Annotated in this window: 59 protein-coding genes, 1 pseudogene and 3 riboswitches; of the genes and pseudogenes, 15 read left to right on the top strand and 45 right to left on the bottom strand. The window is 43.5% G+C overall.

Annotated elements, in window-relative coordinates:
• The 18 genes and pseudogenes from cpu_RS08755 to cpu_RS08840 all read right to left on the bottom strand — a co-directional run.
• Positions 1-376 (bottom strand): annotated as a pseudogene (locus tag cpu_RS08755) (shikimate dehydrogenase); the annotation flags it as partial.
• A gap of 2 nt (positions 377-378) precedes the next feature.
• Positions 379-909, bottom strand: a complete 531-nt coding sequence (locus cpu_RS08760) for a transcriptional regulator (protein ID WP_075859635.1) — start codon at positions 907-909, stop codon at positions 379-381.
• Positions 910-1,044: 135 nt separating this feature from the next.
• Positions 1,045-2,007, bottom strand: coding sequence for a tRNA dihydrouridine synthase DusB (gene dusB, locus cpu_RS08765; protein ID WP_075859636.1), 963 nt, complete (start codon positions 2,005-2,007; stop codon positions 1,045-1,047).
• Positions 1,985-2,755 carry a type III pantothenate kinase gene (locus cpu_RS08770; protein ID WP_075859637.1) on the bottom strand — a complete coding sequence of 257 codons (771 nt, stop codon included), beginning with the start codon at positions 2,753-2,755 and terminating at the stop codon, positions 1,985-1,987. Before cpu_RS08770 ends, dusB begins: the two co-directional genes overlap by 23 nt.
• Complete coding sequence (locus cpu_RS08775; protein ID WP_075859638.1) at positions 2,739-3,719, bottom strand: biotin--[acetyl-CoA-carboxylase] ligase; 981 nt, start codon at positions 3,717-3,719, stop codon at positions 2,739-2,741. Before cpu_RS08775 ends, cpu_RS08770 begins: the two co-directional genes overlap by 17 nt.
• Entirely contained in the window at positions 3,716-4,567 is an 852-nt protein-coding gene (gene nadC, locus cpu_RS08780; protein ID WP_200800669.1) for a carboxylating nicotinate-nucleotide diphosphorylase, read from the bottom strand. Before nadC ends, cpu_RS08775 begins: the two co-directional genes overlap by 4 nt.
• 4 nt (positions 4,568-4,571) lie before the next feature.
• Complete coding sequence (gene nadB / locus cpu_RS08785; RefSeq protein ID WP_075859640.1) at positions 4,572-6,131, bottom strand: L-aspartate oxidase; 1,560 nt, start codon at positions 6,129-6,131, stop codon at positions 4,572-4,574.
• 12 nt (positions 6,132-6,143) lie between these two features.
• The gene (gene nadA, locus cpu_RS08790) at positions 6,144-7,064 is read right to left on the bottom strand and encodes a quinolinate synthase NadA (RefSeq protein ID WP_075859641.1); all 921 of its coding nucleotides are present in this window, start codon (positions 7,062-7,064) and stop codon (positions 6,144-6,146) included.
• Positions 7,065-7,075: 11 nt separating this feature from the next.
• Positions 7,076-7,447 carry an aspartate 1-decarboxylase gene (panD, locus tag cpu_RS08795; RefSeq protein WP_439951473.1) on the bottom strand — a complete coding sequence of 124 codons (372 nt, stop codon included), beginning with the start codon at positions 7,445-7,447 and terminating at the stop codon, positions 7,076-7,078.
• A 13-nt stretch (positions 7,448-7,460) separates the two neighbouring features.
• Positions 7,461-8,312 (bottom strand): pantoate--beta-alanine ligase, encoded by an 852-nt coding sequence (gene panC / locus cpu_RS08800; RefSeq protein WP_075859643.1) that lies wholly within the window; start codon positions 8,310-8,312, stop codon positions 7,461-7,463.
• A 20-nt stretch (positions 8,313-8,332) separates the two neighbouring features.
• On the bottom strand, positions 8,333-9,163 hold the full coding sequence (gene panB, locus cpu_RS08805) for a 3-methyl-2-oxobutanoate hydroxymethyltransferase (protein WP_075859644.1): 831 nt from the start codon (positions 9,161-9,163) through the stop codon (positions 8,333-8,335).
• Positions 9,160-10,035, bottom strand: coding sequence for a Rossmann-like and DUF2520 domain-containing protein (locus cpu_RS08810; protein WP_075859645.1), 876 nt, complete (start codon positions 10,033-10,035; stop codon positions 9,160-9,162). Before cpu_RS08810 ends, panB begins: the two co-directional genes overlap by 4 nt.
• A gap of 212 nt (positions 10,036-10,247) precedes the next feature.
• The gene (folK, locus tag cpu_RS08815) at positions 10,248-10,733 is read right to left on the bottom strand and encodes a 2-amino-4-hydroxy-6-hydroxymethyldihydropteridine diphosphokinase (protein WP_075859646.1); all 486 of its coding nucleotides are present in this window, start codon (positions 10,731-10,733) and stop codon (positions 10,248-10,250) included.
• Position 10,734: 1 nt separating this feature from the next.
• On the bottom strand, positions 10,735-11,094 hold the full coding sequence (gene folB, locus cpu_RS08820; protein WP_075859647.1) for a dihydroneopterin aldolase: 360 nt from the start codon (positions 11,092-11,094) through the stop codon (positions 10,735-10,737).
• Between the two features lie 11 nt (positions 11,095-11,105).
• Positions 11,106-12,287: a dihydropteroate synthase gene (folP, locus tag cpu_RS14385; RefSeq protein WP_075859648.1), complete on the bottom strand. Its 1,182-nt coding sequence runs from the start codon at positions 12,285-12,287 to the stop codon at positions 11,106-11,108.
• A 13-nt stretch (positions 12,288-12,300) separates the two neighbouring features.
• Positions 12,301-12,783, bottom strand: coding sequence for an HD domain-containing protein (locus tag cpu_RS08830; RefSeq protein ID WP_075859649.1), 483 nt, complete (start codon positions 12,781-12,783; stop codon positions 12,301-12,303).
• Between the two features lie 68 nt (positions 12,784-12,851).
• Positions 12,852-14,522: a formate--tetrahydrofolate ligase gene (locus cpu_RS08835; RefSeq protein WP_075859650.1), complete on the bottom strand. Its 1,671-nt coding sequence runs from the start codon at positions 14,520-14,522 to the stop codon at positions 12,852-12,854.
• Between the two features lie 191 nt (positions 14,523-14,713).
• Positions 14,714-15,109, bottom strand: a complete 396-nt coding sequence (locus cpu_RS08840; protein ID WP_075859651.1) for a thioesterase family protein — start codon at positions 15,107-15,109, stop codon at positions 14,714-14,716.
• 391 nt (positions 15,110-15,500) lie between these two features.
• A riboswitch (glycine riboswitch) is annotated at positions 15,501-15,588 on the top strand.
• Positions 15,589-15,679, top strand: a riboswitch (glycine riboswitch).
• A gap of 73 nt (positions 15,680-15,752) precedes the next feature.
• Between cpu_RS08840 and cpu_RS08845 the strand changes: the two genes are divergently transcribed.
• From cpu_RS08845 to grdD, 8 genes are all read left to right on the top strand, one after another.
• The gene (locus tag cpu_RS08845) at positions 15,753-16,148 is read left to right on the top strand and encodes a GrdX family protein (protein ID WP_075859652.1); all 396 of its coding nucleotides are present in this window, start codon (positions 15,753-15,755) and stop codon (positions 16,146-16,148) included.
• Positions 16,149-16,173: 25 nt separating this feature from the next.
• On the top strand, positions 16,174-17,097 hold the full coding sequence (gene trxB / locus cpu_RS08850; RefSeq protein ID WP_075859653.1) for a thioredoxin-disulfide reductase: 924 nt from the start codon (positions 16,174-16,176) through the stop codon (positions 17,095-17,097).
• Positions 17,098-17,110: 13 nt separating this feature from the next.
• Positions 17,111-17,440 (top strand): thioredoxin family protein, encoded by a 330-nt coding sequence (locus tag cpu_RS08855; RefSeq protein ID WP_075859654.1) that lies wholly within the window; start codon positions 17,111-17,113, stop codon positions 17,438-17,440.
• Positions 17,441-17,451: 11 nt separating this feature from the next.
• Positions 17,452-18,738, top strand: a complete 1,287-nt coding sequence (locus tag cpu_RS08860; protein WP_075859655.1) for a glycine/sarcosine/betaine reductase component B subunit — start codon at positions 17,452-17,454, stop codon at positions 18,736-18,738.
• A gap of 85 nt (positions 18,739-18,823) precedes the next feature.
• Positions 18,824-19,294 (top strand): glycine/sarcosine/betaine reductase complex selenoprotein A, encoded by a 471-nt coding sequence (gene grdA, locus cpu_RS08870; RefSeq protein ID WP_077177269.1) that lies wholly within the window; start codon positions 18,824-18,826, stop codon positions 19,292-19,294.
• Between the two features lie 27 nt (positions 19,295-19,321).
• Entirely contained in the window at positions 19,322-20,629 is a 1,308-nt protein-coding gene (grdB, locus tag cpu_RS08875) for a glycine reductase complex selenoprotein B (protein WP_080506170.1), read from the top strand.
• Between the two features lie 105 nt (positions 20,630-20,734).
• Positions 20,735-22,264, top strand: coding sequence for a glycine/sarcosine/betaine reductase complex component C subunit beta (gene grdC, locus cpu_RS08885; protein ID WP_075859659.1), 1,530 nt, complete (start codon positions 20,735-20,737; stop codon positions 22,262-22,264).
• A gap of 14 nt (positions 22,265-22,278) precedes the next feature.
• Positions 22,279-23,424, top strand: a complete 1,146-nt coding sequence (gene grdD / locus cpu_RS08890; RefSeq protein ID WP_075859660.1) for a glycine/sarcosine/betaine reductase complex component C subunit alpha — start codon at positions 22,279-22,281, stop codon at positions 23,422-23,424.
• Positions 23,425-23,541: 117 nt separating this feature from the next.
• Here grdD and cpu_RS13670 read toward each other — a convergent pair whose 3' ends face one another.
• The 18 genes from cpu_RS13670 to cpu_RS08975 form a co-directional block, all read right to left on the bottom strand.
• Entirely contained in the window at positions 23,542-23,712 is a 171-nt protein-coding gene (locus cpu_RS13670; RefSeq protein WP_154652707.1) for a hypothetical protein, read from the bottom strand.
• A gap of 51 nt (positions 23,713-23,763) precedes the next feature.
• Entirely contained in the window at positions 23,764-24,882 is a 1,119-nt protein-coding gene (locus cpu_RS08895) for a DUF362 domain-containing protein (RefSeq protein ID WP_075859661.1), read from the bottom strand.
• A 177-nt stretch (positions 24,883-25,059) separates the two neighbouring features.
• Positions 25,060-26,001, bottom strand: a complete 942-nt coding sequence (locus tag cpu_RS08900) for a selenium metabolism-associated LysR family transcriptional regulator (protein WP_075859662.1) — start codon at positions 25,999-26,001, stop codon at positions 25,060-25,062.
• Entirely contained in the window at positions 25,973-27,370 is a 1,398-nt protein-coding gene (locus cpu_RS08905; RefSeq protein WP_075859663.1) for a cobyrinic acid a,c-diamide synthase CobB, read from the bottom strand. Before cpu_RS08905 ends, cpu_RS08900 begins: the two co-directional genes overlap by 29 nt.
• A gap of 91 nt (positions 27,371-27,461) precedes the next feature.
• Positions 27,462-28,544, bottom strand: a complete 1,083-nt coding sequence (locus cpu_RS08910; RefSeq protein ID WP_075859664.1) for a YeiH family protein — start codon at positions 28,542-28,544, stop codon at positions 27,462-27,464.
• Positions 28,545-28,691: 147 nt separating this feature from the next.
• Entirely contained in the window at positions 28,692-29,294 is a 603-nt protein-coding gene (locus cpu_RS08915; protein WP_075859665.1) for a hypothetical protein, read from the bottom strand.
• Complete coding sequence (locus cpu_RS08920) at positions 29,295-29,612, bottom strand: TusE/DsrC/DsvC family sulfur relay protein (protein ID WP_075859666.1); 318 nt, start codon at positions 29,610-29,612, stop codon at positions 29,295-29,297.
• A 26-nt stretch (positions 29,613-29,638) separates the two neighbouring features.
• Positions 29,639-30,967, bottom strand: a complete 1,329-nt coding sequence (locus cpu_RS08925) for a (Fe-S)-binding protein (protein ID WP_075859667.1) — start codon at positions 30,965-30,967, stop codon at positions 29,639-29,641.
• 1 nt (position 30,968) lies between these two features.
• Positions 30,969-31,703 carry a respiratory nitrate reductase subunit gamma gene (locus cpu_RS08930; protein ID WP_075859668.1) on the bottom strand — a complete coding sequence of 245 codons (735 nt, stop codon included), beginning with the start codon at positions 31,701-31,703 and terminating at the stop codon, positions 30,969-30,971.
• Between the two features lie 15 nt (positions 31,704-31,718).
• Complete coding sequence (locus cpu_RS08935; RefSeq protein ID WP_075859669.1) at positions 31,719-31,907, bottom strand: 4Fe-4S binding protein; 189 nt, start codon at positions 31,905-31,907, stop codon at positions 31,719-31,721.
• A 25-nt stretch (positions 31,908-31,932) separates the two neighbouring features.
• Positions 31,933-33,225, bottom strand: a complete 1,293-nt coding sequence (locus tag cpu_RS08940) for a (Fe-S)-binding protein (protein WP_075859670.1) — start codon at positions 33,223-33,225, stop codon at positions 31,933-31,935.
• Positions 33,222-33,998, bottom strand: coding sequence for a uroporphyrinogen-III C-methyltransferase (gene cobA, locus cpu_RS08945; RefSeq protein ID WP_234970224.1), 777 nt, complete (start codon positions 33,996-33,998; stop codon positions 33,222-33,224). Before cobA ends, cpu_RS08940 begins: the two co-directional genes overlap by 4 nt.
• A gap of 77 nt (positions 33,999-34,075) precedes the next feature.
• Positions 34,076-34,261: a FaeA/PapI family transcriptional regulator gene (locus cpu_RS08950; RefSeq protein ID WP_075859672.1), complete on the bottom strand. Its 186-nt coding sequence runs from the start codon at positions 34,259-34,261 to the stop codon at positions 34,076-34,078.
• 13 nt (positions 34,262-34,274) lie between these two features.
• Entirely contained in the window at positions 34,275-35,333 is a 1,059-nt protein-coding gene (gene dsrB / locus cpu_RS08955; protein ID WP_075859673.1) for a dissimilatory-type sulfite reductase subunit beta, read from the bottom strand.
• Position 35,334: 1 nt separating this feature from the next.
• Complete coding sequence (dsrA, locus tag cpu_RS08960) at positions 35,335-36,525, bottom strand: dissimilatory-type sulfite reductase subunit alpha (RefSeq protein ID WP_075859690.1); 1,191 nt, start codon at positions 36,523-36,525, stop codon at positions 35,335-35,337.
• A 351-nt stretch (positions 36,526-36,876) separates the two neighbouring features.
• The gene (locus tag cpu_RS08965; protein WP_075859674.1) at positions 36,877-38,487 is read right to left on the bottom strand and encodes a long-chain-fatty-acid--CoA ligase; all 1,611 of its coding nucleotides are present in this window, start codon (positions 38,485-38,487) and stop codon (positions 36,877-36,879) included.
• Between the two features lie 192 nt (positions 38,488-38,679).
• Positions 38,680-38,808 (bottom strand): desulfoferrodoxin FeS4 iron-binding domain-containing protein, encoded by a 129-nt coding sequence (locus tag cpu_RS08970; RefSeq protein ID WP_075859675.1) that lies wholly within the window; start codon positions 38,806-38,808, stop codon positions 38,680-38,682.
• A 25-nt stretch (positions 38,809-38,833) separates the two neighbouring features.
• Positions 38,834-39,226: a PaaI family thioesterase gene (locus cpu_RS08975; protein ID WP_075859691.1), complete on the bottom strand. Its 393-nt coding sequence runs from the start codon at positions 39,224-39,226 to the stop codon at positions 38,834-38,836.
• Between the two features lie 140 nt (positions 39,227-39,366).
• Between cpu_RS08975 and cpu_RS08980 the strand changes: the two genes are divergently transcribed.
• From cpu_RS08980 to cpu_RS08995, 4 genes are all read left to right on the top strand, one after another.
• The gene (locus tag cpu_RS08980) at positions 39,367-40,494 is read left to right on the top strand and encodes an FTR1 family iron permease (RefSeq protein ID WP_075859676.1); all 1,128 of its coding nucleotides are present in this window, start codon (positions 39,367-39,369) and stop codon (positions 40,492-40,494) included.
• Between the two features lie 245 nt (positions 40,495-40,739).
• Positions 40,740-41,153 carry an Hsp20/alpha crystallin family protein gene (locus cpu_RS08985; protein ID WP_075859677.1) on the top strand — a complete coding sequence of 138 codons (414 nt, stop codon included), beginning with the start codon at positions 40,740-40,742 and terminating at the stop codon, positions 41,151-41,153.
• Positions 41,154-41,248: 95 nt separating this feature from the next.
• Positions 41,249-42,412, top strand: coding sequence for an MFS transporter (locus tag cpu_RS08990; protein ID WP_075859678.1), 1,164 nt, complete (start codon positions 41,249-41,251; stop codon positions 42,410-42,412).
• 70 nt (positions 42,413-42,482) lie between these two features.
• The gene (locus cpu_RS08995) at positions 42,483-43,331 is read left to right on the top strand and encodes a DegV family protein (RefSeq protein ID WP_075859679.1); all 849 of its coding nucleotides are present in this window, start codon (positions 42,483-42,485) and stop codon (positions 43,329-43,331) included.
• Positions 43,332-43,392: 61 nt separating this feature from the next.
• On the opposite strand, the gene cpu_RS09000 is transcribed toward cpu_RS08995, so the two are convergent.
• From cpu_RS09000 to cpu_RS09035, 8 genes are all read right to left on the bottom strand, one after another.
• Positions 43,393-43,830: an Hsp20/alpha crystallin family protein gene (locus cpu_RS09000; RefSeq protein WP_075859680.1), complete on the bottom strand. Its 438-nt coding sequence runs from the start codon at positions 43,828-43,830 to the stop codon at positions 43,393-43,395.
• Between the two features lie 52 nt (positions 43,831-43,882).
• On the bottom strand, positions 43,883-44,680 hold the full coding sequence (locus tag cpu_RS09005) for a MetQ/NlpA family ABC transporter substrate-binding protein (RefSeq protein WP_075859681.1): 798 nt from the start codon (positions 44,678-44,680) through the stop codon (positions 43,883-43,885).
• Positions 44,681-44,699: 19 nt separating this feature from the next.
• Entirely contained in the window at positions 44,700-45,347 is a 648-nt protein-coding gene (locus cpu_RS09010) for a methionine ABC transporter permease (RefSeq protein WP_075859682.1), read from the bottom strand.
• 2 nt (positions 45,348-45,349) lie between these two features.
• Positions 45,350-46,363, bottom strand: coding sequence for a methionine ABC transporter ATP-binding protein (locus tag cpu_RS09015; protein ID WP_075859692.1), 1,014 nt, complete (start codon positions 46,361-46,363; stop codon positions 45,350-45,352).
• Between the two features lie 62 nt (positions 46,364-46,425).
• Positions 46,426-46,530, bottom strand: a riboswitch (SAM riboswitch).
• Positions 46,531-46,639: 109 nt separating this feature from the next.
• Positions 46,640-47,488 carry an ABC transporter permease subunit gene (locus tag cpu_RS09020; protein WP_075859683.1) on the bottom strand — a complete coding sequence of 283 codons (849 nt, stop codon included), beginning with the start codon at positions 47,486-47,488 and terminating at the stop codon, positions 46,640-46,642.
• Complete coding sequence (locus cpu_RS09025; RefSeq protein ID WP_075859684.1) at positions 47,472-48,377, bottom strand: ABC transporter ATP-binding protein; 906 nt, start codon at positions 48,375-48,377, stop codon at positions 47,472-47,474. The genes cpu_RS09020 and cpu_RS09025 overlap by 17 nt, the downstream gene beginning before the upstream one ends.
• A gap of 1 nt (position 48,378) precedes the next feature.
• Positions 48,379-49,461, bottom strand: coding sequence for an anti-sigma factor family protein (locus tag cpu_RS09030; protein WP_075859685.1), 1,083 nt, complete (start codon positions 49,459-49,461; stop codon positions 48,379-48,381).
• A gap of 1 nt (position 49,462) precedes the next feature.
• Positions 49,463-49,930, bottom strand: a complete 468-nt coding sequence (locus cpu_RS09035) for a sigma-70 family RNA polymerase sigma factor (RefSeq protein WP_075859686.1) — start codon at positions 49,928-49,930, stop codon at positions 49,463-49,465.
• Positions 49,931-50,085: 155 nt separating this feature from the next.
• Between cpu_RS09035 and cpu_RS09040 the strand changes: the two genes are divergently transcribed.
• The 3 genes from cpu_RS09040 to cpu_RS09050 all read left to right on the top strand — a co-directional run bounded on the left by cpu_RS09040 (position 50,086) and on the right by cpu_RS09050 (position 51,679).
• Positions 50,086-50,358: an SHOCT domain-containing protein gene (locus tag cpu_RS09040; protein ID WP_075859687.1), complete on the top strand. Its 273-nt coding sequence runs from the start codon at positions 50,086-50,088 to the stop codon at positions 50,356-50,358.
• Between the two features lie 69 nt (positions 50,359-50,427).
• On the top strand, positions 50,428-50,616 hold the full coding sequence (locus cpu_RS09045; RefSeq protein ID WP_234970225.1) for an SHOCT domain-containing protein: 189 nt from the start codon (positions 50,428-50,430) through the stop codon (positions 50,614-50,616).
• A 127-nt stretch (positions 50,617-50,743) separates the two neighbouring features.
• Positions 50,744-51,679, top strand: a complete 936-nt coding sequence (locus tag cpu_RS09050; RefSeq protein ID WP_075859689.1) for a metal-dependent hydrolase — start codon at positions 50,744-50,746, stop codon at positions 51,677-51,679.
• Here cpu_RS09050 and cpu_RS09055 read toward each other — a convergent pair.
• Positions 51,676-52,662, bottom strand: a complete 987-nt coding sequence (locus cpu_RS09055; protein WP_075859693.1) for a sodium:calcium antiporter — start codon at positions 52,660-52,662, stop codon at positions 51,676-51,678. The genes cpu_RS09050 and cpu_RS09055 overlap by 4 nt on opposite strands.
• Between the last annotated feature and the right edge of the window lie 332 nt (positions 52,663-52,994).

Consider the following 52,994-nt stretch of genomic DNA (forward strand, 5'->3'; position numbering starts at 1 on the left):
TGTTTCCAGTTGTAACGGCAATATTAAGGTTTTTTGCTACAGTAATCCCGGCATCGCCTACTACCGAAGTAAACGCCCCAAGGCCAACGATTTTCGCCCCCAGTCTTTCTGCAACTTTTCCCGCCTCAATAATTTTCCCCAGGACAAATTCTTCGGGTAACTCTAGCATTTGCCGGGAAGTCAAAGGACAGGTAATAAAATACCCCTCTACCTCATTATAGGAAGATTTTACCCCGGTTATGTGGGAAGCTTTAAAAGCTGGTAGTTTTTTTAAACCCCATTCCACAATCCGGTCTGGAAGAAATTTAGCAAAACCAAATTTTTTTGCTACATCCTTAACTTCCAGTGGATGTATTATAAATGCAAACTTATCCACCATTACTTACCTCCCCGCACTGATTTTATAGCTTCTCTTAAAATTTCTGGATCGAGATATACATCTTCCTCAATGGGTGTTTGTCCAATGGTTATGCCTATTACTTCTCGATCAACTATTGCCTGAGCCACTTTTACCCGCATATCAGAACCAATCATGATTACCGTATCAAACTGCTGGGCTGCCGCGATTAGCTCCATTAAAAGGTTTACCAGTTCCGCCGCTGATTTCCCCTCAATAAACTCCCAACGTTCCTTATCGGTCATCAAAAGAGTAAAATCTACCCCTTCCTCCTGGCATACTTTCATTAACTCTTCGGTATTTTTTAAAGGAAAACCAAAAACCGCAATTTTCGTTCCTTTACGAATTTCCCCAATTCCTTCTAATCTCGAGATAAACGTCCGCTCCAACCCCAGGATATTAGCTGTTTCCTGCTGCGAATAACCTTGAGAACGAAGCCTCAAAATTTCGTCCACCATTCGGTCTATTTTATCCCGGGAAATAACTTTATCTCCAATCCGAACAATCCTCATAAACATACCCCTTAAAAAATATATTCCCTAAAAAGAAAAATATGTACACAATTTCGTGTACATATTTTAACATTATTATCCTTATGATGCAACTACTATAATTCTTAATATTTTCTAATATTTCTTATTAATTTCTTAAATATTTTTTATAGTTAGGACAACTTCCCTAACTTCTTCCGGGGTTTTGGCTTTATTTAATATTTCTCTTAGCCTGGAAGCCCCAGGAACGCCCTTTAAATACCATCCGCCGTGTTTTCTCATTTCTCGCACCGCTATGTATTCATCTTTAAATTTTAAAAGATACGTAAAATGCCTTAAAAAAATTTCTGCCTTTTCCTGAAAAGTTGGTGAAGGCAGCATTATGCCGCTTTCAAGATAGGTTACTATTTGCCGGATAAGCCAGGGATTACCCATTACCGCCCGTCCAACCATAATAAAATCCACACCAGTTTCCAGAATCATTTCCCGGGCTTTTTGGGGAGTATCCACATCACCATTACCCGCCACCGGTATTTTTACCGCCTCTTTTACCCGGCGAATTATCTCCCAGTCGGCCTTGCCCGAATAATACTGCTCCCGGGTTCGTCCATGGACAGCAATCATATCGGCTCCTGCCTCTTCCATCCTTTTAGCAAAATCAACAGCATTTACCGTGTTATCGTCAAACCCTTTTCTTATTTTTACCGATACTGGAACAGAAACGGCTTTTTTTACTGCTGTAACAATCCTTTCCGCCAGTTCCGGCTTAAGCATTAAAGCTGCTCCTTCACCGTTTTTAACAATTTTCGGAGCAGGACAGCCCATATTGATATCTACCATACTGGCTCCGGCTTCTTCAACAATTCGGGCCGCTTCGGCCATTTTCTCCGGGTCACTACCAAAAATTTGAACTGCCACTGGCAAGGCTTCTCCCTCTAAATTGACCATTTGCCTAGTCCTGGGATTACCGTGTAGTAGGGCTAAATCATTAATCATTTCAGTAACGGTAAGCCCCGCACCAAAAGATTGACAGATAAGCCGAAAAGCCTTATCCGTAACACCGGCCATGGGCGCAACAATTACCGGATTTTTCAGCTTAATTGGCCTTGTTTCTTTCATAAATCAACCTGATACCCTCCAGTGTTAAATGCTGATCCACCCGTTCTATTTGTCGGGAATCGGATGCAATAAGCTCCGCTAAACCGCCTGTAGCAATTACCTTGGTATTATTACCTAGCTCTTTTTTCATCCGGGTACAGATTTCGTCTACCTGTCCAATAAAACCATAAACTATCCCCGCCTGCATTGCAGTAACGGTATTTTTACCAATAATATTTAATGGTTTTACCAGCTCAATCCGTGGAAGCTTAGAAGCCCGGGCAAAGAGGGCTTCGGTAGAAATTCCGATTCCCGGACTTATAGCCCCACCAATATACTCACCTTTTTCATTAATGGCATCAAAAGTGGTAGCCGTTCCAAAATCCACAACAATAAGTGGACCCCCGTAAATATGGTAACCAGCCACGGCATTTACTATCCGGTCAGCCCCCACCTCCCGGGGATTTTCAAACTTAATTTTAAGACCGGTTTTAACTCCAGGTCCAATTACCAGGGGACGGATCTGAAAATATTCATAGGAAAGCTTTTCAAAGACTGGGGTTAAAGGCGGTACTACTGAAGCTAGACCAATGCCCTCAATATCTTTAAAATTAAGGTTTAAAAAGGAAAAAAAGTTTCTTATTATAACCGCATACTCATCAGTAGTTTTACTGCGATCGGAAGCCATCCGCCAAGTTTTAACTAATTTTTTGTTCTCATAAACCCCTAAAACCGTATTGGTATTGCCAATATCAATGGCTAAAAACATCCTTTTCCTCCTTTCTCCTTAAACTTATTTCACCAGCCGCAAAGCGCCTTGTGGTAAACCCATCTTGGATAATTAAGGCACCATCGTCAGCAAGGCCAGAAAGCCGTCCTGAATACTCATGGCTTCCGGAAATGATCTTTACCTCTTCCCCCCTAAAGGCCAGCCTCTTTTCGTACTCTTTTAAAATACGGGCAAATTCTCCTTTTTTAAACAGCTCATACTGCTCCTCAAAATAGCCTAAAAAGGAAGCCAGTAACTTTAATCTTGAAACAATAGCTACATGTTCTTTTAAAAAAGTAGCAGGATAGGAAAAACTCTCCCTTTCGTTTAAAGGTTCTATATTAATCCCTACACCCACCACAGCAAAAATAGTTCTTTCCGCTTCGGCGGACATTTCGGTAAGTATGCCGGCAACTTTCTTACCTTTAATTAAAAGGTCATTGGGCCATTTAATTTTTGCCTCTACTCCCAAATTTTCTACCGCTTGCCCAAGAGCAAGACCCGCTAATAATGTTAGCTTTGGTAATTCCACTGGCGGCAAATTTGGATATAATATTATGCTAAAATATAACCCTTGACCTACAGGAGATGCCCAACTGCGGCCAAGCCTACCTCTTCCTGTGGTTTGACCGTTAGCCGATACCAAAAAACCTTCGGGCACCCCCATAACCGCTAATTCTTTTGCCCGATCGTTAGTTGAGCCAATTAAATTATGGTATTCACCGGTACGACCCATAAAACGTGTTTTCAAAAAAGGTTTTAAAAGATAATACGCCGGAACATCGGGATAAGCCATCAGTTTATAGCCTCGTTTGGGGTGCGCCTCAAATTTATAACCTTCCCGTTCTAACTCTTTTATGTGTTTCCAAACTGCAGTTCTAGTTACTCCAATTTTTTTCGAGATTTCTTCACCCGATAAATAATCCTGGCGTCCAATTAACATGGCTATAATTTCTTCTTTCATTGTCCGGACTCCTTTAGACTACCTAAATCAAGGCTTAAATCTAGCGCCTTTACCGAATGAGTTAGGGCGCCAAGAGAAATGATGTCTACTCCTGCCTTAGCGTATTCTAGAATATTTTCCTCATTTATCCCTCCGGAAGCTTCCAGGAGGACCTTCCCTCTGGTAATTATTTTTGCCTCTTTTACCTTTGCTGGGGACATGTTATCAAGCATCACAATATCTGCGCCCGCTTCCATCGCTTCCTTTAACTCTGCCAAAGATTCCACCTCAACTTCAATTTTTAAGGTGTGAGGAGCATACCGGCGAGCCCGGGCTACTGCCTCCCTTATACCGCCGGCGGCTTTAATATGGTTATCTTTAATTAAAATACCATCACTTAAGTTAAACCGGTGATTGAAACCCCCGCCTACCCGCACTGCATATTTAGAAAGCCAACGAAGCCCCGGGACAGTTTTACGGGTATCCACTACCCGTACCGGGTAATCTTTTACTCTTTCAATTATCCTTCGGGTTTTCGTAGCAATTCCTGAGAGAAACTGAAGATAATTTAACGCAACTCTCTCTCCCATTAAAATCACTTCTGCCGGCCCAAATATTTTGGCTACCACCTGTCCCGGCACAACTTCATCCCCATCCTTTACTAAATACTCAATATGTATTTCGGAACTAAGGAAACGATAAACCTCATCCAGCACAAAAAGCCCGGCAATCACTCCGGGCTCTTTTACCTTGATAAATCCCACTGTCCTGGCTTCACTTACCACCATTGCCTCGGTCGTTATATCCCCAAGACCAATGTCTTCTTCCATTGCTAAGCGAATTTGTTCACGTACATAAAAAGGTAACACCCTATCACCTCGATAAAACAATATGTTTTTGCCAGAGAAAGTCATCCCTTAAAGGATAATCTTCTCGAAAGTGAGCCCCCCGGCTTTCCTCCCGGATTAAAGCTGCAAGAGCAATTAAGCTTGCAGTTTGGTATAAGTTTGCAGCCACCGCTTCTTCAATAGAAGTAACTGGTAAAGAAATTTTTAACTCCCTTAAATTTTTTAGAAGCCTTTTCAGCCCCTGGCCATTTCGGATAATTCCGGCATGTTCCCACATTAAGTCTTTAATTTTTGTCATAGCTTCCCTTGTACTAATTCCATCGATCTTCTCACCTTTAAAAGCTGCTACTTCAGGATAGTTCACCCGGGTAGTCTTTAAGATATTTTTCGTGCGTTCTACAATCCGGTAGCCAAAAACCAAACCATCCAGCAGGGAATTAGAAGCCAAACGGTTAGCCCCATGAACCCCCTGGCAGGCTACCTCCCCACAGGCATAAAGCCTGGCTAAATCCGTTTCCCCCCAGATGTTGGTTCGAACTCCTCCCATAAAATAATGCGCCGCCGGTAACACCGGAATTAAATCCTTTTTAGGATCTAATCCATTTTCCTTTAATGTTTTTACAATTCTTGGTATTCCCGCTAACTGTTCCTCAGTAAAACTACGTATATCCAAAAACACTGGACCTTTTTGCGCTTGATCCCAGATAGCTCTTGCTACCACATCTCGAGGAGCAAGGTCGGCAAGCTCGTGGTAGTTTTTCATAAAATACTCCCCAGCCGCGTTTACGAGTTTGGCCCCTTCTCCCCGGACAGCTTCACTGATAAGAAATTTTTGCCGGCCAGGCAAATTTAAGGCGGTAGGGTGAAACTGGAAAAACTCCATATCCATTACTCCTGCCCCTGCCCGGTAAGCCATGGCAATACCGTCTCCGGTAGCTACTTCCGGATTGGTAGTCTCCCGGAAAACTTGACCGGCACCGCCAGTGGCCAAAACCGTAAACTTACTTAAAAATAAACGTAAATGCCCTTTCTCGTCCCAGGCTAAGGCGCCAAGGCACTCCCGGTCTTCGGTAATTAAATCTAAAGTAAAATGATTCTCCATTATCCGGATATGGGGATGGTTTTTAGCTTGGATCGATAAAACCCGCTGAATTTCTTCCCCCGTAGTATCTCCCCGGTATAAAATCCTGCGGCGCCGATGGGCTCCTTCCATTCTAAGGGCGAGTTTTCCATCTTTACGGTGAAAATCCGCTCCTAACTCCACTAAATGGTGAACCCGTTCAATTCCATCCTCCACCAGTACCCGCACCGCTTCCGGATTACATAAACCTGCTCCAGCTTCAATAGTATCCTGATAGTGAAGTTCCGGTGAATCATCTTCCGGATCAACCGCCGCTGCAATCCCCCCCTGAGCTAAGTCGGTATTGGTATCTCCCAAATTTTTCTTTGTTAAAACCACTACCTCCCCATAGCGGGCGGCATTTAAGGCAGCATAAAGTCCAGCAATTCCGCTACCGATTACCAGGTAATCGGATTTATACACCGGAACGCCGGATAAGTCAAAATCAATAAGATACCGGCGCAATCTCTTCTCCCCCTAACCAATAGCAAGCATTTTCTCTAGAGCCTGTAGGGCTTTTTGGGCAATTTCCGGTTCAACCTCAATTTGCGGCTCCAAAGTTTCTAAAGACAGCTTAACTTTTTCAATTGTTGTCAATTTCATATTGGGACAAACAAGTTTAGGTGATGCAAGATAGCACTTTTTGTGAGGCGCTTTTTTGGAAAGCTGATGCATAATCCCAGCCTCAGTACCAATTATAAACTCATCTCCTGGGTCGTTCACCACATAGTTTATAATACCAGTGGTGCTAAATACTCCATCGGCTAAGGCCACCACCTCCGGTCTACATTCCGGATGGACTAAGACTTTAGCATTGGGATATTGGGCCTTTGCTTCACGAATATCATCGGGGGTTAACCGCTGGTGGGTATTGCAATAACCTTCCCAAAGGATTAACTTCCGACCGGTTTTTTTAGCGACATAGTTTCCAAGATTCTGGTCAGGCGTAAAAATAATTTCCTTATCCGAAGGAATACTCTCCACAACTTTTACGGCATTGGCCGAAGTGCAAATTATATCACTTTCAGCCTTGACCGCCGCTGAGGAATTAACATAAGTAACTACCACCGCTCCCGGGTGCTGGGCTTTTTTAGCTCGTAAGCTTTCGGCAGTAATGGTATCCGCTAATGGACATCCTGCATCAATTTCTGGCAGTAATACTATTTTATCCGGGGATAGAATTTTAGCACTTTCAGCCATAAAATGAACTCCAGCAAAAACTATCACTTTTGCCGAAGTCTTAGCCGCCGTACGGGCAAGGCCCAGGGAGTCACCTACATAATCAGCTACTTCCTGGACTTCCGGCCGCTGGTAAAGGTGGGCAAGGATGATAGCATCTTTTTCTTTTTTTAGCCTTACCACCTCGTCCATAATTTTTCGGGTCTTTTCATCAAACATCTCTTTCACTCCTATTCTCTTTGGCCATGAACCTCTTTTTCTTCTATTTTAACGATTTTATTTTTTTCATCAACAAAAACCACTGTCGGTTGCCAATTTTTTGCCTCTTTTTCATCCATTAAGGCATAGGCAATAATAATAATTTTATCTCCCACCTGGCAAAGCCGAGCCGCGGCACCATTTAAGCTAATAACCCCACTACCCCTTTGACCGGGAATAGTATAGGTTTCAAGTCGCGCCCCATTATTTAAATTTACCACCTGTACCTTTTCATTGGGCAAAATTCCTGAAGCCTCTAAAAGTTCTTCATCAATTGTTATACTACCTACGTAATTTAAATTAGCCTCGGTAACCGTTGCCCGGTGAATTTTTCCTTTCATCATGGTCAAAAACACCTTAATCTACCTCCAAAATAAAATTATCTATTAACCGGGTACTCCCTATATAGACCGCTAGAGCTATGATGAATTTGCCCTGAATTTTTTCCATGACCTTTAAATCCGGAACTGACCGAACTTCAACATAATCAATCCGGGCTAGAGGTTCAGTTTTTATATACTCTTCAATTAGTTGTTTTAGCTTTTCCGGGTTTCTCTCTCCGTTTTTCACAAGTTCTTCACCGCGTTTTAATGCCCGGTACAGAATAGTTGCTGCTCTTCGCTCCTCGGGATTTAAATAGGTATTGCGTGAGCTCATCGCCAGACCATCTTCTTCCCGACGGGTAGGTACCCGAACTATTTCTACGTTGAAGTTTAAATCCCGCACTAACTTTTCTATAATAAAAAGTTGCTGGGCATCCTTTTGACCAAAAAAGGCCAAGTCTGGAGTAACAATGTTAAAAAGCTTGGTAACTACTGTAGTAACACCTTTAAAATGCCCTGGACGGGATTTGCCGCACATCACCTCGGTAATTTCCCCGCTAACTTCCACATAGGTAGAAAAACCTTCTCGGTACATCTCTTCAGCAGGAGGAGCAAATACGCAGTCAACCCCTTCTTCCTGAAGAAGTGCTAAATCTCGCTCCAGATCCCGAGGATATTTGGCAAAATCTTCACTTGGGCCAAACTGCAAAGGATTGACAAAAATTGATACTATTACCACATCAGCCTGCTGTTTGGCCGTGCGTACCAAAGATAAATGTCCGTCATGGAGGTAACCCATAGTTGGAACAAAGCCAATAGTTTTACCTTCCCTTTTTTGTTCGGCTATATAAGCTTTAAGAGTTTTTACCTCTGTAAAAAACCGCACTAAGTTCCCTCCTTAAACCATTAATAAATCTTTTCTAAAATCTCTTCAGCAATTGTAAAACTATGTTTTTCTTCTGGAAACTTTTTGTTTTTTACTTCCTCTACATATTTGCCTAAAGCTTCTTTAAATAAACTAGAACTATCCAGATAACGTTTTACAAATTTCGGAAGCATTCTGGGATACATCCCCAAAACATCATGGTAAACCAAGACCTGGCCATCACAATCGGGACCTGAGCCAATGCCAATAGTTGGAATTGAAAGGCTCTGGGTAACTTTCGCCGCCAAAGCCGCCGGCACACACTCTAAAACAATGGAAAACGCCCCTGCTTCTTCTAAAGCTTTAGCATCATCCAAAAGCTTTTGGGCCGTTTTTAAATCTTTTCCTTGAACTTTATAACCGCCGAGGGCATTTACCGACTGCGGAGTAAGCCCGATATGCCCCATTACCGGTATCCCTGCTAAGACAAGCTTAGCCACCAATTCAGCAACTTCACTGCCCCCTTCTAACTTTACCGCCTGAGCTCCCCCTTCTTTTAAAAACCGTCCGGCGTTGTACATTGCGTCGAAAGCATTTGCCTGATATGACATGAAAGGCATATCCGCTACCACCAGGCTTTTTTTGGTCCCCCGCACTACTGCTTTAACGTGGTGAAGCATCTCATCCATAGTAACCGGTATAGTGCTATCATAACCTAAAACCACCATGGCCAAGGAATCCCCCACCAAAAGCACTTCTGCCCCGGCTTCTTCAGCAAAAAGCGCCGATGGATAATCATAGGCGGTAACCATGGCTATTTTTTGCCCCGCCTCTTTCATCTCCTTTAAGGTGTTAACAGTAACCCTGCTCATTTATCGTAAGCCTCCTCGAAAAGTTTTAAGATTTTCTTGCCTTTTTCAGGAAGGTAATCCTCCCGCTTTTTTGCCATCCTTACCGTATGTTTCCCCAAAACCTGATAAAGCTCCATAAGTTTGGGATATTCTTTTAGTCTTTCTAAATGCTGAGCTATTGTTACTGTATCCCCCCGGGCAATAGGGCCAGTTAAGGCTTTTACAGTACCATACTTTTCGATGTTATTTAATGTTCCATAAATCAAAGGTTTTAGCGCTCGAAATCCCTCTTCCCGGTTAATTCCTGAAATTTCTAATAGTTCTAAAGCTGTATCGATTAATGTCACTAAATAGTTGGAAGCCATCACCGCTCCAGTATGATATAAACTTTTTTGGTTTTCTTTTAGATATAATACCTTAGCACCGATAGCCCGTACCAAGTAGGCACCAACTTTAATCCCTTCCGGATCTCCTTCCAGAGAAAAATAAGCCTTGGGCAAAACCTGTCGCCCCATTTCCTGTGAGGCAACCGCCTGCAGGGGGTGCATAGTAAAGGTAATTCCGCCTTTTTCTTTAATCGGACTTAAGATTTTATAACACTGAGAACCACTGGTGTGGGCAAAATATTTCCCTGTAAGATTTGGTAATTTTGCTATTTCGCGGATAACTTTAGCAATTTCTCGGTCAGTAGTAGTTATAAAAATGAGTTCAGACTCCGCTACCAAACTTTCTAAATCCCGATAGACAAAACTGTTTAATTTATAAGCTAATTTTTCAGCGGAAGATAAAGTTTTACTGTAAACCCCACTAATATTAAAACCTTTTTCTCGGAGTAATAACCCTAATGCCCCACCAACCCTGCCTGCACCGATTATCCCAATAGAATTAATCATAAAACCCCCCTCTTTGTGGGTATAGGATAAAAAAAGCCTTCCGAACGGAAGGCTTTTTGTCTCTACTCCCGTCTCGGTCCTCTGGATCCAAGCGGTGGTATTTAATTACTTCAAAGTTAATGTAGGACCCATACCGGTGCCCTCAACGTTATCATAGCAGGTGTAAATCGAGTTTACAATAAGAATTGTGTGGAACATATAAAATAATTTTTTCACAAATTTTTGAATTTTCTAATTCCCTGTTCCTTTTTAAGCCTGGCTGCCGCTTCCCGTAAAGACATCCCCTTTATCTCCCCATCGGGCCACAACTCCAGTAGCGGCAGCACCACAAAGGCCCTCTCGGTAAGACGCGGGTGAGGTAAGGTAAGTTTTTCCCCCTGCCGTTCTTCCCCCTCATACCACAAAAGGTCTAAGTCAATTACCCGCGGGCCGTAGCGGATATGCCTTACCCTTCCCATTTTGGCTTCAATTTGCAGCAATGCCTCTAAAAGTTCCTCGGGGGCAAGCTCTGTCTCTAAAGCTACCGCTGTATTTAAAAACCAGTCCTGCTCTTTATATCCCCAGGGCTCCGTTTCATAAACTCCTGCAGTCTTAATTACTTTAGTAGCTGGTAAACTATTTAGCTCCTCTATAGCTCTTTTGATATTTTCCAGTTTATTACCAAGGTTAGTTCCAACTCCAATATAGGCTAAAGACATATTAACGGCTCCTTTTTATTTCTATATAAACATCACTAAAGCTTTGCGGTAAAGGCGCTCCAGGCTTATGAACAGTAACTTTTACCTCTAAGACCCGGGGAAAATCCGCCAAAATCCTCTGGGCAATTTTTTCAGCTAAAGCTTCAATTAAATTAAAACGGTTATTAACCACTACATCCTCCACTGCCTCTAAAACCTCTTTATAACTTACCGTTTGGGTTAAATCATCCCTTTTTCCCGCAGCCTCTAGCGAAAGGCCTAGTTCTAAATCCAAAATAAACTTCTGCCCCAGCACTTTTTCTTCGGGTAAAACTCCGTGGTAGGCGTAAAAAACTGCACCTTTAATAACAATTTTATCCATCAAAAATCCTCCTACCGCACCATCGCATCAGTCATTTTTGCCACCCGCACCATTTCTTTAACGTCATGAACCCGGATAATATCTACTCCTTTGGCAATACCTAAAGTAACAGTGGCAGCAGTACCTTCTACCCGTTCATTTACCGGTAAGTCCAAGGTTTTTCCAATTAATGATTTCCTGGAAGTTCCAAGAAGAATTGGCTGCCCCAAGCTCTTTAATTCATTTAAACGTTTCATTAAAATTAAGTTGTGCTCTAAACTCTTCCCAAACCCAATCCCGGGATCAATTATTATTTTTTCCCGTGGAATACCGGCCCTAAGACCTATTTTTATACTTTCCTTTAAAAAGCTAATAACTTCTGCTATCAAGTCTTCATACACCGCTTCGGTTTTGTTATGCATCACCACCACCGGTGCCTCATAGCGGGCAGCAACTTCGGCCATTTTGGGATCTTTCTGAAGTCCCCAAACATCATTAATAATATGAGCTCCCGCTTCTAAAACTTTTTCCGCTACAATAGCTTTATAAGTATCCACTGAAATCGGAACTTCAATTTCCCGTACCAGGGCTTCCACTACCGGCAATACCCGGCGGATCTCTTCCTCCGCTGGAACATACTCCGCTCCCGGCCGGGTTGACTCGCCTCCTACATCAATAATATCAGCCCCTTCGGCTACCATTTGCCTGGCATGATTTAACGCCGCTTCAATATCATAGTAGCGCCCACCATCGGAAAAAGAATCGGGGGTAACATTTAAAATTCCCATAATTATAGTTCTTTTTCCAAGGGTAATTTTTTTTCCCCTACAGTCCAGCTCATATTTAGGCAGGCCATTTAAATTGTGTAAAAGTTCCTCAATTTCTTCCGCTAAAGCTTTAAGTCCGAAAGGTTGCATTTTAAGTTTGGGAATAACCTGGCGCCAGACTTTTTCGGTAGCAAAGCATAAAACGTCAGTGGTAGGCACAGTTAAATCTAAAGACCCCCAGGAAGTAGCACAATCCCCCCCTTTGGCTAAAAGTTCTTGTTTTAAAATATTGGCAGCTTTAGTTGCTAAGTTTTTTATTTTAATCGCTCGTAGCACCCCTTTAGGAGCCATCAAATTTTGACCGGGCAAAGTACTGCCAATTTTGGCGATCTCTTTTTTTGCCTCCTCAATATTAGAAAACTCCATGGACCATAAAATATTTTCCATAATAAAACCTCCGTTAATAAAACATCTTTTGGTGAAGTAAGAGCATCTCTTCTCCCTTATGACATTTAGATAAAACTTTACAGCTAAGGCAGGGCCGGGAAAGCTTGTCAGCAAGATATAAGAGCTTAGCAAACCCAGTTGAGTTGCTATTCCGATGGCCAGCTATAGCACCGGTTATTAAGTAAATCTCATCGTCGGTAAATAGTTCTTTTGTCATTAGAATTCTTCGAGCAATCTCCACTCCAATTTTAGCATGATCTAATCCTTTTTGATACTCCTCAACCCTTCCTAGATCATGAAGAAACGCGGTGATATAAACTAATTCTTGAAGTAACTCAAGGTTATTTTCGTAGTTTAATATATGTAAAATTCGGGCCACGTCTAAAAAGTGTTGAACATCATGGCGGCAAAACTCCCTTTCCTTTTCTAAATCAGCAATTATATTAATGCGCCTTACTACTTCTTCATCCCTAACAATCCGCCAAAATCTATCCATGCTCTCCCCAAACTTTCCGTTTATATAGGAAAAAGGGGGATTGCTCCCCCTTTAATTTTAAATTACGTTTAGAATAACCCAGTGATTTTACCATTAGCATCAATGTCAATAACTTCCGCTGCTGGCCGCTTAGGAAGCCCGGGCATGGTCATAATGTCCCCGGTAATCGCTACAATGAAACCAGCCCCCACCGATGCCCGAAGCTCCCGGACGGTGATAGTAAAGCCGGTAGGTCTTCCAAGCTTAGTCGGGTCATCGGATAAGGAGTACTGGGTCTTGGCCATAATCACCGGCATATTGCCAAAGCCCATTTCCTCAAATTTAGCCAGGGTTTTTTCAGCTTCTGCAGTGAAGTTTACCCCATCAGCGCCGTAAATTTCCCGGGCAATGGTTTCTATCTTTTGCTTAATTGACATTTCTAAGTCATAGAGGAAGCGGAAGTTCGCCGGCTTTTCTTCAATTACTTTAAGAACTTTTTGGGCTAGTTCAATACCACCTTCACCACCCTTAGCCCATACTTCCGAGAGAGCAAACTCCGCCCCCGAAGCTTCAATAAGCTCTTTAAGTTTGTTAAGCTCAGCATCGGTATCAGTGGGGAAGCGGTTAATTGCTACTACTGCAGGTAACCCAAACTTGCCAATATTTTCTATATGCTTTTCAAGGTTAGCAAAACCCCTTTCTAAAGCTTCCAAGTTTTCTTTATTGAGTTCTACTTTCGGTACTCCTCCGTTATATTTAAGCGCCCGCACCGTTGCCACAATAACTACCGCTGAAGGCTTAAAGCCGGCAAACCGGCAAACAACGTTGAAGAACTTTTCAGCGCCAAGGTCAGCACCAAAGCCTGCCTCGGTTACAAGGTAATCAGCAAGTTTTAAGGCAATCTTATCTGCCTGGATGGAGTTGGTGCCATGGGCAATGTTGGCAAAGGGCCCACCGTGCACAAAAGCTGGGGTATGTTCTAAAGTCTGAACTAAGTTTGGTTTAATGGCATCTTTCATTAATACGGTCATAGCTCCAGCAGCTTTCAAGTCCCGGACATATACCGGCTTCTGGTCGTATGTATAACCAATTAAAATTCTATTAAACCTTTCTTTTAAGTCCATGAGGTCGGAGGCAAGGCAAAGGATCGCCATAATTTCTGACGCCACAGTAATGTCAAAGCCTGTCTCCCGGGGTACTCCTTGAGCCGGTCCGCCAAGGCCGATAACTACTTTTCTTAACGCCCGGTCGTTTAAGTCCACCACTCTCCGCCAGACCACCCGTCTCGGGTCAATGCCCAACTCGTTTCCCTGGTGGATGTGATTATCGATCATTGCCGCTAAAAGGTTATGAGCAGTAGTGATCGCGTGCAGGTCTCCAGTAAAGTGGAGGTTAATGTCTTCCATTGGCACTACCTGGGCATAACCACCCCCAGCAGCACCACCCTTTACCCCAAAGCTAGGACCTAAAGAAGGTTCCCGTAAAGCAATAATAGTTTTCTTTCCTAAGCGGTTTAAAGCATCACCTAAACCCACAGTGGTTGTGGTCTTTCCTTCTCCAGCAGGGGTAGGATTTATAGCAGTGACCAGTATTAATTTACCATCTGGGCGGTCTTTAATCTTATCCCAAACATGCGCTGCAATTTTGGCTTTGTACTTCCCATACATCTCAATGTCATCTTCGGTAAGCCCCAGCTTTTCAGCAATCTTAACTATGGGCTCAAGTTTTGCCTCCTGGGCGATTTCGATATCGCTCTTCATTTCCTTTCCCTTCCTTTCTAGTTTTTTATTATTAATTATTATTAAAAAAGCCTTTGCTAACTACTTTGGACATCAATTATTAATATATTCGATTAATATACCAAAATTCCTTCTTAAATTTTTAAATTTTTGAAATATTTCTATAGATATTGTAATAACTTTCATTAACTTTATTTTTCTTCCAAGTTCGTTTATTTTTCTTTTGAATTTAGTTTCCCCAAAAATTTTTCAATATTTACGCATACTCTCTCGTGCCGTCCTTCCCCAATTTTCCCCTGCTCATCAAAAGCCTCAACTAAAAAAGTAAGTCGGCGTCCGTCTATAGCAACCAATCTGGCCACAGCTTCTACTTTAGCCCCCAGGGGAGTTGCTTTTAAATGGCTTACTTCCACTTTTGTTCCCACGGTAGTTTCCCCGGGATTTAAAAAATCTTCCACCGCCTTTACCGAAGCTTCTTCCATTAAAGCTATCATCATTGGCGTGGCAAACACCTCTAAACTTCCGCTTTTTACCGATAAAGCGGTGTTTTCAGGCCTAACTGTAGTGCTTGCTCGCCCTTCCAAGCCAACTTTAAGTTCTCCCGCCATCCTAACCCTCCTTTAAACGATTAAAAGCTTTTTTGTCTTTAAAAATTAATTCGGTACCGATTAGCATTTTCCTTTAATTATTTTTCAAATCCTTAAGAGAAAATTTGTTAACTTTAGGTAAATCAGATTGCATATTTTATTTGTACATAAAGGAACTTTTTGCACTTTTTATCACATTTTAAAAAGTCATTAACAGCTTTTTTTCGCCATTTTCTTAATATTCACAAGATAAAAACTTCGAATTTTGTCGAAAAAAATATTTTTTAGAAAAGGACTTGTGTAATTTATCACGAATATATTATAATAGCAATTGAAAAGTTAAGAAAACTTTTCTTTCTCCCCCTGTATAATTTTTTCTCCATCCCCCCAAATTAATAGTGAAATTTCCTGAATGATGGTGGCGGGAGAGACCCCTTTATAGGGGCGCCGAAGGAGCAAGGGAAACCGAAACTCTCAGGCAAAAGGACCGCAACCGGACGGGACTCTGGAGAGTCCGCAGTTGGCGGCACCAAAGGAGTAACCCGGGATTTCCCCGGGAATCTCTCAGGTCTTAGGGACAGAGGTCGGTAATAAAATTGGCCTCTGTCCTTTTCTTTTTAGTACCGCAGGAGCATATTAAGTCATTTCCTTGGAGGAAATCGAAATGATCGTGATTACAAACAACCCAAAAGTAAAAGAATATATACAAAAGTACCAGCTTAATAAAAGATTTTCCCTTTTATGGGTAGATGGCTTTACCGAGGACGTCCTGGAAAAAGTTCGCGACCTCTGTCATTTCGGCCATAAACTTTTAACCCATCCTTTAACAGGAAGTATTAAACCCAACCAAACCCCTTATAAAACTGTAGTTGTAGATCACCTAGAGCAAGAGATAGATTTTAACTCCATCTTAATAGCTGAAAACAGTTATTTTAAAACACTAGAACTTTTAACCAAACGCCCTCGCCCTAAGGAGACAGAGCTATTTTTAGATGACTTTGCTGTCATAGACCTGGACTTTTTTAAAAGTTTTTTGACCAGCCTGGGTCTTATTATATAAAGCTTTAAAAGAAGGAGGAGTGTCCATGGAAAGATATGACGTGATTATCATCGGGGCAGGTCCAGCAGGATTGTCTGCTGCTCTCTACAGCGCCCGGAGTAAGCTTTCCACCCTTTATATCGAAAAGCTTTCTACCGGCGGTCAAGCTGCCACTACCGATGAGATTGAAAATTACCCCGGTTTTGCCCGCGGCATTCCAGGACCAGACTTAACCCAGCAAATGGAACAGCAAGCTCAAAGATTTGGCGCCAAAAAACTTAATGCAGAAGTCAAGGCCATAGAACTTCAAGGAGATGACCGGATTGTCAAAACCACTAAAGGCGATTTAATTGCGAAAGTTGTTATTATCGCTTCCGGTGCCGCACCTAAACTTCTCGGTTGTCCGGGTGAGTTAGAATTTAGAGCTCGCGGGGTCTCCTACTGTGCCACCTGTGACGCTGCCTTTTACGAAGGCGCTAACGTCATGGTCGTAGGCGGCGGCGACTCAGCAGTAGAAGAAGCCTGCTACCTCACCAAGTTTGCTGAAAAAGTAACTCTCGTCCATCGCCGCGATACCTTGAGAGCCACCAAAGTTCTCCAGGAAAGGGCTTTTGCTAACGAAAAACTGGAAATTCTCTGGAATACCGTAGTTGAAGAAATTATTGGTACCGATGTAGTTGAAAAAGTCCGCCTTAAAAATGTCGTCACCGGCGAAGTTTTTGAAAAAGAAATTGACGGCATTTTTATCTATGTCGGCCTTGAACCCAACACCGAATTTGTCAAAAGCTTAGTAACCTTAGACGAACGCGGGTATATTATTACCGATGAAAATATGCGCACTAATATCCCGGGAGTCTATGCTGCCGGAGATGTCCGGCAAAAACTTTTACGGCAGGTGGTTACTGCGGCTGCTGACGGGGCCATTGCCGCCTATCATGCGGAAAAATATCTTGAAGAATGCATCAAGTAAAGGAGGTGATTATATGGCAGGCAACTTAATTGAAGTAAACAAAGACAATTTTGAAGAGGAGGTTTTAAAAAGCGAGCTTCCGGTCCTGGTGGACTTCTGGGGCCCCCGGTGTGTACCCTGCATGGGCTTAATGCCAGTAGTCGAAGAATTGGCTGAAATCTATGCGGGCAAAATGAAGTTTACCAAATTAAACACTGCCGAAAACCGGAGGCTGGCTATTCAGCTCAAAGTTATGAGCCTTCCTACCTTCCAGTTTTACAAAAACGGAGAGCTTGTAGATCAACTACAGGGCAACTTTGGCCGCGCAGAAATTGAAGAAAAAATTCGTGCCATTATCGGCTAAGGAGGGATAAAATGCGGCTTACCCTTGGCAAGATTCAAATTAAAGGGGTTGAGTTTGGCCCTAATACAAAAGTTGAAAACGGAATTTTATATGTTAACAAAGATGAGCTCACCGCCCTTTTAAAAGAAGATAACCAAATTAGCTCGGTCGAACTGTTTTTAGCCCGCCCGGGAGAATCGGTCAGGATTGTACCGGTAAAAGATGTAATCGAGCCCCGGGTTAAAGTAGAAGGCCCTGGCAATATCTTTCCCGGCTTTTTAGGGAAAATAGAGATGGTGGGTAGCGGCCGGACCCATGTTTTAAAAGGCGCGGCAGTAATTACCACTGGTAAAATTGTAGGTTTCCAGGAAGGTATTATCGATATGACCGGTCCTGGAGCGAAATACACTCCTTTTTCGAAAACTTATAACATCGTTGTTAAAGTCGAACCGGTGGAAGGACTGTCCCAGCACGAACATGAAAGGGTTGTCCGGTTAGCAGGTTTTAAAGCTGCCGCGTACCTGGGTGAAGCCGGTAGAAATGTAGCTCCCGATGAAGAAGTCACCTATGAAGTAGCCCCCTTACTCGAAGCCGCAAATAAATACCCGGGTCTACCGAAAGTAGCTTATGTCTACATGCTCCAAACCCAGGGGCTTTTACACGACACATATGTTTATGGTGTTGATGCTAAAAGGATTCTCCCTACTCTTATCTCCCCCACCGAAGTTTTCGACGGAGCAATTGTCAGCGGTAACTGTGTTTCCGCCTGTGACAAAAACACTACTTACGTGCACATGAATAACCCTGTAATTGAAGAATTATTTGCCCGCCACGGCAAAGATATAAACTTTGTGGGCGTCATCATTACCAACGAAAACGTTACCTTAACCGATAAAGAGCGTTCCTCCAGCTACACCGCTAAGCTTGCTGAAATGCTCGGCATTGATGCGGCAATTATCTCCGAAGAAGGCTTTGGTAACCCTGACGCTGACCTGGTAATGAACTGCCGAAAATTAGAACAAAAAGGCATTAAAACGGTCCTTATCACCGACGAATACGCCGGTAGAGACGGCAGCTCCCAATCGCTGGCCGATATCACTCCCGAAGCCAATGCCGTGGTTACCGCCGGTAACGCTAACGAAACCATTGTTCTGCCCAAGCTGGATACCGTAATCGGTCATGTGGAAGTTGTTGATGTCATTGCCGGAGGCTTTGCCGGTTCCTTACGGTCCGACGGCAGCATCGAAGTGGAAATTCAGGCAATCACCGGCGCCACCTCAGAAGTTGGCTTTAACCAATTAACCGCAAAAGGATATTAATGTCCGCAGGTGGTAAGTGGTAGGTGGTGGGAAAAGCCCAACCACTAACGACAGGCCACTATAAAAACTAAAGGAGGAGTTTAGTATGGCAATTTTGGCTGGTAAAAAAGTCATAGCGGTAGGTGACCGTGACGGCGTTCCCGGTCCCGCAATTGCAGAATGTGCCAAGAGTGCCGGAGCAGAAGTGGTGTTTGCCACTACCGAGTGCTTCGTCTGAACTGCTGCCGGTACTATGGACCTGCAAAACCAAGCCCGGATTAAAGAATTAGCGGAAGAATTAGGCGGTGAAAATATTGTTGTTCTTTTAGGAGCAGCTGAACCGGACACCGCCTCTTTAGCTGCTGAAACTGTTACTCTGGGCGATCCTACCTATGCAGGTCCTTTAGCAGGGGTCTCGTTGGGACTCCGGGTCTACCACATTTTAGAGCCCGAAATTAAAGCCGAAATCGATCCGGCTGTTTATGAAGAGCAGGCCGCTATGATGGAAATGGTATTAGATGTAAATGCTTTGGCCGCCGAAGTTTCCAAAATGAGAGAAGAAGGTAGCAAGTTTTAGCCCCTTCAGGTAAAAGGAGGTAGTCTTGTGTCCAAATTCCGCGTTATCCACTATTTAAACCAGTTTTTTGGGCAAATAGGCGGCGAAGATAAAGCAGATATTGCTCCGCTCAAAAAAGACGGTCCCGTAGGCCCTGGTACCGCTTTAAATGGTGCATTTAAAGGAGAAGCGGAAGTTGTCGGTACCGTTATCTGCGGTGACAGCTATTTTGCCGAAAACATGGAAGAGGCTCTTAGGCAAATCATCGCAATGATCAAGGAATATAATCCTGACTTAGTGGTCGCCGGACCTGCTTTTAACGCCGGCCGCTACGGTACCGCCTGCGGTGCGGTTGCCGAAGCAGTGGTAAAAAATCTTGGTATTCCTGCCGTAACCGGTATGTATCCTGAAAACCCCGGTACCGACATGTATAAGAAGTCTGTTTATATCATTGCTACCGCCGATTCAGCCATTGGTATGCGAAACGCTATTCCTAAAATGGCCGCTTTAGGTTTAAAACTCCTAAAGAAAGAAGAAATCGGTACCCCAGAGCAAGAAGGCTACATTGCCAGGGGTATTAGGAAAAATTATTTTGCCCAGGAGCGAGGAGCTAAGCGGGCAGTAGACATGCTAGTAGCCAAAATTAAAGGCGAAAGCTTTACTACCGAACTTCCTATGCCGGCTTTTGACCGGGTTTCTCCCAATCCCGCCATAAAAGACCTTAGCCAAGCTACCATAGCTTTGGTAACCTCCGGAGGTATTGTTCCCAAGGGCAATCCCGACCGGATTGAATCGTCGTCAGCTTCAAAGTTCGGTAAATACTCTCTCGCTGGCGTAAAAAATTTAACCAGCGATACCTTTGAGACCGCCCATGGCGGCTATGATCCGGTTTACGCCAATCAAGACGCCGACAGAGTTTTACCGGTCGACGTTTTAAGGGAAATAGAAGCAGAAGGCAAAATCGGAAAGCTGCACGATTACTACTATGCTACCGTTGGTAACGGTACTTCTGTGGCCAATGCTGCTAAATTCGGTCAGGCCATTGCTGCTGATTTAAAAGCTTCCGGAGTAGATGCGGTCATTCTTACCTCCACCTGAGGTACCTGCACTCGCTGCGGTGCAGCGATGGTCAAGGAAATTGAACGGGCCGGTATTCCCGTAGTTCACATGTGCACCATCGTTCCCATCAGTAAAACCGTGGGTGCTAACCGGATAGTCCCAACAATAGCAATTCCGCATCCTCTGGGCAACCCTACCCTTCCAGCAGATGAGGAAAAAGCTTTAAGAAGAAAACTTGTGGAAAAAGCATTAAGGGCTCTTACCACCGAAGTGGAAGGACAAACGGTATTTGAATAAAAAATCTCGGGAGCGGGTCTTTAGCCTGCTCCCCAAATTTAGAAAACAAGCCCATTATCTGGGCTTAAGATATAAAAATAATTTTGACAAACGGAGGTTATAATTATGCCAGTCTTAAAAGGTGTTGGCCAGTGCCTCATTCATGCTCCTAACATCTTATACCACAACGGAACCACCCAGACGGTTGAAAGGCTAAAAAACCCCGATTCGGAATACCTGAAAAACCTTCCCGAACATTTACGGAAGTATAACGATGCTTTAGCTTACGCCCCAAACCAGGCTTACATCGGTAATATCGGTCTTGAGGAGTTAAAAACCATTCCCCGCCCCTGGTACACAAACCCCATTAATGAAACTTCTCGTTTTGGTAAGTACGGCGAAATCATGCCGGAAGACGAATTTTACGGACTCTTAAAAATAGCCGACGCCTTTGACCTCGTTATCCTGGAAGAAAGTTTTCAGGAAGAAGTCAAAGAAAAACTTGCCAAACATAAGCTAATAAACGAACAACTGCTTGCCCGCCTTACAAACGCCAAACCCCCGGGAGAAATTGAAAAGTTAGTAGCCTCCCATACTGCTGAAGGACTGTACCTTGGGCAAAAACTAGTAGGTTGCGTGCGGCAGGCCCATGAAATTGACGAAAACTTATCGGCCCATATTATGTTAGAAAACCTTGTGGTAAAAGCATCGGGTATTTTAGCAGTCCTCCATCTTTTAGCCAATACCGGAATTAATCCAGCGAAAGTAGATTACATTATTGAATGTTCCGAAGAAGCCTGCGGTGACATGAACCAAAGAGGTGGCGGTAACTTTGCTAAAGCTATTGGTGAAATTGCCGGTTTGGTAAACGCCAACGGCTCCGACGTGCGCGGCTTTTGCGCTGGCCCTACCCATGCTCTCTTACACGCTGCCTCCTTAATTGAAGCCGGCACTTTTAAAAACGTCATCGTGGTGGGTGGCGGTGCCGTTGCCAAACTCGGAATGAACGGCAAGGACCACGTCAACAAAGGAATGCCGGTTTTAGAAGACATGCTGGGAGCTTTTGCGGTGTTAGTCTCGGAAAACGACGGCGTAAATCCCATCATTCGTTTAGACGTTATCGGAAAACACAATATCGGTAGCGGCGCTTCTCCGCAACAGGTAATGAAAGCCTTGGTTTCCGAACCCCTGGCAAAGCTTGGACGGAAGATTACCGAAATTGACTACTATTCCGTAGAAATGCAAAACCCCGAACTTACCGAACCGGCCGGCGCCGGCAACGTACCGGAAGCAAACTACAAGATGATTGGCGCTCTGGCGGTTATGGCCGGAGAGATTGGCCGGGCCGATATACCCAAGTTCGTGGAAAAACACGGATTACCCGGCTTTGCTCCCACTCAAGGTCACATTCCTTCCGGAGTCCCGGCCCTTGGGTTCTTTAGAGATGCACTCTTAGAAGGTAAGATTTCTTCGGCTATGGTTATCGGTAAAGGTAGTTTATTCCTGGCCCGAATGACCAACCTGTTTGACGGTTTGTCGCTTTTAATTGAGAAGAACCCCGGTAAGGTCGAAAAAACTACCGACTTTACTAAGGAAACCGTTCGGGAAATGGTCGCGGAGTATTTACGGGAAATGGCTAAAGGCCTTCTTTCCTAAGGGGGTACAAATAAATGGAGCAGGTAAAAAAATTAATTGCGGAAGTGTTAAATGAAGCGGCGGAAGTTATAGCCACCGGGCGGGCTCTTAAAAACATCCGGGTAGGTATCACCCTTCTGGGCAGTGAACACGGGGTGCTTGAAGTGTTAAAAGGTGCCGAAATGGCCGCCCAAAATCTTCCCGGAGTTGAAGTGGTGGTTATTGGTCCAGAAGACGCGGAAACCAATCTTACTAAAGTAGTTGTAAGCGAAGAGAAGGAAAGCCACAAGGTCATGGAAAAGATGCTAGATGCTGGCGAGCTTACAGCAGCTGTTACCATGCATTATAACTTCCCCATCGGTACTTCCACCGTAGGCCTAGTGGTTACCCCAGCCCGGGGTCGGAAAATGTTTATTGCCACTACTACCGGCACCTCTTCTCCCGATAGAGTAGAAGGTATGGTTAAAAACGCCCTTTACGGCATTGCCGCAGCTAAAGCTTACGGAATTAAAAATCCAACGGTTGGCATATTAAATGTTGACGGTGCCCGGCAGGTAGAAAGAATTTTAAAAGAACTGCAAAACCGAGGCTACTCCATTGCTTTTAGTGAATCTAAACGGGTAGATGGCGGAGTAGTCATGCGAGGCAATGACCTTTTAGCCGGTACTCCCGACGTCATGGTTTGCGATAGCTTAACCGGCAACCTCTTAATTAAAATCTTCTCCGCCTACACCACCGGTGGAAGTTACGAGGCTTTAGGCTACGGCTACGGTCCGGGAATTGGAGAAGGCTTTAACAAAATAATTAATATCATTTCCCGGGCTTCAGGCGCCCCGGTAATTGCCGGTGCTATTGAATACGCCGCCGCCATGGCCCAGGGTAGACTTGTAGAAGTTGCTCAGGCAGAAATTGCAGCTGCTAAAAAAGCAGGACTGCTTGATTTAGTAAAACCTGTAGAGAAAAACGAAGCAGTAGAAGAGGTAAAAATGCCACCCAAAAAACCGGTTGCTAAAGAAATTGCCGGAATTGATGTTTTAGAATTGGAAAATGTCCAGAAGCTGTTATGGCAACACGGTATTTATGCCGAAACCGGCATGGGTTGCACCGGTCCTATCGTCCTTGTGGCCCCGGACGACTTAAGCCAGGCTCTTAAAGTTTTAAAGGAAAATAAAGTATTGTAGGGCCGGTTTAGAGGTTTGAGGTTGGCAGTAAAACCCCTGCAGGCATAAGATGCAGTCTTAAGCCCGCCCTACAGTAAACAAAAAGCCGCAGAGGTTTTGGCATCTGCGGCTTTCTCCTTACTCCTCCATTTTGATAAAATTTTCCCAGGACTGAAAATAATTTTTTAAAATCTCATCGGCCATTTCATTACCATAATACTCGGATAACATGTGCACCGCCGATTCTCGGTTGATGAGGCCCTGCTTAAAGCTATCCATCAGGTTATGCACCCGGTCGTCATAATCCATAAAACCGCCTCCCGTTTTCTTTTTATTTTTTCCGGAAAGGGAGGGTTTTTATTACTTTTTCCTGGAAAACAGCCGCATTAAAAAGCCTTCTTTTAACTCAACCGCATTGGCCGGGCAGAGTTCCTGGCAGCAATAACAGCGAATACACTTTTCGTAATCCACCACCGCCCGTCGATTCTCGATTTTTATGGCCTTTGGTGGACAGTGCCGGGCACAACGGCCACAGCCGGTACAGTTATTATTCATTACCGGTCGTGCCGTAAACTGATTTTGGAAGATTCGGACTAAAAACGAAGGAATCCGTCCGTCCAGCGATTCAATATTATCAGGAGGTGTAAAATTAAATGTTAAATCTTTGCCGCTACCGGTAACGTCTATTTCCTTTAACGGCGCCACTACCCCCCAGGCCAGAGCAGTCCTTGCCACCGGCATCTTATCCGCCTCAAACCCCATCATCTTCGTCATAACCATATCTACGGCAAAACCATTGTCACCGCCTAAAATTACCCCGGCCTTTTTGGGTTTCCCGTTTCTTGGCCCATTTCCTTCCATCCCTACTACTCCATCTACCAAAAAGAAAACCGGTTTAATAAATAAGGCAAGATCCGTTAGCATTGCCGCAAAATCATCCCTTTTTTGCATCCGCAAATGATATTGAGCCTTAGTAGTCGCAACATTAAAGCCAAATAAATTTTTTATGCCACCGGTTATCCCCATAAACGAATGAGTTTTCATTTTAGCTACCGATATAACCTTATCTACTTCGGAAAGTTCCCTGGCCAGTGTAAACCTTTTAATGGTTCGACCTTCGGGGTAGGAATAATCTTTCGCCTCGGCAAAAGGTAAAAGCTCTATCCCCTCTTCCTGGCACACCTGGGCAATCCCGCATCTTCCCGCAACCCGTTCGGTATTCCCCGTCCCCGGCGAATCCCCCACCAGCGGAATAGCCCCGGCTTTTTTTACATGGCGAACTACCGCCCGCACAACTTCCGGATGGGTAGTAACCGCTCGCTCCGGCGGCAACCCTTCCAGCATATTGGGCTTAATCAAGACCCGCTCCCCGGGCTTAATAAACGCCCCAATTCCGCCAAATTCGGAAAATACCTCGTTAACTGCCGCTTCTATCTCCGGGTAATGATAACTACTGCATCTTGCCGCACATACCTTCATCGTTTCTCCTCCTTAGGGACAGACTTTTATGCTTTGCTCTTAATTTATTATTTAATTCCGCGCTTTTTGGTAATTTCCTGCACAAAAAAAGTCGGGCCCAACCCCGACTAGTTTATTTTTTCAATTTAACTCTAATTAAAGTTCTAAATTTTCCTTTTAAGTATAAAAAGCGGGAGGTTATACCGGATGTACATAATCGCAAGGGTCCTGGCTTATAAGTTTGGCGACAAGTTCATTGTTCCTTAAAAGGTTTATGAATAGCTGTTTTTGCTTCTCATGGGCAGAACTTTTTGTCAAAACAAAGGATAGGTTTCTTCTAATTGGTGCTTCCAACAGGCTTAGTTTTTTAAACATTTTCAAATCACAATCCCGCCGCACGGTAAGCTCGGAAACAATCGTCACCCCTAACCCTGCTGCTACAACTTCCTTGATAGCTTGAGTACTGCTAAACTCCATGGTAACGTTTAAGTCATTAATATCAAGTCCCAGCTCCTTTAAGGCCATTTCCAGCACTTTTCTTGTTCCCGACCCTTCCTCCCGCAAAATTAGCCGCTCTTTAATCAACTCCGCCACAGGTAGTCGCTCTTTACTTCCCCAAAGATGGTGGTAGGGAACTACCACCACCAGCTCATCTTCCCAAAACTTTTCCACCTTAAGCTCCTCATCATCAATGGGTCCCTCAATAAGTCCAATATCAATGTTTTTTTCCACTAAGTCATGATAAATGGTATCGGTGTTGGCAATCTTCACCCGCATCTCAATCTCCGGATAAAGTTTATAAAAATAAGCTAAAAGCTTAGGCAGCACATATTCGCCAATGGTCAACGTAGCTCCAATATAAAGTTTTCCTTTCTTTTCCCCACCAGCATCTCTGGCCAGTTCATAAGCTTCATGGATTCTATCTATAATGTCCTGAACTTTTTGGTAAAAAACTTGTCCAGCCTCGGTTAGGCGCACCCCTTTATTGGAGCGCTCAAATAGCTTTACACCTACCTCGTTTTCCAAGGCCTGGATCTGCAAGCTAATTGCCGGCTGGCTCATGTGAAGCCTTTTGGCGGCTGTGGAAATATTTTTGGTTTCAGCTACCACTTTAAAAATTACAAGCTGCGAATGAAGCATTATTCCCCCCACCTTTTAACCGGTAGTTTTTAGCTACTTTAACAAAATTTTCTGCCCACTGGGGATAAGTTAAGGCGTGAAAATGAGTGTATGCTGCAAACAGGTTTTTATAGCAAAAGCCATCTAGACCTTTAATTATCCCATAACCCCTTTGAAGGTTTAAGCCAAAGGTTAATTCCATATAGAGGCTAAGTTTTGAATAATGAAATTCATGTCCCTTTAACCGGTATCCCAGCGGAAAATACGGGTTTTTCATGATAATTTCTCCCTCGGTATAACCATGCCCCTGGGGCTTAGGTGTCATCTGGCATTCCGCCGGAATTACGCCTGCCATATAATGGGTGCTTCCTTTAAAAACTATTTTATCACATAAATACATAAGACCACCGCATTCAGCATAAACCGGCATGCCTTTTTGGGAATATTTTTTTACCTGATTTAAAAGTTTTGTATTACGGGCAAGTTTTTCCAGGTAAAGCTCCGGAAAACCGCCTCCGATATATAACCCTCCCAAATCCTCTGGCAACTCCTCGGAAAAAGGATTTATAAAAATAAGTTTGGCACCAGCTTTTTCTAACAATTCCAAATTTTCGGGGTAATAAAAGCAAAACGCTTCATTTTTAAAAACCCCAATTTTAACTTCACCCGTACCAGTAGTGCTTTGATCAATGGTTTCGATCTTAAAGTTTGCCAAACTAACGAGCGGTTCTAAGTCAATGTGTTCCTCTACTATCTGGGCTAAATATTCTAAAAGTTCATGAGAAGCCTCGACTTCTCCACAAGTAATAAGCCCAAGATGACGTTCCAATATTGCGCCTTTTTCTTTGATTTTGGGCATATAACCTAAAATCTTAATTGGGCAGTAGTAGCTAAACACCTCTTCTAAAAGCTTAATCTGGCGCCGGCTACCCACTTTATTAAACACTACGCCTAAAATTTTTAAATCCCGGTCGAACTCCATTAACCCCCGAACAACTGCCGCCAACGTTCTGGTAGTTCTAGTCGCATCTACCACCAGCAGCACCGGTAAATTTAACAATTTTGCCAGTTCTGCGGTGCTGTTTGACCCTATAACATCAACACCATCAAAAATCCCCATATTTCCTTCCACTACCGAAAGCATACTAGTCTTAGCATAACGCTCATAATGTCTAACCACTTCATCCCGGCCGTGTAAAAAAAGATCCAGGTTTCGGCTCTGCTCTCCTGCCGCCAAAGTATGCCACCCTGAGTCTATATAATCCGGACCTTTTTTAAACGGTTGCACTTTAATTCCTCTTTTAGCAAGTGCTCGTAATATCCCTAAAGTAATTGTAGTTTTTCCGCTTCTTCCACTTGCCGCAGCTACTACAAAACCACTTTGGTTCATTATCTTCTCCCCATCCTTTAAAAAGGGTAAATGAGGGCTGCGTATTAGCAGCCCCATCCTTTTTTGCCTCGCTACCATAACTTGCAATATGTTAAATACCGCTATAGGGCATATAAATAAACTTAACTAACAACAAAGCCAGTACCCCTACCGCAACCGAGACTATCATGCCGACCACAAATGATTTAACCCCCAATTTTTGAATAGAGCTGTAATGAACCTTAAATCCAACGCCCGCAAAAGCCACCGCCAAGAACACTTTTATTACATCAGCATAATGGACGGCGGTGTAAAAATCCTTCCATGCCGTCTTGGTGGAAGGAAGGTAAAGAAGCAGGGAATTAATTAAACTGAATAAGACGAAAAATATCGCAAAAGAAGGAATACCCAACCGCACTTGTTTCGTTCCCGCAGCATTGCTACCTTTAATCCGGTTAAAAATATAAGCACATAACAAGACAACAGGCCCTATAGAAAAAATACGGACTGACTTGGCAACTAAAGCCATGGCCGCAGCTTTTTCCCCTACCTGGGCACCCGCTGGAATGACCTGGGCCGTCTCATGAATTCCAGTGCCTGCCCACATACCAAAAGCAATCTGGGATTTATGCAAGAAATCACCTAAAGCAGTAGACTGAAACAAAAATGGATAAAGGATCATGGCTATTAACCCAAAGACAGTAACCGCTGCTACGGCAATACCTAGTTCTTCGTCCTTTGCTTTAATAACCGGTCCAACAGCTGCAATTGCCGTAGCACCACAGATGGAACATCCAGCTCCCATTAAAATAGACAACTCAGGACTTAAACCCATCTTACGCCCAAACCAAACTCCAAAAAAGAGCGCAAAAGCAATTACAATAAGCACTTGAATTACTCCCACAATACCTAATTGCAACCATGCCAAAGCGCTAATTGTCAAACCCAGCATGGCTATAGAAAATCGTAGCCAGCTACTTGAGCACCAGAGAATGCCCGCACTAAACGATTTAGGTAGTTTAATTACATTACCTAAAATAATTGAATAGAGAAAAGCATACATTAAAGGACTGATTTTACCGTAAACAAAAGTATTGGTGAGATAAGCCAAAGCTGCAATCACAGCACATACAATGATTCCGGGCAACGCTTCCTTCTTTGGCAACCAGGATAAGTTTTGACTTTTTTCACCCATTATATAACCCTCCCCCTTTTCATTATAAATTTTCCTTATGGGCTTATTTGCTGAAACCCTTGAGCTATGGGTCTTAAAACCACTCTTTTCTTGTTATTTGTGTTTACTTTCACATTTTTGTTTTTTTATAAAGCATTAGGGAAAACCCTAATGCTTTATAACACCCCTTTTACCAAACTCAAAGCCGAAAAAGTAGCGGCTGGCAAAAAAGTAAATAAAGTGGGTTATTTTACTAAAGGGTAAATACAAAAACATTAACCCTGTTACCAAGTAAAACCAGCTTTGACCGTGAAAGTTTAAAACATAGGCAAAAGCTCCAGCAACAAACAAGGTTACCAGTAAAACCGAAAAATAATCATCGAGAGTATTTAACTTCTGCATTTCCGCCTTAGCCAACCGCTCTAATATCCCAACAATTCCGGCCAAAAGCCCAAAACCAGTTAAGACTAACAAAACATCCCTAACAAAACCGGTAAAATCTACTCCTAAAACAGCTAAGATAAGGGTGATAAAGGAAGCAAAGATCCCCAGATGAAAGACTACTCCCCGCAAATATGGAATTAAATGGATGCGGGTGCTTTCTTTTGCCCAGGGGGCCATTCCCAGGGTAAGAGCGTAAAATACACCATAGGAACTATCCCCTCGGGGGCAAGCTAAGTCCCGAGGGGGATTGGCTTTAACAAGCCCAGCTATTTTACCAATAATACCCACTATCGATACTAAACACGTCACTGTTAAAAAGGTTTTCATTTACACGCACCCCGTAGGTTTGGGAAGCCCAGCAATTTTACAGGCGCCTTTAGCGGGACCAGATGGGAAAAGTTCATAAATTTCTTTTAAGCTAAAACCAGTATCTTTGCAGAGCTTTCTAATCATTGGAGCGATTTGGTACTGAAGATAATAGTTACGGATGTAGTTAATCACTTTCCAATGATCTTCGGTAAGTTCCGGCACGTCTTCTGTTTTGGCTAAAGCTTTAGCAATCTCCTCATTCCAGATAGAGGGGTCTTCAATAAACCCATCCTCGTCCACATTTAAAACTAAGCCGTCAATTTCAATTTGTGCCATTTTCATCTACCTCCCTTAAAATTTTTTTATAAAATAATTGCTTTTCCAACCAAATCCATAAGTCCCGACATTTCCACCGGTAGCTTGTAATACTCAAACACCAGTGGTAATTGGGCTTTGCAAATGGAACAGGGAGCTACTACATAGCCAGCGCCGGTCTTTTTCACCTGTTCGGCTTTAATCTTACCAAGCTTCATCCGAGTTTCCATTATTTCTTCCATTAAGAGCCCGGAACCGGCACCGCAGCAGAAGTTTTCCTCCCGGTTTGGAGTCATTTCCACGAAATTTTTAACTACATGGCGCAGGATAAAGCGCGGTTCCTCAATAATATCCCCTGCCCGGGCTAAATTACAGGGGTCGTGGTAGGTGTATATCACATCGCCATTTTTCTCCGGATCAACTTTTATAATCCCTTTGGCAATAAAATACGCTGCTTCTTCATGAATATGGCGAATTTCCACGTCAACAGGGCCGTTTAACCCTTCAGTATACATTCGGGCAGCCCGCCAGCCGTGGCCGCATTCACCCTGAACAATCTTTTTAGCTTTTAATTTTTTGGCACAATCTAAAAGTCGTCGATTGTGCTCTTTCATCACTTTTTCGTCAAAGAAAAGGCCAAAGTTAGCTGCTTCAATTATTTCACTGGGAATAGTCCACTTGATACCGGCTGCATGATACATTTTGGCCACACCAATCATCGTATTGGTATTGACAAAAAAGTCCGCTGAAGAAGGTACATACATAACATCCGCCTCTTCATCAACCGGAATGCGGATTTTTATACCCGTCTCTTCGTACATTTCTTCTTCAAGGAATTCAGAGCTATCTAACAGGGCCGGTTTGGTAATCCCCATGTTGTTGCCGGTATTGGCCATATTTTTGACAATACCAACAGTAAATCGCGGCACCATCCCCAGTTCTGCCAATATTTGCCTCGCCATTATCGTAACTTCAGCGGTATCAATCCCAAAGGGGCAGACCAGAGCACACCGTCGGCACTGGTTACACTGGTAAAAATAAGTAAACCATTTTTCCAGAAGCTCCGGACTAACCCCAATGCCCCCGGCCACTTTCCCTAAAACCCCTGATAGTGGCATTACTTCCTGCTTATAAACACTTCGCACTAAATCGGCTCGTTTGGTCGGTATATTATAAGGATCCTCAGTTCCCAGGTACGAGTGACAGGCATTTATGCACGCACCGCATTTGGTACAACATTCCATAGCAAGTTTAAACATTCGGCTCTCGGCGGCTTTTTCTCGAATTAAAGCCACCAATTTTCGCACCTTTTCCTCGTCATCCAAAAGGCGATAGGGTAGCGGGGCGAGGTCTTTTGCTTTCTGCGGAGCATTCATCTTATTTGCCTCCCCCTTTCGAAAGCCAAATAAGCTTTGTCTTGCCGTCACCGGTTAAGGTAATTGCTTTATTAATAAGCCCTCCCGCCAGGTGTAATAGTTTAGAAAAAGGAAGGTACATTAATAAGATTTGTCCAAAGAAATAATGGAGGATAAAAGCCCCGGGAAGATCATAGTTAATTGGTCTTAAGCTAAATAAATCGGCAAAATATTTTTTTATGGTAAAAAGCTCTACCGGCGCCAGTGTCCGCATGGCATTGCCGGTGGTAACAATTGTTAAAATTAATAGTATATCAAGATAATCCCACGGATCGGAAACTTGTTTAACCTGGCCGGAGAGCCGCCTTAAAAGAAGGGCTAATGCTCCAAAAAAGGCCAGGGTGCCGGCAAGCATGCCAAAGGCAAAGGATAGCTTTTCGCTCTGTTCCGGAGTTGCGCCTAACAGCGTAAACTGGTGCCCGGCAAAGGCTATCCCGGCTATATGCCCGATAACTATCAAGAATATCCCCAGGTGAAATCCGTAGGACATCACCCATAGCGGGCGCTCAAAGCGATACAGGGTTTTAAAGAAAAGGATTTCTTTAAGGACTTCGCCTGAAGGCGTACTGGGTACCGGAAAAAGGTTTAATTGATACTTCACTTTTGAGGCATACCAACCTCTTATCCGGTAAATAAGCCCAAATACCAGTATTAAAAATGTCAGATAAGGAAGTACTCCAGCAACAAAATGTTTCAAGGGTTCTTCCCCCTATTAAAGTTCTTGAATGGTAACGGCCCCGGTCGGGCAGGAAGTAGTGCAGGTTTCACAACCCATACACTCCGAGGGATCCGAAACTATTTCCACCTTATCGCCCTTTAATTCAAACAATCTTGCCGGACAGGCCTCTGCACAGGAACCGCAACCGCTGCATTTATCGAGATCGACATTAACCATAAACATCCCTTTCACTCCTCTAAATTTTTATTTACTTATTCTCATCCCCGGGTAACACCAGGGCGTTAGCAACGACTTCCGACAAAGCAGTAATATTTGCAGGAATTTTGTAATGTTTTTTAAGATCCTGCAACTGAACCAGGCAGTTGTGGCAGGGTGCAACCACCTCTTTAGCTCCGGTAGCCATTATTTGGTCTGCTTTGGGTTTACCCGCTGCTATCCTGGATTTAGCATAATCGGTCATGGCCAGCATCCCTCCACCACCACCGCAACAGAGGTTTTCCACCCCGTTTGGGCTCATTTCTCTAAAATCAGTGACTACCCTTGCTAAGATTTCTCTTGGCTCCTTATAAATACCACCGTTTCTAGCTAAATTGCACGGGTCATGGTAGGTTACCGGCTTGTTATTCCGCGCTGGTTCAAGTTTTATTCGGCCGGACATAATATACTCATGGATCAATTCCACCACATGCTTTACCTCAAAGGGGAATTTTTCGCCCAGCCAGTTTTCCGCTTCCCAGCGCATGGCCCTAAAGCCATGTCCACATTCGGTCATCGCCAGTACCTTTACCCCAAGCTCTACAGTGGCATCTCTAAGCCTTTGGGCATGAAGCCTTGCCAATTCGTCTTCACCGGAGAACAATGCCAAATTAGTAGCATCAAACATTTTGCTGGAAACGGTCCAATCTTCCCTGGCAGCATAGAAGATTTTTGCCAGAGCAATAAAGGAAAGAGGATAAACCTTAACTTCCAGGGGTATCGTCATGTACAACACCCGGGCACCCCTTTTATCCACCGGGATTTTCGCCTTGGAGTCCCCAAGCTCGTCCTGAAGCTGTTCTTCCAGCCACTCTATTGTTTCTAAAAACTCCTCCCGGGTAACCCCCATATTATTCCCGGACTCAATAGTCAGGTCTACTCCCGCCTTCAAGCTCTGGGGTACCATGTTAATTGCTGCCAGCATGGCCCGGGCTGTTCTGACAATTAACCCGGTATCTATACCCATGGGACAGTTTATGGTACACCGCCGGCACATGGTACAGCTACCAAAGGCAATATCCTTTAACTCCCGGGCGTATTCCTCATCAAAATCCTGCGCTCCCACCAGGCCGGGCAATAATTTTCCAGTCGGGGTAAAATACCGCCGGTAAATTTTCCTAAGTTTTTCCGCTTTATAGGCCGGCGTATGGACGGGATCCTTAGTCGCTCGATAATAGTGGCAGCTGTCTTTGCAAATGCCACAGTGCGCACACACTTCTAAGCTGGCAATTAATTTTTTATTTAACCTGCCTTTTAAAAACTCCACTGCTTTTTGGGTATTCATCGTATTACACCTTCAGTCTTTAACTTTTTTGTCTCAAACCAGTTAAGTTGATCCCGAAGTTTAACCGTCTCCCCCACCACAATAACTACCGGGTGTTTTAAGTTAGCCTTTTTTACCTTTTCTTCAATATCTTGAAGACACCCAGTAACTGTCGTCTGCTCTGCTCGGGTCCCAAGCCTGATTACCGCAACGGGTGTTTGGGGAGAGCGGCCATACTTCAGTAGGTTGGCTACTATTTGAGGTAAATTTTTCATTCCCATTAACACTACCAGCGTATCCGTCGCCAAAGCCACTTTTTCCCAGTTAATTTGACTTTCTTTTTTATTTGGGTCCTCATTACCGGTTATTACGCAAAAAGAAGCTGCTACTTCCCGATGGGTTACCGGAATCCCTGCATAGGCCGGAACGGCAACAGCCGATGTTATTCCCGGCACCACCTCAAAAGAAATACCATGCCGGACAAGCACTAAGGCTTCTTCACCCCCCCGTCCGAAAACAAAGGGATCACCGCCTTTTAAACGCACTACAGTTTTGCCCGCCAGGGCTTTTTCCACTAAAAGCTTGTTAATCTCTTCCTGGAGGTATTCATGATGATTCGGAGCTTTTCCGGCAAAAATAAGTTCCGCATCTTCTCGGGCATAGGTTAAGAGCAGGGGATTTACCAAGCGGTCGTAGACTATAACATCCGCTTTTTTTATAAGGTTTAAACCTTTTACAGTTATAAGCTCCGGATCTCCAGGTCCGGCCCCCACCAGGTACACAAAACCAGGCATAGACTTCATCCTTTGCATGATTTCTATGGGCCGCCCAGGGCGGGCGGCCCAGGGCAGAGGAGAAGAGGTTAGAGGTGCTAAACTTTTAACTTAATATAAGAAGTCCCGAGATAAAGAAACTCGATTTTATCTTCCTTGGCTAATTCGGTAACTGCTTTATCTACTTCTGCCTTGGAAACTCCTAAAGCTTGAGCCACTTCTTTGTTTTTTGCCTTTTCTATCGTTTTTAGATAATCAATTATTTTTTGCTTTAACTCTTCCACTTTACCGACCCCCTTACCAGTTAAACTGAGTAGTAGTTCTAAAGGTAGTCGGCGCAAAGATAAAGTCATCAATATGCTTTTCAGTAAATGGAAGCCCCGTTAACTTAAAGAACCGCTCCCAGCCAATCCGCTCGATCCACTCACCGTAACGTTCTCCCGGCAGAGCGTTTTTAGCATACACTTCCAAAAGATGTTTTACTGCCTCCACCGTCTCCGTCCACCGGGGCGGGTTATTGGGAAGATACGGTATCGCCAGCCGCGAAAACTTCGGAGCCGTCCGGGCATTGGAAACTTTACCGCCCACAAAGATGGCTACTCCGTCGTTTTCCGGGTCGGCAATTGGCATAGCCGGACAAACGGTATAGCAGTTACCGCAGTACATACACTTGTCTGGGTTTACGTCTACCGATTTTAGCTTGGGATTTGGTTTAATAGCGCCGGTTGGGCAGCTTTGAATAACCGACGGAATCTCCGAGACCTTTGAAACCTTTTCGTGGTCAATTCGAGGCGGTTTACGGTGTATCCCCACGATTGCAATATCCGAACAGTGCACGGCTCCGCACATATTAAGACAACAGGCAACGGCAATTCGCACCATGTTGGGGAGCTTGTTTTCCACAAAGTAGTCGTAAAGCCCATCCATTAAGCTTTTTACTAAACCGGAAGCATCGGTAGCTGAAGAATGGCAGTGCACCCAGCCTTGAGTATGCACAATATTGGATACGGAATGCCCGGTCCCTCCCACCGGTAAGCCTCTTTGGGCAAGTTCTTGTAAAAGGGGTTCAACCAATTCTTGATCATCCAGCAAAAATTCAATATTGTGGCGGCTGGTAAACCTTAAATGCCCTTTGCTGTATTTATCGGCAATTTCGCAAATTTCCCGGATAAAATCGATGCTGGCAAGTCTTGGCGATCCAACTCTAACGGTATAAAGCTCGGCACCGGTTTCCGAAACGTGCTTTAAAACCCCCGGACGGATCTGTTCGTGATATAACCATTTACCATAATTTTCCTTGATAATATCGGGAATAAGGGTACTGTAATGGGGAGGTCCAAAATCGGTTCTTGCCATTTTACTTCACCTCCTCGGGATACCAGAAGTAATAGGGGTTAGCACGAGGAGCTGTGACCATTTGCGGTACCGGTTTAATCCCGGTATCCCGTAAAAATTTTGGCATACCTAGGCGGTAAATGGTTTCACCAATCCGCTCCCGGGTCTTGCCGTTTTCATCCCACCAATCGGTAATGGTCCTAACGAAATCCTTCAGTTCGGTATACGGCGGTTTCATTTCCATAAAGGGTATGATAACCCACGACATAAAAGCCGACTTAACAATTGGAGCTTTGGCACCTATTAATAATGTTGCTCCGCCTTCTTTTCCAACTCTCAAAGCCTTGGGCATTTCGTTAATACAATGCATGCAGCGAGTACAGGTCTCATTATCAATAAAAATTTCCCGGGTTTCGGCATTAAATTTCACCGCTTTTTTCGGGCACTTATCCACCACCATCCCCTGGATATCAAATCCCGATTCTACGTATGCTCTTACTTCCTCCTGATCTACCCTGATAGCATCCCTCCAGGTACCGATGACCGAAAGGTCAGCCCGGGCAATAGAAGCCACGCAGTCGTTGGGACAACCAGCAATCTTTATCTTAAACTTATAGGGCCACATTGGTCGGTGAAGTTCATTTTGAAACTCCATGGTAATTTCATGGCAAACATCCAGAGTGTCAAAGCAAGCAAACTCGCAACGGGCAGGTCCCACGCAACAGCTTGGAGTCCTAAGGTCTGAACCGGAGCCTCCCAGGTCAAAGCCGGCCTCTGCCAGTTCATCAAAGCAAGCCTGCAGTTTATCAGTATCGATACCCAGCAGAATTGCATCCCCGGTCGTACCATGGAAGTTAGTTAAACCGCTGCCATACTTTTCCCAGATGTCGCAAAGCTTGCGCAAAGCCTCGGTAGTGTAGAACCACCCTGCCGGCTGGTTTACCCGAATAGTGTGAAATTCCGCTGCATCGGGAAACTGCTCTGGTAAATCAGAGTAACGGCCAATTACTCCGCCACCGTAACCTTTTACCCCCACAATTCCGCCGTGTTTCCAGTGAACTTTCTTTTCCGTATAAGAAAGCTCCAGCTGGCCTAACAGCGCTTCGGCTTTTTTGTTTTTGGCCGCAGCTTTTTTAATTTCCTTGACAAAGCTGGGCCAACGTCCCTCCTCCAACTGATCCAAAAGAGGAGTCTTTTGTTCCTCGTTGGCCATCAATTCGGCACCTCCTGCTTGTGATTATGTTCTCAATTTTATTCCGGGTATTTCCCGTGCTTTTCTACTAAAATCATAATTTTTTAAACATTTATGGTCAATTAGGTTTATTATTTGATAAACTTATGGTTTTATTTTAAATTATTAATTCTTACACTGAATTTCTTCTTAAATTACTCTCTTCACCCCGAACTTATTTTTAAAATCCCCGTTTTTTCCGCTCTATTTTGTGACTACGGTAACTTTCTATAACAAAAATAAATACCACTATTTGTGATATTTATATAAATAGATAAGGGACAGTCCCCAAATTATCCTTGTACGGTAATTTTAGGGACTGTCCCTTTTTTATCATTTTCGGCCTAATTCTTCTTCTCTTAATTGCCGCCGCAAAACCTTACCAACCGCAGTTTTGGGTAATTCTGCCCTAAACTCAATCTTCTTTGGAACTTTGTAGGCCGCCAGCCTTTCTTTACAAAAGGCGATGATTTCTTCAGCAGTAGCTGTTTCACCATCTTTTAAAACAATATAGGCTTTTACCGTTTCGCCCCGGTATTCGTCAGGTATCCCTACCACTACCGCTTCCTTAATCTTAGGATGCTCAAACAGTACTTCCTCCACTTCCCTGGGATAAATATTATAACCGCTGGCTATAATCATATCTTTTTTCCGGTCAACAATATAAAAATACCCATCTTCATCCATCCGGGCCATATCCCCGGTATAAAGCCAGCCATCTTTTAGTACCCTGGCCGTTTCCTCGGGCATATTCCAGTAGCCTTTCATCACCTGCGGCCCTTTTACTGCCAGCTCCCCAATTTCTCCAGGGGGTAACTCCCGGGTATAATCCTCGGGATCAACAATTTTGGCAAAAGTATCGGGAAAAGGCAAACCAATAGAACCAACCTTTCGTTTTCCCCCTAAAGGATTACAATGGGTAACCGGTGAAGCCTCGGATAAACCGTAGCCTTCTACTAAGTGCCCTCCGGTAAGTTCCTCAAACTTCAAAGCTACCTCCATGGGGAGAGGAGCTGAGCCGGAGATGCAGTCTTTTATGCTGTTAATACCATAGCTCCCGTCGTTGGGATAATTATTAATTGCTATATACATAGTAGGTACCCCGGGAAAAACCGTAGGCCGAAAAGTTTTAATAATGTTCATCACTTCATTAATTTCAAAGCGGGGTAAAAGCACCAGCGTTCCTGCATTGATCAGGGAAAAGTTCATCGCCACACTCATGCCATAAGAATGGAAAAAAGGTAGAACCCCTAAAACTACTTCCTTACCAAATTTACAGGAAGGCATCCAGGCCGTAACCTGCATGGGATTGGCCAGCACGTTGCGGTGGGTTAAGGTAGCCCCTTTGGCAATCCCTGTCGTTCCGCCAGTGTACTGTAAAACCGCAGGGTCATTTACATAATCTATAAGCGGGGTCTCCACCGCAAGGCCAAACGCCGACTTAGCGTAAGCTTCAAAATCTACCGCTCCTTCGGGTACCTCATAGGAAGTAAAATCAAATAAGATAATTTTTTCTAAATTTGTTTGGCTTTCTACTGCCTTTATCCGGGAATAGAGGTTACGCATAGCTACAATAACTTTTGCCCCAGAATCGTTTAAAATGTGTAATAGCTCCCTTTCCACGTACATCGGGTTTACCTGAACCAAAATTGCCCCTATTTTTTGTACTGCAAGATAAGTAATCACATACTGCGGTGTATTAGGGGCCATTAAAGCCACGCGATCGCCTTTCTTAACCCCATCTCGGGCTAAAGCCGCTGCTAAAAGATCGGTATAAAGCTTTAACTCCCCGTAAGTTATTTCTTTCTGGTAAAAAATAAGAGCTTTGTGGCCCGGCATTTTAGCTGCTATCTCATCAACTATTTGGGCTATTGTCTTATCAGGATAATTTAAAGAATGTGGAACTCCTTCCTCATAAGATTTAAGCCAAACAGGCTCTCCCATCCCTTTTCTCCTCCTTTTACTTTTCTCTCTTTTTTTAATATTTTGAATTTTTATATTGTTCGATAAATATTATACCTTATCTCACCTAAATATTTAAACCCAGTTACTGAATGAATCCTCATTTTTTTCTCGACATGAATCGACTTCTAATGTTTAAAAAATAAAAAACCGGGAAACTCCCGGTAGTTTGAATTACTTTTTATCCTGTAAAACCAAAACCATAGGCTTGCCACAGCAAACAAGCTGCCCCTTACCACTCTCTAAAACTTCCACTTTATTACCGCAAATCTCGCATAAATAAACTTGGCCATCTTGAGTCAAAAGACTCGCCCCCCATCGTTTTAGTTTACCACACTAAATAAGTGGCAATACCAATGGCTAAAAGTTCTTGCTTATCACTATACACCTCTACTTCGCCAACTACAACCCTATTTCCACTGCTTATCCGACGGGCACGAGCCACAATATCACCGCCAAGTCCGGGTTTTAAATAATTTACTTTGAGTTCAACTGTAGCCATTCTTTGTTCTTCGGCCATATCAGCTACCACCATAGCCCCTACCGCTGCATCAATAATAGCCGCAAATACCCCGCCATGCACCACCCCAAAAGTTTGAAAGTGATGCGGTTTTAAACTAATCTTGAGCTCAGCTTCCTTTGGAGTCACCCGCAGGGGCTCCATCCCCATAAAACTCCAAAAAGTATCGTTACGTAAAAGTTCCAGCAAATCTCCGTTCATCCCTTTTCCCCCTCTTTTTTCTTTATTTTTTAGATAGGTGCAAAAATTCGCCATTGAACGCGATTCACCTTCTTGACTAATCCGATTATTTTACTTATAATTTAATTGAAAATGATTTTCACTTTCAAGGGGGTTGTAATATGCTTAAAAAAATTTCCTTTTTTCTTGCAGTCCTTGCCTTAATTACTTTAACCTTTTCCGTAACTGCTTTGGCGGAAGACCCTCTAGCCGAATACAAACAAATGCTTGATAAGCTTCATCAAGAAGCAAAAGAAGGCGAATGGGGAAAAGCTCAGGAGTTATCTGGAAAATTAGCAAAGTTTTTTACAAAAGAAGAAGCTGAAATTAAAGAAATAAGCCCCAAACTTTATGAAGAATCGGAAGAATATCTACCCAAAATAGTTAAATACGCCGGGGAAAAAAATCTAGAAGAATTAACTGAATACTATGAAAAGCTCGTATCTGCTTTTCCCTCGGCGGAAAAGAAAGAAGGCTTTACCGGAATATTTGACAGCGCTTTAATTCTACTGCGGGAAGGCTTTGAAGCTTTTCTAATTATTGGTGCCCTCTATGCCTTTATTAAAAAAGCCGGGCAAGAAAGCCTTAAGGGAAGTTTAATTTTGGGGGCCTTTGCCGGCGCTCTCGGCAGTGTCTTAGTTGCCCTTTTTCTCTTATCAGCCGCTGGTAAAATCTTGCCTCCTGCTGCCTTGGAAGGCTTTTCTTCAATCCTTGCGGCAATACTACTCTTTTACGTAAGTTTCTGGCTTATCTCCAAGGCCAATACCCAAAAATGGGAGCAGTTTATTAAGGATACTGCCAGTCAGGCTCTTTTAAGAAAAAGCTACTGGTCGTTTTTCTGGGTAGCGTTTCTGGCTGTATTTCGGGAAGGTTTTGAAACGGTGTTGTTCTACACAGCCCTTTACCACCAGGTAAGCCCTGCAGGGTTCTGGACTGGACTTTTAAGCGGAGTACTTGGACTTGCCGTCCTGGTTTACGCCATTATCAAACTCGGGGTTAAGGTCCCTATCCGCCCCTTCTTCCTGGCCACCGGAATTCTTTTGTACTACCTTACTGTAAAATTTGCTGGGTACGGCATCCATGAGCTGGCAGAAATCGGCTGGATTTCAGAAACCAAACTGGGCGATTTCAGTATAAGTTTTATAAGCTTCTACCCTACTTTAGAAAACTTAATAATCCAGGGCATCTTATTAATAATAGGTATTTATGGAATTGTAAAAGTCATAACCAATGCCCCCAAAGCCACTTAATATATACCCTTGAGGCGGCAAGTTTGCCGCCTTTTTTATTGGGTATTGACTTAGAGAGTTTATCGGAAAAATTTTAAGATATTTTTAGTAATAAGTTAATTTTTAAAGATATGCGTTGATATTGTTAGTTTTTTCAATTTAATGGCTATATTTACTCATTGAGTTTTGGTCAAAAAAGGTCAATAATTATTATCGGAAAGGTCAAAGATAGTTAAAATAAAAAATCCCTCTAGGAGGTGGTCGCTATGTTGATGAGATTTGATCCTTTTAAAGAAATCTTTGACTTAAACCGCTGGTTTGCCGAAGCCTTTACCCCTATTAACCGAAGTCTTTCTCTCCCAAGGATTGATATTTTAGATGAAGGCGAAGAACTATTAGTCAAAGCAGAACTTCCCGGTATTGAAGATAAAAACCAAATAGAGCTTTACGTACAAAACGACTACTTAATCCTCAAAGGTCAAGTTCAAGACGAGACTGAAGCTAAAAGCGACCGGTACTACCGCAAAGAAAGATTTAGCGGAAGTTTTGAACGGGTAGTCTACCTGCCAGTAGAAGTCGAACCGGCAAAAGCCAGTGCCGAATATAAAAATGGTATCCTTAATATCCGTCTAAAAAAAGCCCAAGGTAGCCAAAAAGGATTTAAAATAGATATCCAGTAACCCCCCTCCCTCCTTCCCCGAAGTTTTGACGCTTCGGGGTTTTTTCTTTTTAAAAAATGTGTTTTAATAGTAATGTTGGACAGGAGGGAGAGAATTTGAATTACAGCAAAATTCGCTATGCTATTGCTTTCGGCCATTTCTGGATAGATTTTTACGCCAATGTGTTAGCTTCAACGATGTATCTTTTAGCCCGGGATTTAAACTTAAGCCTCACCCGCCAGGGGATTTTGGTGGCGGTAGTTTCGTTTGCTGGCTCGGTAATGCAACCGTATTTGGGCTACCTAGTGGATAAACGGGGAAAAAGCGCCTATCTTTTATTAAGCCTTTTGGTAATGGGTTTACTTACTACTGCTACCGGCCTGTTTCAAAATTTTTATCTTGTTTTAATCCTTTTTACTTTAGGAGCCCTCGGTTCAGCCCTTTACCACCCCTTAGGGTCTGTGCTCACTACCAGCATCAGCGAAAAGAAAAACACTGCCGTTTCCTTTTATGTCACCTGGGGTAATATCGGTTACTCCTTAGCCCCGGTAATTCTGGTACCGGTAGTGGAAGTATTAGGACGAAAAGGGCTTTTTCTTTTTTCCCTGCCCGTATTTTTAGCCTTAATCTTTCTTTATCTAACAAAAAGCCATAAGCTGCCCATGCCCCACGAAGAGCGTAAGGAAGCTCTGCCCTCCTTTCGGGCTACAATAAAAAGCGCTTTTTTGGGCCTCCTGCTACTAAATTTAATTGTTTGGGGCCGAGCCTGGGTGCAAGTTGCCCTTGGTAACTATTCTATTCAGTATTTTCTGCATCAGGGACTTTCGGCCAACCAAAGTAGTATTCTCCTCTCGGCCTACCTTTTGGCAGGAACAGGAGGGGTGGTAGCGGGTGGTTTTGTCAGTGAAAAGCACGGAGAAAAATTTACCCTGCTTTCTACTTTTCTTTTATCCGGAATAACCTTAGCTATAATGTTTTTCACTCCACCCCCGCTTTCCTGGTTTGGTATGCTTTTAACTGGCTTTCTTTTAAACATGTCGTTCCCGGCCACCATTGTGATGGGGCAGAATTTAATTCCGGAAAACGCCGGAATGGTTTCCGGGATGATGATGGGTCTGGCGTTCGGTCTTGGAGGAATGGGTGCTATGCTTACTGGTACCATTGCTGACTACACCAGTCTTGCTTTTTCACTAAAGCTTTTAGTGGTAATTCCCTTTATTATCTCAGCTTTAACGGTTGTTTATTTTCAAAAGTATTCTCTGGTTAAAGCCATAAGATAATAATTTTTGACATATTTCGATATTTTTTGTATATTTAAGATAATTAATTATTTGTTGGAGGTTTTACAATTTGCGCAAGTTTAAAATTTTTACCGACAGTACCTTAGATTTACCCGAAGAGATTGTAAAAGAAGAGGGAATTGAGATTATTCCTCTTTCCGTTAATTTCCCCGACGGCAAGAGTTATTTTGACCGCTTAGAAATTTCTGCTAAAGAGTTTTTAGCGCGGATGAAAGAGTATGTAGAATTACCCAAAACCAGTCAACCTTCACCCCATCATTTTTTAGAAGCGTTTAAAAATGCGGTCCATCATTTGGAAAATGCCGGTGAGGTGGTATTTTTAGGGCTATCCTCTCGACTTTCAGGAACTTGGCAAAATGCCAAAATAGCAGCAGAAATGATCAGCAAAAAAATTACGGTTATTGATTCTAAAACAAGTTCTCTCGGCCTTGGAATTTTAGCCCTTAGGGTTTCGGAGTGGTTAAAGGAAGGCTGTGAACGGGAAGAACTTTTACACCGGGTGGAAAAATTTAAAGAAGAGCACCGCCTCTTTTTTACCGTGGAAACTATGGAAAATCTGGTCAAAGGCGGACGGGTTTCCCGGATGAAAGAATTAATGGCTAATTTTTTAAATATAAAGCCCATATTTCATAGGACACCTGAGGGTGAAATCGGTCACTTGGAAAATGTTCGGGGAAGAAAAAAGGCTATTCAACGATTAATTGAACTTGCCGAGCAACACGGCAAAAATTTTGAAGAAAAAATTATCGGCATCACCCATGCGGGAGCCTTAGAAGACGCTCTTTTGTTAAAAGAAAAACTGTTAGAACGGCTAAAACCGAAAAAAATTATTTTATCCGAATTAAGTCCGGTCCTCGCCACCCACGGCGGTGAAGGAACGTTACTTGTGACCTATTAAAAGATAAGGGACGGTTCTAGGATGCGTAGAAATAGCACGCTCATAGAACCGTCCCTTTTATTCACTGGATTTCCAGGCGGCGAGCCCGGGGATTATTTTTGCCGGATTTTTTCATCCGTACCTCTAAAATACCATTTTGGTAAGAAGCCCGGGCATGATCCGGTTCAACTTCCGCCGGTAGAGCGATAGTTCTTGAAAATTTGCCGTAGTAACGTTCACTTCGGTAGAATCTTTCCTGTTTGTGCTCCCGCTCATCCCGGATCTCGCCTCTTAAGGTGAGGCTTTCCGGCTCCACAATTACTTCAAGATCTTCTTTGGCATTAAGTCCCGGTATTTCCGCCCGAACAACTACGTCTGCCCCCTCTTCAAAAATTTCTACCTTGGGAGCAAAAATTCTGGAAGGGGTAAAAGGTTCGAAAAAATCCCCCCGCTCAAAAAACCTCTCCATCTGATTTTTAAAATTTAACATTTCCCGCCAGGGGTCAAAAGGTATAAGCATTTTATCACCTCCATTTAATTAGCATGGAGGCTTTTTTGGTTTTTATGCAAAATTAATTTAAAGGCACTACCGCCCCATTGTACTTTTCATTGATAAATTTCTTGATTTCTTCGGACTTTAAAGCTTCGGACAGTTTTTTAATTTCTTCGCGATTTTCATCACCTTTGCGCACAGCCAAAACATTGCCAAAAGTCTCGGCCGCTTCCGAATTGGCATCTTCGGCAATTAACGCATCTTTAGGAGAAAGCTTGGCTTCCTGGGCATAGTTACCGTTAATTACCGCCCCATCGAGGTCATCTAAGGACCGCGGCAGCTGGGCTGCTTCTAATTCCACCACATCCACTTTCTTGGAAGTTATATCCTTTACCGTTGCTTTAATCCCAAGGCCCGGTTTTAAGGTTATAAGACCTGCTTTTTCTAAGAGAGCCAGAGCCCTCCCACCGTTGGTAGGATCGTTTGGAATACCTATTTTGGCTCCAGGTTTAAACTCATTAATACTCTTTACCTTTTTGGAATAAAGCCCCATCGGCTCAAAGTGAACTTTCACGGTCCAGGTAAGGTTAAGTCCCCGGTCTTTGTTAAACTGCTCTAAATACGGCACATGCTGAAAATAGTTGGCATCCAGCTCTTTTTCCGCCAAAGCGATATTGGGCTTTACATAGTCGGTAAACTCGATAATCTCCAGTTTGATGCCTTCCTTTTCTAAAATCGGCTGCACCTGCCGTAAAATTTCCGCATGGGGTACCGGGGTCGCCCCAACTTTTAAAACTTTTTCTGTAGCTTTTTGGCTTCCGCAGCCAAAAAGGCCCAGGGTTAAAATTAACACTAAAGCTACCAAAACTTTTTTCATCTTAACTCCTCCTCCTTAATTATTTTGTTTTATATTTACGGGCCAAAAAATTGCCCGTAGCCTGCACCATCTCCACCAGAGCCACCAAAATAGCCACAGTTATAAGCATCACATCCGTTTGAAACCGCATGTAGCCATACCGGACTCCGAGGTCTCCCAGCCCCCCGCCACCAATGGCTCCGGCCATGGCCGAATAACCAATAATAGCTATAGCCGTATTGGTCAGGCTTAAGATAATCCCGCTACGCGCTTCAGGCAGGAGAACTTTAAAAATAATCTGGCGCGTATTAGCCCCCATGGCCCGGGCAGCTTCCACAACCCCGGGATCAATTTCCCGGAGATTGGCCTCAATTAACCGGGCAACAAAGGGAGCCGCCCCAATCGTTAAAGGTACTATCGCTGCACTGCTACCGATAGACGTTCCAGCAATGAGGCGGGTTATAGGAGTAACCGCCAGCATCAGGATTACAAAAGGCGCCGAGCGCAAGACATTTACTATTGAACCCAAAAAATTATAAACTACAGGTCTAGGCATTATCCCACCGCTTGAAACAACATTTAAGAAAACTCCCAAGGGAATACCGATTACCGCTGCAAAAAAAAGGGCTAGCCCTGTCATGTAAAGAGTTTCATACGTAGCCTTTAATATTTCCGGCCAAAATCCCACTTCTACACCACCTCCATTTTTACCGAAAGCTCGGTTAAAATTTGCCGTACCCGGGCTCTTTTCCTTTCATCACCAAAAATTTCTACCGCTAAAACTCCATAGGGAACCTCTTTTAAATGACCGATATTGCCATAAAGAATACTTAAATCCACGCCCGTTTCTTTAATTATCCTGGACACCACCGGCTCACCGGCGGTATTGCCGGCAAACCGAAGCAAAAGTACTTCCCGGTCAACTCTTTTATCCCGGGCTTGAAGCAGAACCTCTTCAGGTAAATCACGACTTATTACGGTATTGACAAACTCTTTGGTAATAGGATGCCAGGGGTTTAAAAAGACGTCGGTAACTCTCCCTTCTTCTACCACCCGTCCGTTGTCCATTACTGCCACCCGGTCACAGATTTCGGTAATCACCCGCATTTCATGGGTAATAATAACTATAGTAATCCCAAGTTTTTGGTTAATTTCGCTCAACAACTTTAAAATCTGCCCCGTAGTTTGCGGATCCAAAGCAGAAGTGGGTTCATCACAGAGAAGAATTTTCGGGTTTGCGGCAATCGCCCGGGCAATCCCCACCCGTTGTTTTTGTCCGCCGGAAAGTTCTCTTGGATAGCTATCCGCTTTATCCAAAAGCCCCACCAGCTCCAGGACTTCCATAACCCGTTTTTTAATCTGATCTTTTGGATAACCCCCTATCTCTAAAGGAAAGGCCACATTTCCAAAAACGGTACGGGAATCCAAGAGGTTAAAATGCTGAAAGATCATTCCGATTTTCTGGCGTAAGTTTAAAAGCTCTTTAGCCTTAAGGCCGGTAATCTCCACTCCGTCCACCCAAACTTCTCCGGCCGTAGGTCGGACAAGACCGTTTATTGCCCGTAACAATGACGATTTTCCTGCACCGGATAAACCGATGATGCCAAAGATTTCACCTTTTTTTATTTCTAAATTGACGTTATCTACTGCCGTTAAATCTCTTTTACCGGAATAAGTGATGCTTAAGTTTTTAATAATAATCACTATTACCACCTCTTTTGCAAAAAAATAACCCTCTTCCGGATAGAAGAGGGTTTTTACTCCTCCTCTTATCTCCCGGAATATCATCCGCAGGAATTGGCACCATTGCCAAATATTTGGCCGGTTGCCGGGCTTCATCGGGCCAGTCCCTCCGCCACTCTTGATAAGAGGCGATCTATGTCATCGCCGCTATTTAGTTCATATAAACTGAGTTTGATTTTAAATTCGAAACTACCACCTGTCAAGCCCCTTTGAAAAAGTTTTAATTTTTTAAATTTTCTATGCTGCCTCCCGTTTATTAAAAAGATTTATTCCTAGAATTACCACTCCCACCAGGTAAAGAAGCGTATAGCCGATAAAGTATAAGCTTGGGGGATTGGCGCTGCCAAATAAGGCTAAAGGTCCGGCAAAGTTGCTAACTCCAGAAAAAATATACGACACCCCTTTGCGGTAAATAGCGTCGGTAGGAAGGATAATACTGGTTAAAAGACCGATTTCTTGCAAAATTTTCGTTTGTCCGGGAAAGAAGCTTGCCACCTGTTCCATCATCCCTCCAACCAGCGAGGCCATATACAGGGTAAAAGCAAAAAAACCGTTAGCCACCGGCGACAGCCGTACCGACCCGGTCAACGTCACCGCCGTTAAAATAAGCGGCATGCCGCTTAAGATAAGTCCTGCAAGCCAGACATTTTGGGGGATAAAACCTGTAATAACGTAAAACTCGGCTACCAGTGCAAAGATTAAAACCATTGCCGCAACCATGCCCAAAAGACCATAGCCAAGAAATTTTCCCAAAAATACCTCCCATTTTTTTATGGGGCGTACCAGTAGCGGCTGTAAAAGCCAGGCTTCTAATTCTCCGGAAATCGCCCCAACCGCACTAAATACCGCTATTACGTTTACTGCAAAGGAGGCGAAAAACAAGCCAAAGGAAAAGAAAAAATTTAAGAGAATATAATGCTGTAAAGCCAGATCAGGAGTAGGGTTTTTATAAATTTTTAAATTCTCGCTGATAAAATAAAGGCCTGTACCGAAAAGAACAAGGTAAACCGCCGCTAAAATGACAATTACCAAAAGAGTTTTCCTGCGCACCGCTTCCCTTAAGGTATAACTAATTATCTGCCCCATTTTTGCCCTCCACCGCTTGGATAAATAATTCCTCGAGCGCCGCTTTAAACGGCCGAACCTCATAAATATTAGCTCCCCCGAGGACCAATTCCCGCATCATTGCCGGTACTTCTTCTTCGCTTACACCCAAAAGCTTTAACCCATTTGGGGCTTCCCCGGTTTGGTACTGGGATTTTAGTTTTTTAAGAAGAGCTTCGGGAATTTCCCCGCGGATTAAAATCCCGCGTCCGGATAAAAGTTCCGCGAGTTTTCCCCGGGCTTTTATTTCCCCGCGATTAATAATTGCTACACTATCGGCTACCATTTCCACTTCTGATAAAAGATGGCTGTTTAAAAATACTGCTACTCCTTGTTTTTTAAGGTCAGTGATAATTTCCCGGACTTCAATCCGGCCTACCGGATCCAGAGCCGATGTTGGTTCATCCAAAAATAAAAGTTCTGGCTCTCCTAATAAGGCCACTGCCAGGGCCAGCCGCTGGCGCATCCCCTGGCTATAGGTCTTGATTCTACTATCTTTTCGCTCCCAAAGCTTGTTCTGGGTTAAAACCTCTTCTATTCTTCTCTTTAACTTTTTATCTGGAAGGTAGAGGAGTTTCCCGTGAAAGCGCAAAAGCTCTTCTGCCGTCATCCACTCCGGCAGGCGAATATTCTCCGGGAGATAGCCTACCTTACGACGGACGTGCAAGTCTTCCGGGCTTTTCCCAAAAAGCCGTATCGTCCCCAAGGTAGGTTTTAATAAGCCTAAGGCAGTTTTCACAAAGGTACTTTTCCCGGCACCGTTTGGCCCTAAAAAAGCAAAGATTTCTCCGGGGGAAACCCCCAGAGAAATGTTCCGGCACCCTATTTCCCGGCCATAATATTTTGTTAAATCGACACTTTCTAATACCATGTTACCAGCTAAGCCCCCTTGCTACTTCTAAAAGGGTTTCTTTATCAAGAGAGCTTTCAATTACGGTAAGAATTCCCCCCTTTAAAAACACCAGCACCCGATAGCTTCCCCCCGATTGTTCAAGCATCTTTCCGGTTACACCGGCGATTTTAACATCTTCCACCAATGTTCCCTTGTAAACCGGTATCACCAGGGCGCTGTTTAAATCACCGGCAAGTCCTGCCAGAGAGCTTTTTAGGTCTCCGGGGATCCCCGGCAGCTCTAAGAGAACTTCGGCAATTTCTTCCGGCGTAATCCTGGCCCGGGTTTTTATTTCCGGTACTGCCTGACGAGTAATGCTAAGATAACCACCATTATTACCGCCACCTGTGAGGTTGTAATTGGCCCGGTAACCAGGGTTTACGCTGATGTTTAACTCTTTCCCCTCCAGGATTTCCGGAAATAGCTTCTTGGCTCCCAAAAATTTCAGCTGCCTGTTCATCTCCTTAACATTAACTTTCACTGTTAATTTAAATCCTTCCCCTTGGTATAAATTATTCAATTGCGCATGTTTTTCCAAAGTTGAAGGTAAATTTTCCGGAACGGGATTTAAAGAAGCCGGGATATTTTTAATATCATTGGGAGCCAAATCCCGCGGTTTTAAAGTCATCTCTCTTTTAACCTCAATAAGTCCTTCTATTTTGCTTACCCCTACCTTATTAAAAATATCGGAAAGTTTCTCCAGGTCCACCGCATTAACCGATACTACTTCGACCTTTTCAGCTCGGAAAAAGGTGTAAAGTTCATCGGCTATCGTTGGCGCCCCGCTCAGGATTAAAGCGGCCGCCGCTACCGCTGCCACCCGGGGTAAAATTGCATTTTGCCAGAATTTTCTCCTAAGGCTTGGCGTTTTAACCTTTTCGCCGCCAGTCAAAAGCGAAAGCTTTGCCGCGGTAAATTTTTTGGTAGCTTTAATTTCGTTAAACTTATCCCGGCATTTCAAGCACTCTTCAAGGTGTTCCTCTACTTTCCTCATTTCCCCTAATTTTAGCTCATCATCCACATAAGCCATTAAAAGCCCCTCATCCAAACAACAGCCCTTCAAATTACTCACCTCCAGATAATTTTAAATAACTTTTTTTAAACCGGGCCTGTGCCCGGCAGAGTTTCTGCCCCACCGAGCTTTCCTTAATCCCTAATTTTTGGGCTATCTCCTTGTATTTATAGCCCTTCTCCCGTAAAAGTAATAGTTTTTGTTCTTCCTCGGTAAGGGTTGCCAGAGCTTCTTTCACCAGTTCCACCTCATCTATAAAATTAATTCCGGAAGTTTGCGCTCCTTCTAACAGCGGAATCTCCCGGGCACGCCGGAGATAATCATAGGCAAGATTTTCTCCCACTTTAAAAAGCCAACCAACAGGATTATTTATATTGTTTATATCTTCCCTAAGTAGCCTGGCAAAACACTCCTGAGCCAGTTCTTCGGCTATATCTACCCTTTTTACAATACTTTTAATCCTGAAGGTAAGTTTGGTATACATTTCCTTATAAAGGGTTTCAACTATACCGTGCTCCACCCTCTCCCTCCTTTATCGCCTTTTCTACATCTAAGACGATTTTAACTCCTAATTTGTGACAGCCAAAGAAATATTTTTTCTGTTAAACTGCAATAATCACGAAACACTTTGGTAACAATTAGGTTTTATAATAAACTTAAAAGGAGGCGATATTAATGATGTGGAGATTTTTCCCGGGATTTGGCTATGGTTATGGTTATTACCCCGGCAGTTTTCTAATAAATCTACTTTTGTTTTTAGCTGTTATAGTGGTAGCAGCCCTGATTTTCCGCCGGTTTGGCATCTTCTTTCCCATGGGCGGCTGCGGCCATCATGTTTCCCATACAAACCACCGCTCTTCAGCAGAAGAAATTTTAAGAGAACGGTATGCTCGAGGGGAAATAACCAGGGAAGATTATTTAAAAGCTTTAGAAGATCTTAAAAAATAAGGGGTGATAAGTATGATGTGGTATTTCTGGGATCGGCTAACTCCATGGAACATGTTGGGAGGTATCTTTATGATGATTTTAATGTTTCTCTTTTGGGCGGTAGTAATTTATTTCATCTTCAAACTTCTTACTCGAAACGATATTATAAATAAAGCGGTCCCCGGGAAATCCCCGGAGGATCTTTTAAAGGAAAGATACGCCCGGGGAGAAATAACCAAAGAACAATACGAAGAAATGCTCCATGACTTACGAAAATAGCGGGTACAACCCCGCTATTTTTTTTGGAAAAAATAAATTAAAATATATATCAGGTTAAGTTTTTTTATTCCAACTTCTAACCTCAATCTTCCAGCTTCCAAAAGGCCACCGTCATAGGAGGTATAATATGGATAACCTAACCCACGGTTTAATTGGCTATGCTCTAGCCAAAGCTATTCTGCCAGCAACTGCTGACCCTACCCTGACAAAAGCTATCACCTTAGCTTCGGTTTTAGCTTCCGAAGCCCCGGACATTGATTTTGTCACCAGTGCCCTTGGGCCATTAAAATATTTTGAATACCACCGTACCCTGACCCACGCACCCTGGGGAGTAGTTGCTTTATCCTTTCTTTCAGCATTTATTGCCTACTTTTTTAACCGTGGAGTAAATTTTAACTACCTCCTTGGTATTGCCCTTTTATCCGGTTTTATCCATGTAGGCCTGGACCTACTTACTTCCTATGGAACAGCCCTTTTTTGGCCTCTATCAAAAAAGCTTTATTCTTATGATATTTTAATGATTATCGACCTGTATATATTGTTAATATTTGCTGGAGGCTTTCTTTTCCTGTGGCTGGGAAGATCCCCCCAGAAGGTTTTTCTAACTATACTGGTGATACTCTTACTTTATATTGGTGCCCGCTGGCAAATCCAGTACCATTTATGGCAAAAGGTAACTTCCCTTTATCCCCACGCAAAAATAACCGTTTATCCCGATCCGCTCGACTTTTTTTCCTGGCGGTACGTAGCCCAAGAGGGCAAAATAATCCATCAAGGAGAAGCTAAGTTTTTAACCGGCAAAGTATTAAAATCAAAAACCCTTGAATCTTCCACAATCCCGGAAGAATCAAGGGTTGCCCTTTCCACTCCTGAGGCAAAGGCGTTTATGAACTTTGCCAAGTTTATCTACATTAAGGTTAAAGATACCCCCACCGGACGAAAAATCTATCTTTTAGAACCCCGCTACCATTTTCGGGAACATTATGTATTTGGAGTAATGGTAGAACTTGATAAACAAAACAGAGTAGTCAAAACCTACCTAAATCAATCACTGGCCGATTAACCTTGCACAACAAAATAAATAAACACCAGGTATAAGAGACCATTTACCAGTAAAAGCCTGGCGGAGAGCTTCTTTCTAAAACGGTAGCCAAGGTAAGCAAGTAAACCTGCCATTAACGCCAGCACCCCCGAAAGCCCGGCATAGAAATCCAAGTGCCAGTCGGAAAATACAATACCAAAGGCAGGAATCAAAGTGCTCTGAAACACCATTGCCCCGGTAACATTCCCTAAAGCATAGGTATCTTTTTGATCCCGTATCCAGATTATCGAGTTAAACTTTTCCGGAAGCTCAGTAGCAATAGGTGCGATTACCAAAGAGAGAACCAGGGCCGGAATCCCTGCTGATTTGGCTACCGCTTCAATCCCTTTAACAAATTCGTCAGCTCCTAAAACTATCATCGCTAAAGCCACCACCACCTGGGCAATAATAGCAAAGGTAGGCGGCACTTCATGCCGGGGAGCAAAGTAGCAGCGGTCTAACTCGTGGCAGTTTTCTTCACCAGCCGGAGCAGTTATTGTTATCTTTAAATAATAAGCATAAGCCCCTACCAGCACCAGTGCCACAATGACTTTACCTGCATACGGTAAAAAAGAAGCCAAGAGAGCTAAAGCATAAAGAGGCAAGAAGAACATTAGATCCCGTTTAAAAACAGCACCGTTTACCATAAGTTCGTGACGATTTGCTCGTTTTTTAAAGGAAAGGGCTGATAGGCCTGCTAAAAACAGTGCAACAGTACTTAACATAAAAGGAGCCCCTAAAATAGCTCCCACCCCTATAGCATGGGCATCGGCACCTGCCCCAAAAAGAATAGCAATTATCGGAATCATCGTTTCCGGCAACGCCGTGCCCACAGCCGCCAAGACACTTCCTACCGTTCCTTCATTTAAGTTAAACTTTTTCCCAAGCCATTCTACACCATTAGTAAATAAAACTGCTCCCCCCAGAATAAACAGTAAACTTCCAATAAGTAAAACTATAGTCATCAAAACCCCACCTCTTTCTTTAACAATTTTTAGTTTATAAAAAAATAAGACCTTTATACCTAAACAATAATCTTTAGGTACAAAGGTCTTGCCTTTCGTGAAAGAACCGGGCATAATGCCGGGTCTGTCGGTTCTTCCTCCCGGATAACCGGGCGGCTACTCCCCTTTGTGTTTTTTAATTATTTTTATTATATTATAAATAATTCTCCCTTATTTTGACAAGCCTACTTATTCAACTCATTTGTAGATAGGCCAGAGAATCGTTCACAATATTTTTTTAAGCTAAAACAGGCATTGAAAAAGGTGGGTATCCCTCGGGTATTATTAAAGTG

Source organism: Carboxydothermus pertinax (assembly GCF_001950255.1).
In the GTDB taxonomy this organism is placed as follows: Bacteria; Bacillota; Z-2901; order Carboxydothermales; family Carboxydothermaceae; genus Carboxydothermus; species Carboxydothermus pertinax.

Bases quoted from the DNA above. Each gene is read 5' to 3' on its own strand.
- cpu_RS08760 (WP_075859635.1), bottom strand. From the start codon at position 909: ATGAGGATTGTTCGGATTGGAGATAAAGTTATTTCCCGGGATAAAATA.
- dusB (WP_075859636.1), bottom strand. From the start codon at position 2,007: ATGAAAGAAACAAGGCCAATTAAGCTGAAAAATCCGGTAATTGTTGCG.
- cpu_RS08770 (WP_075859637.1), bottom strand. From the start codon at position 2,755: ATGTTTTTAGCCATTGATATTGGCAATACCAATACGGTTTTAGGGGTT.
- cpu_RS08775 (WP_075859638.1), bottom strand. From the start codon at position 3,719: ATGAAAGAAGAAATTATAGCCATGTTAATTGGACGCCAGGATTATTTA.
- nadA (WP_075859641.1), bottom strand. From the start codon at position 7,064: ATGTTTGATGAAAAGACCCGAAAAATTATGGACGAGGTGGTAAGGCTA.
- panD (WP_439951473.1), bottom strand. From the start codon at position 7,447: ATGATGAAAGGAAAAATTCACCGGGCAACGGTTACCGAGGCTAATTTA.
- panB (WP_075859644.1), bottom strand. From the start codon at position 9,163: ATGAGCAGGGTTACTGTTAACACCTTAAAGGAGATGAAAGAGGCGGGG.
- cpu_RS08810 (WP_075859645.1), bottom strand. From the start codon at position 10,035: ATGATTAATTCTATTGGGATAATCGGTGCAGGCAGGGTTGGTGGGGCA.
- folK (WP_075859646.1), bottom strand. From the start codon at position 10,733: ATGTCTTTAGCCTATATTGGAGTTGGAACTAACCTTGGTAATAAACTG.
- folB (WP_075859647.1), bottom strand. From the start codon at position 11,094: ATGGATAAAATTGTTATTAAAGGTGCAGTTTTTTACGCCTACCACGGA.
- folP (WP_075859648.1), bottom strand. From the start codon at position 12,287: ATGGAAAATATTTTATGGTCCATGGAGTTTTCTAATATTGAGGAGGCA.
- cpu_RS08830 (WP_075859649.1), bottom strand. From the start codon at position 12,783: ATGGATAGATTTTGGCGGATTGTTAGGGATGAAGAAGTAGTAAGGCGC.
- cpu_RS08835 (WP_075859650.1), bottom strand. From the start codon at position 14,522: ATGAAGAGCGATATCGAAATCGCCCAGGAGGCAAAACTTGAGCCCATA.
- cpu_RS08840 (WP_075859651.1), bottom strand. From the start codon at position 15,109: ATGGCGGGAGAACTTAAAGTTGGCTTGGAAGGGCGAGCAAGCACTACA.
- cpu_RS08845 (WP_075859652.1), top strand. From the start codon at position 15,753: ATGATCGTGATTACAAACAACCCAAAAGTAAAAGAATATATACAAAAG.
- trxB (WP_075859653.1), top strand. From the start codon at position 16,174: ATGGAAAGATATGACGTGATTATCATCGGGGCAGGTCCAGCAGGATTG.
- cpu_RS08855 (WP_075859654.1), top strand. From the start codon at position 17,111: ATGGCAGGCAACTTAATTGAAGTAAACAAAGACAATTTTGAAGAGGAG.
- cpu_RS08860 (WP_075859655.1), top strand. From the start codon at position 17,452: ATGCGGCTTACCCTTGGCAAGATTCAAATTAAAGGGGTTGAGTTTGGC.
- grdC (WP_075859659.1), top strand. From the start codon at position 20,735: ATGCCAGTCTTAAAAGGTGTTGGCCAGTGCCTCATTCATGCTCCTAAC.
- grdD (WP_075859660.1), top strand. From the start codon at position 22,279: ATGGAGCAGGTAAAAAAATTAATTGCGGAAGTGTTAAATGAAGCGGCG.
- cpu_RS13670 (WP_154652707.1), bottom strand. From the start codon at position 23,712: ATGGATTATGACGACCGGGTGCATAACCTGATGGATAGCTTTAAGCAG.
- cpu_RS08895 (WP_075859661.1), bottom strand. From the start codon at position 24,882: ATGAAGGTATGTGCGGCAAGATGCAGTAGTTATCATTACCCGGAGATA.
- cpu_RS08900 (WP_075859662.1), bottom strand. From the start codon at position 26,001: ATGCTTCATTCGCAGCTTGTAATTTTTAAAGTGGTAGCTGAAACCAAA.
- cpu_RS08905 (WP_075859663.1), bottom strand. From the start codon at position 27,370: ATGAACCAAAGTGGTTTTGTAGTAGCTGCGGCAAGTGGAAGAAGCGGA.
- cpu_RS08910 (WP_075859664.1), bottom strand. From the start codon at position 28,544: ATGGGTGAAAAAAGTCAAAACTTATCCTGGTTGCCAAAGAAGGAAGCG.
- cpu_RS08915 (WP_075859665.1), bottom strand. From the start codon at position 29,294: ATGAAAACCTTTTTAACAGTGACGTGTTTAGTATCGATAGTGGGTATT.
- cpu_RS08920 (WP_075859666.1), bottom strand. From the start codon at position 29,612: ATGGCACAAATTGAAATTGACGGCTTAGTTTTAAATGTGGACGAGGAT.
- cpu_RS08925 (WP_075859667.1), bottom strand. From the start codon at position 30,967: ATGAATGCTCCGCAGAAAGCAAAAGACCTCGCCCCGCTACCCTATCGC.
- cpu_RS08935 (WP_075859669.1), bottom strand. From the start codon at position 31,907: ATGTTTATGGTTAATGTCGATCTCGATAAATGCAGCGGTTGCGGTTCC.
- cpu_RS08940 (WP_075859670.1), bottom strand. From the start codon at position 33,225: ATGAATACCCAAAAAGCAGTGGAGTTTTTAAAAGGCAGGTTAAATAAA.
- cobA (WP_234970224.1), bottom strand. From the start codon at position 33,998: ATGCCTGGTTTTGTGTACCTGGTGGGGGCCGGACCTGGAGATCCGGAG.
- dsrB (WP_075859673.1), bottom strand. From the start codon at position 35,333: ATGGCAAGAACCGATTTTGGACCTCCCCATTACAGTACCCTTATTCCC.
- dsrA (WP_075859690.1), bottom strand. From the start codon at position 36,525: ATGGCCAACGAGGAACAAAAGACTCCTCTTTTGGATCAGTTGGAGGAG.
- cpu_RS08965 (WP_075859674.1), bottom strand. From the start codon at position 38,487: ATGGGAGAGCCTGTTTGGCTTAAATCTTATGAGGAAGGAGTTCCACAT.
- cpu_RS08975 (WP_075859691.1), bottom strand. From the start codon at position 39,226: ATGAACGGAGATTTGCTGGAACTTTTACGTAACGATACTTTTTGGAGT.
- cpu_RS08980 (WP_075859676.1), top strand. From the start codon at position 39,367: ATGCTTAAAAAAATTTCCTTTTTTCTTGCAGTCCTTGCCTTAATTACT.
- cpu_RS08985 (WP_075859677.1), top strand. From the start codon at position 40,740: ATGTTGATGAGATTTGATCCTTTTAAAGAAATCTTTGACTTAAACCGC.
- cpu_RS09000 (WP_075859680.1), bottom strand. From the start codon at position 43,830: ATGCTTATACCTTTTGACCCCTGGCGGGAAATGTTAAATTTTAAAAAT.
- cpu_RS09005 (WP_075859681.1), bottom strand. From the start codon at position 44,680: ATGAAAAAAGTTTTGGTAGCTTTAGTGTTAATTTTAACCCTGGGCCTT.
- cpu_RS09020 (WP_075859683.1), bottom strand. From the start codon at position 47,488: ATGGGGCAGATAATTAGTTATACCTTAAGGGAAGCGGTGCGCAGGAAA.
- cpu_RS09025 (WP_075859684.1), bottom strand. From the start codon at position 48,377: ATGGTATTAGAAAGTGTCGATTTAACAAAATATTATGGCCGGGAAATA.
- cpu_RS09040 (WP_075859687.1), top strand. From the start codon at position 50,086: ATGATGTGGAGATTTTTCCCGGGATTTGGCTATGGTTATGGTTATTAC.
- cpu_RS09045 (WP_234970225.1), top strand. From the start codon at position 50,428: ATGATGATTTTAATGTTTCTCTTTTGGGCGGTAGTAATTTATTTCATC.
- cpu_RS09050 (WP_075859689.1), top strand. From the start codon at position 50,744: ATGGATAACCTAACCCACGGTTTAATTGGCTATGCTCTAGCCAAAGCT.
- cpu_RS09055 (WP_075859693.1), bottom strand. From the start codon at position 52,662: ATGACTATAGTTTTACTTATTGGAAGTTTACTGTTTATTCTGGGGGGA.